The 57,671-nt window shown below is 38.0% G+C and carries 40 protein-coding genes (1 of these 40 cut by a window edge); 10 read left to right on the forward strand and 30 right to left on the reverse strand.

Features of this window, described 5'->3' with window-relative positions; all coding sequences use genetic code 11:
* Positions 1 to 48: 48 nt before the first annotated feature.
* The 7 genes from PQ479_RS09070 to PQ479_RS09100 form a co-directional block, all read right to left on the reverse strand.
* Positions 49 to 1,143 carry a D-xylose ABC transporter substrate-binding protein gene (locus PQ479_RS09070; RefSeq protein ID WP_047989894.1) on the reverse strand — a complete coding sequence of 365 codons (1,095 nt, stop codon included), beginning with the start codon at positions 1,141 to 1,143 and terminating at the stop codon, positions 49 to 51.
* A gap of 11 nt (positions 1,144 to 1,154) precedes the next feature.
* Positions 1,155 to 2,690 (reverse strand): response regulator, encoded by a 1,536-nt coding sequence (locus PQ479_RS09075; protein ID WP_273716943.1) that lies wholly within the window; start codon positions 2,688 to 2,690, stop codon positions 1,155 to 1,157.
* Positions 2,671 to 4,128, reverse strand: coding sequence for a sensor histidine kinase (locus PQ479_RS09080; RefSeq protein WP_047989895.1), 1,458 nt, complete (start codon positions 4,126 to 4,128; stop codon positions 2,671 to 2,673). Before PQ479_RS09080 ends, PQ479_RS09075 begins: the two co-directional genes overlap by 20 nt.
* Positions 4,125 to 5,105, reverse strand: a complete 981-nt coding sequence (locus tag PQ479_RS09085) for a sugar ABC transporter substrate-binding protein (protein WP_047989896.1) — start codon at positions 5,103 to 5,105, stop codon at positions 4,125 to 4,127. Before PQ479_RS09085 ends, PQ479_RS09080 begins: the two co-directional genes overlap by 4 nt.
* A gap of 139 nt (positions 5,106 to 5,244) precedes the next feature.
* Positions 5,245 to 6,366 (reverse strand): sugar ABC transporter permease, encoded by a 1,122-nt coding sequence (locus PQ479_RS09090; protein ID WP_420535543.1) that lies wholly within the window; start codon positions 6,364 to 6,366, stop codon positions 5,245 to 5,247.
* Between the two features lie 69 nt (positions 6,367 to 6,435).
* Positions 6,436 to 7,956 carry a sugar ABC transporter ATP-binding protein gene (locus PQ479_RS09095; RefSeq protein WP_047989898.1) on the reverse strand — a complete coding sequence of 507 codons (1,521 nt, stop codon included), beginning with the start codon at positions 7,954 to 7,956 and terminating at the stop codon, positions 6,436 to 6,438.
* 68 nt (positions 7,957 to 8,024) lie between these two features.
* Positions 8,025 to 9,134 carry a sugar ABC transporter substrate-binding protein gene (locus PQ479_RS09100; RefSeq protein WP_047989899.1) on the reverse strand — a complete coding sequence of 370 codons (1,110 nt, stop codon included), beginning with the start codon at positions 9,132 to 9,134 and terminating at the stop codon, positions 8,025 to 8,027.
* A gap of 924 nt (positions 9,135 to 10,058) precedes the next feature.
* Between PQ479_RS09100 and PQ479_RS09105 the strand changes: the two genes are divergently transcribed.
* Entirely contained in the window at positions 10,059 to 11,447 is a 1,389-nt protein-coding gene (locus PQ479_RS09105; protein ID WP_047989900.1) for an alanine/glycine:cation symporter family protein, read from the forward strand.
* A gap of 749 nt (positions 11,448 to 12,196) precedes the next feature.
* On the opposite strand, the gene PQ479_RS09110 is transcribed toward PQ479_RS09105, so the two are convergent.
* Both PQ479_RS09110 and PQ479_RS09115 read right to left on the reverse strand, forming a co-directional pair.
* Complete coding sequence (locus PQ479_RS09110; protein WP_047989901.1) at positions 12,197 to 13,258, reverse strand: hemolysin family protein; 1,062 nt, start codon at positions 13,256 to 13,258, stop codon at positions 12,197 to 12,199.
* A 52-nt stretch (positions 13,259 to 13,310) separates the two neighbouring features.
* Positions 13,311 to 14,642, reverse strand: coding sequence for a hemolysin family protein (locus PQ479_RS09115; protein WP_047989902.1), 1,332 nt, complete (start codon positions 14,640 to 14,642; stop codon positions 13,311 to 13,313).
* A 476-nt stretch (positions 14,643 to 15,118) separates the two neighbouring features.
* Between PQ479_RS09115 and PQ479_RS09120 the strand changes: the two genes are divergently transcribed.
* A complete protein-coding gene (locus tag PQ479_RS09120; protein ID WP_273716944.1) occupies positions 15,119 to 15,427 on the forward strand; it encodes a hypothetical protein in 309 nt (102 codons plus the stop codon).
* 69 nt (positions 15,428 to 15,496) lie between these two features.
* Here the strand turns inward: PQ479_RS09120 and PQ479_RS09125 are convergent, their stop codons facing one another.
* From PQ479_RS09125 to PQ479_RS09150, 6 genes are all read right to left on the reverse strand, one after another.
* A complete protein-coding gene (locus PQ479_RS09125) occupies positions 15,497 to 17,596 on the reverse strand; it encodes a glycosyl hydrolase family 18 protein (RefSeq protein ID WP_053070478.1) in 2,100 nt (699 codons plus the stop codon).
* Between the two features lie 547 nt (positions 17,597 to 18,143).
* Positions 18,144 to 19,895, reverse strand: a complete 1,752-nt coding sequence (locus tag PQ479_RS09130) for a beta/alpha barrel domain-containing protein (RefSeq protein ID WP_047989904.1) — start codon at positions 19,893 to 19,895, stop codon at positions 18,144 to 18,146.
* Positions 19,896 to 19,941: 46 nt separating this feature from the next.
* Positions 19,942 to 21,258 (reverse strand): TIGR02679 family protein, encoded by a 1,317-nt coding sequence (locus PQ479_RS09135; protein ID WP_053070479.1) that lies wholly within the window; start codon positions 21,256 to 21,258, stop codon positions 19,942 to 19,944.
* A gap of 55 nt (positions 21,259 to 21,313) precedes the next feature.
* The gene (locus PQ479_RS09140; protein ID WP_053070480.1) at positions 21,314 to 25,438 is read right to left on the reverse strand and encodes a TIGR02680 family protein; all 4,125 of its coding nucleotides are present in this window, start codon (positions 25,436 to 25,438) and stop codon (positions 21,314 to 21,316) included.
* Positions 25,428 to 26,597, reverse strand: a complete 1,170-nt coding sequence (locus PQ479_RS09145; protein ID WP_273716945.1) for a TIGR02678 family protein — start codon at positions 26,595 to 26,597, stop codon at positions 25,428 to 25,430. Before PQ479_RS09145 ends, PQ479_RS09140 begins: the two co-directional genes overlap by 11 nt.
* A gap of 25 nt (positions 26,598 to 26,622) precedes the next feature.
* Positions 26,623 to 28,116, reverse strand: a complete 1,494-nt coding sequence (locus PQ479_RS09150; protein ID WP_047989905.1) for a TIGR02677 family protein — start codon at positions 28,114 to 28,116, stop codon at positions 26,623 to 26,625.
* 232 nt (positions 28,117 to 28,348) lie between these two features.
* Here PQ479_RS09150 and PQ479_RS09155 point away from each other — a divergent pair, with 232 nt between their 5' ends.
* The gene (locus PQ479_RS09155; protein WP_047989906.1) at positions 28,349 to 34,183 is read left to right on the forward strand and encodes a DUF3320 domain-containing protein; all 5,835 of its coding nucleotides are present in this window, start codon (positions 28,349 to 28,351) and stop codon (positions 34,181 to 34,183) included.
* A 642-nt stretch (positions 34,184 to 34,825) separates the two neighbouring features.
* Entirely contained in the window at positions 34,826 to 37,057 is a 2,232-nt protein-coding gene (gene katG / locus PQ479_RS09160) for a catalase/peroxidase HPI (protein ID WP_047989907.1), read from the forward strand.
* A gap of 78 nt (positions 37,058 to 37,135) precedes the next feature.
* Here katG and PQ479_RS09165 read toward each other — a convergent pair whose 3' ends face one another.
* Positions 37,136 to 37,480: a type II toxin-antitoxin system PemK/MazF family toxin gene (locus tag PQ479_RS09165; RefSeq protein WP_273716946.1), complete on the reverse strand. Its 345-nt coding sequence runs from the start codon at positions 37,478 to 37,480 to the stop codon at positions 37,136 to 37,138.
* Positions 37,477 to 37,749 carry an AbrB/MazE/SpoVT family DNA-binding domain-containing protein gene (locus PQ479_RS09170; protein WP_053070481.1) on the reverse strand — a complete coding sequence of 91 codons (273 nt, stop codon included), beginning with the start codon at positions 37,747 to 37,749 and terminating at the stop codon, positions 37,477 to 37,479. The genes PQ479_RS09165 and PQ479_RS09170 overlap by 4 nt, the downstream gene beginning before the upstream one ends.
* Before the next feature lie 175 nt (positions 37,750 to 37,924).
* Between PQ479_RS09170 and PQ479_RS09175 the strand changes: the two genes are divergently transcribed.
* Together PQ479_RS09175 and PQ479_RS09180 are read left to right on the forward strand one after the other, a co-directional pair.
* Positions 37,925 to 39,313 carry a Glu/Leu/Phe/Val family dehydrogenase gene (locus tag PQ479_RS09175; RefSeq protein ID WP_047989909.1) on the forward strand — a complete coding sequence of 463 codons (1,389 nt, stop codon included), beginning with the start codon at positions 37,925 to 37,927 and terminating at the stop codon, positions 39,311 to 39,313.
* A gap of 539 nt (positions 39,314 to 39,852) precedes the next feature.
* Positions 39,853 to 40,584, forward strand: a complete 732-nt coding sequence (locus PQ479_RS09180) for a hypothetical protein (RefSeq protein WP_047989910.1) — start codon at positions 39,853 to 39,855, stop codon at positions 40,582 to 40,584.
* Positions 40,585 to 40,873: 289 nt separating this feature from the next.
* On the opposite strand, the gene PQ479_RS09185 is transcribed toward PQ479_RS09180, so the two are convergent.
* On the reverse strand, positions 40,874 to 41,941 hold the full coding sequence (locus PQ479_RS09185) for a DmpA family aminopeptidase (protein ID WP_273716947.1): 1,068 nt from the start codon (positions 41,939 to 41,941) through the stop codon (positions 40,874 to 40,876).
* 162 nt (positions 41,942 to 42,103) lie between these two features.
* Positions 42,104 to 42,457, reverse strand: a complete 354-nt coding sequence (locus tag PQ479_RS09190; RefSeq protein WP_047989911.1) for a hypothetical protein — start codon at positions 42,455 to 42,457, stop codon at positions 42,104 to 42,106.
* A gap of 1,004 nt (positions 42,458 to 43,461) precedes the next feature.
* Here PQ479_RS09190 and PQ479_RS09195 point away from each other — a divergent pair.
* Complete coding sequence (locus tag PQ479_RS09195; RefSeq protein ID WP_047989912.1) at positions 43,462 to 44,295, forward strand: class I SAM-dependent methyltransferase; 834 nt, start codon at positions 43,462 to 43,464, stop codon at positions 44,293 to 44,295.
* 39 nt (positions 44,296 to 44,334) lie between these two features.
* Here the strand turns inward: PQ479_RS09195 and PQ479_RS09200 are convergent, their stop codons facing one another.
* From PQ479_RS09200 to PQ479_RS09225, 6 genes are all read right to left on the reverse strand, one after another.
* Positions 44,335 to 44,964, reverse strand: a complete 630-nt coding sequence (locus PQ479_RS09200; RefSeq protein ID WP_053070482.1) for an ABC transporter permease — start codon at positions 44,962 to 44,964, stop codon at positions 44,335 to 44,337.
* Complete coding sequence (locus tag PQ479_RS09205) at positions 44,964 to 45,962, reverse strand: ABC transporter ATP-binding protein (RefSeq protein WP_047989914.1); 999 nt, start codon at positions 45,960 to 45,962, stop codon at positions 44,964 to 44,966. Before PQ479_RS09205 ends, PQ479_RS09200 begins: the two co-directional genes overlap by 1 nt.
* An 82-nt stretch (positions 45,963 to 46,044) precedes the next feature.
* Complete coding sequence (locus PQ479_RS09210; RefSeq protein WP_047989915.1) at positions 46,045 to 46,926, reverse strand: ABC transporter substrate-binding protein; 882 nt, start codon at positions 46,924 to 46,926, stop codon at positions 46,045 to 46,047.
* Between the two features lie 13 nt (positions 46,927 to 46,939).
* Entirely contained in the window at positions 46,940 to 47,569 is a 630-nt protein-coding gene (locus PQ479_RS09215) for an ABC transporter permease (RefSeq protein ID WP_273716948.1), read from the reverse strand.
* Between the two features lie 395 nt (positions 47,570 to 47,964).
* Positions 47,965 to 48,912: a pectate lyase family protein gene (locus PQ479_RS09220; RefSeq protein ID WP_273716963.1), complete on the reverse strand. Its 948-nt coding sequence runs from the start codon at positions 48,910 to 48,912 to the stop codon at positions 47,965 to 47,967.
* Between the two features lie 195 nt (positions 48,913 to 49,107).
* Positions 49,108 to 49,980, reverse strand: a complete 873-nt coding sequence (locus PQ479_RS09225) for a LysR family transcriptional regulator (protein WP_047989917.1) — start codon at positions 49,978 to 49,980, stop codon at positions 49,108 to 49,110.
* Positions 49,981 to 50,083: 103 nt separating this feature from the next.
* On the opposite strand from PQ479_RS09225, the gene PQ479_RS09230 reads away from it, so the two are divergent.
* Positions 50,084 to 51,145 carry a YeiH family protein gene (locus tag PQ479_RS09230; RefSeq protein ID WP_047989918.1) on the forward strand — a complete coding sequence of 354 codons (1,062 nt, stop codon included), beginning with the start codon at positions 50,084 to 50,086 and terminating at the stop codon, positions 51,143 to 51,145.
* 45 nt (positions 51,146 to 51,190) lie between these two features.
* On the opposite strand, the gene PQ479_RS09235 is transcribed toward PQ479_RS09230, so the two are convergent.
* The 3 genes from PQ479_RS09235 to PQ479_RS09245 all read right to left on the reverse strand — a co-directional run bounded on the left by PQ479_RS09235 (position 51,191) and on the right by PQ479_RS09245 (position 54,002).
* Positions 51,191 to 51,415: a P-loop NTPase family protein gene (locus PQ479_RS09235; protein WP_047989919.1), complete on the reverse strand. Its 225-nt coding sequence runs from the start codon at positions 51,413 to 51,415 to the stop codon at positions 51,191 to 51,193.
* A 69-nt stretch (positions 51,416 to 51,484) separates the two neighbouring features.
* Positions 51,485 to 53,089 (reverse strand): ABC transporter permease, encoded by a 1,605-nt coding sequence (locus tag PQ479_RS09240; RefSeq protein WP_047989920.1) that lies wholly within the window; start codon positions 53,087 to 53,089, stop codon positions 51,485 to 51,487.
* The gene (locus tag PQ479_RS09245; RefSeq protein WP_047989921.1) at positions 53,082 to 54,002 is read right to left on the reverse strand and encodes an ABC transporter ATP-binding protein; all 921 of its coding nucleotides are present in this window, start codon (positions 54,000 to 54,002) and stop codon (positions 53,082 to 53,084) included. The genes PQ479_RS09240 and PQ479_RS09245 overlap by 8 nt, the downstream gene beginning before the upstream one ends.
* 151 nt (positions 54,003 to 54,153) lie before the next feature.
* Here PQ479_RS09245 and PQ479_RS09250 point away from each other — a divergent pair, with 151 nt between their 5' ends.
* Positions 54,154 to 54,753, forward strand: a complete 600-nt coding sequence (locus PQ479_RS09250; RefSeq protein ID WP_047989922.1) for a TetR/AcrR family transcriptional regulator — start codon at positions 54,154 to 54,156, stop codon at positions 54,751 to 54,753.
* A 24-nt stretch (positions 54,754 to 54,777) separates the two neighbouring features.
* Here PQ479_RS09250 and PQ479_RS09255 read toward each other — a convergent pair whose 3' ends face one another.
* Positions 54,778 to 56,034, reverse strand: coding sequence for an L-lactate MFS transporter (locus PQ479_RS09255; protein ID WP_273716949.1), 1,257 nt, complete (start codon positions 56,032 to 56,034; stop codon positions 54,778 to 54,780).
* A 430-nt stretch (positions 56,035 to 56,464) separates the two neighbouring features.
* On the opposite strand from PQ479_RS09255, the gene PQ479_RS09260 reads away from it, so the two are divergent.
* Positions 56,465 to 57,343, forward strand: a complete 879-nt coding sequence (locus tag PQ479_RS09260; protein ID WP_047989924.1) for a hypothetical protein — start codon at positions 56,465 to 56,467, stop codon at positions 57,341 to 57,343.
* Between the two features lie 94 nt (positions 57,344 to 57,437).
* Here PQ479_RS09260 and PQ479_RS09265 read toward each other — a convergent pair whose 3' ends face one another.
* A protein-coding gene (locus PQ479_RS09265) for a cupin domain-containing protein (RefSeq protein WP_047989925.1) crosses the window boundary here: on the reverse strand, positions 57,438 to 57,671 show its 3' portion. 285 nt of this gene lie beyond the right edge of the window; the window shows 234 of its 519 coding nt (coding positions 286-519); its start codon lies off the right edge, out of view — the gene reads right to left on this strand; its stop codon occupies positions 57,438 to 57,440.

Genomic DNA, 57,671 nt, shown 5'->3' on the forward strand with positions numbered 1-57,671 from the left:
AAAAGGAATAGCTTTCATATTACCTCAACCATTTCGAACCCCCTCCTTTTACTCACCTGACTCCATAAATACTTCATGCTTTTGATGAAAACCATCAGCAATGATCGTTGCCTCCATATTGTTTCGATTAACAGCAATTGGCTCTAGTAATACAGCAGGTACTTCGATTTTTCCATTATTCACTTTCTCATCTGTTACAATTTTTGTTCCTTCTGCTAGCTGTAAAGCAAGTTCTGCTGCCTCATAAGCCAAAATGGGAATGGGTTTATAGACCGTCATGGTTTGTGTGCCTTCGATGATTCTTTGTGCAGCAGCCAAATCCGCATCTTGTCCAGCAACAGCAACTTCACCAGCTAAACCCCATTGCTCTAATGCTTGAATAACGCCACCTGCTGTTGCATCATTAGCCGCTATAACCGCATCAATCTCTCCTCCATTCGCCTCTAATGCTGCGAGCATATTCGTATAGGCGTGTTCAGGCTCCCAATCATCCGTCCACTGGTCATACACAACAGTAATATCTCCTTTCTGAATAAAGGGTTTTAGAACGTCAAATACTCCCTTTTTAAGTAAATGGGCATTATAATCTGTCGACGCACCTCCGATATAGACATAATTACCACTTGGAACTATCGATGTTAGTGCCTTTGCTTGAAGTTTCCCAACCTCCTCATTATCGAAGGAAACATATAAATCGATGTCAGCATTTTTGACAAGTCGGTCATAGGAAAGAACTTTAATTCCAGACATATGAGCTTTATTCACAATCGCCGCGGTTGCCTCAGCGTTATTAGGTACTAAAACAAGGACATCCACACCTTGACTAATTAATGTCTCCGCTTGATAAACTTGAATCGTATCATCTACATTTGCTGTTGTAATTTCAACTTCTGCCCCTAGAATCTCAATGGCTTCTTTAAATAAGTCACGATCTCGATACCAGCGCTCCTCTTCTAAAGTATCCATTGAAAATCCAATTCGAAAAGGCTCTAAATTAATCGTTTCTTCCTGTTCCTTCACTATGTCAATTTCTTTTTCCGATGACGGTAGTACGTCCACTCTCGGACTTTGACAAGCACTTAAACAAATCAGAGCAAGAACCTGTACCAGTATTCCTATGGAAAACCTTATACTTTTTACCATCTCACCTCCTCCTACACTTTGCTCGTTATAGAGCGATTCCTATACTCTTTAGGGGAAATATGGCACACTTTTTTAAACACTTTGCTGAAGTAATTCGGGTCATGATAACCAACCTCAATGGCAATCTCCTTAATACTTTTATCGATATCTGCTAACATTTTTTTCGCCTTATTAATCCGGCATTCTGTCAGAAAATCGATATAGTTCATCTTTAGTTTTTCTTTAAACATCTTACTTATATAAATGGGACTTAGGTTCACCTTCCGACCTAACGTTTCTAAAGAGATATCTTGCTCAGAATGTTCGATGATATACTGTTTGATTTTGTAAATCGTATCCGCCTCGAGTCGCTCAATATGTTTTTGATAATTGTTTTGCATCATCTCTAAAAGAATAATCGTTTCCTTCCTTAACTCCTGATAATGTTGCGTTTGATAAGAGAAATAGGGTGTCGCATTTTCTATTCCCATATCAGCAAGTATTCTAGTACTGAGCCACATAATCTCTAAGATCCTCTGTTGCGTGTGATGGAGCGAAGTCCCTTTACCCTCATATCGATTAATCAAACTCATAATCATCTGTTTAGCTTCAGCCCATTGCCCCGTCCGTACACTCTCGGCTAATATTTCCATCGTTCTCTTTCCTTCTTGATTATCAACTTTTTCTTCGAGCGACGTAACATCCAAATAAAAACGATATTTCGCAGTGAGCTGCGGGCCACTAGATGCCATTAAAGCTTCATGATAAGAGTCAATTAATTCGGTAAACGACGTACACTCTGTGCCTATCCCAATAAACCAATGACCATCTTTACTTTGGTTCCGCTGCTCTAAAATAGCTCTAGCTAGATTCACAGCCTGACTTCGATAAGTTTGCTGCTCATTACGGAAAATAATGATTGGGAACTGGTTCGCATGCAAAGCCCCAACAAGGCCGATCCCCCCCCCTCTTATTTGAGCTTTGACTCTTTTATATCCTGATAACTTCTGATCTGGAAGCCTTATAACAACAACAAACGTTTCTTGAATGATTTCCATTTGAAGCCACTCTAACAACATATGAATATGCATTTCTTGAACTTCGTCTGAAAGTAATTGTGTTACAATATCCGTTTCAATATGTGTCAATGCTTGCTCAAAAGCCCATTGATGCTTCTTATCTTGGTGTTTCTTTTCATAATCGAGTTCTATTCCCTTTATGACCCTCGCTATCGTTTCCGTGATTTCCTTGGCCGTGCTTGGTTTCAATAAATAATCCTTCACACCTAACTGTAAAGCTTGCTTCGCGTATTCAAACGTGTCAAAAGCCGTAACCATAATGAAAGTTGTGGATATCACTTTCTGGATAAGTCGAATAGCCTCAATACCCGTTATTCCAGGCATTTTAATGTCCATCAGTATCAGGTCAAACTGAATCTCATGGCACATTTCTACCGCTTGCTTCCCATTTTTTGCTTGATGATACTGGAACTGAGGAAATGCTCTACTTAAAATGGCTATCATAGCTTCACGTTCAATGTGTTCATCATCAACGATTAATAGCTTCACATTGTGCTCCCCCTTCACATCCTACTTTTAATCGAATGACTGTCCCTCTCCGACAATGACTTTCAATATCGATGACATCCCGATATCCATAAAACAATCGCAACCTTTTCACTACATTCATAAAGCCAATACCAGTTGAATGACCGATAGAAGGCGTAATTTCTTCATTCATAATTTGTTTGATTGTCGATTCTGACATACCTGGACCATTATCTTCAATTTCAATAAAAATCTCTTCAGCCGAACGAAAGACACGTAACCAAATGGTTCCACCCTCTTCATTTGGTTCAATCGCATGAATCACAGCATTTTCAATGATTGGCTGTAAGGTTAAAACTGGAATACTTTTATTGAAACAGCTTGGATCAATCTCGGTCTCAAGACGCAAACGCTCTTTAAACCGAGTTTTTTGAATATGCATATATTGTTCAATGACACCTATTTCTTCTCTAATGGTGACAGCACGGTCAATTTGCTTAAGATTATATCGTAATAACCCAGCAACACTTACTAACAAATCACTCGTTTCTTCTGCCCCTTCGAGATACGCTTTTTTGGACATAATATTTAATGTATTAAATAAAAAATGAGGCTGAATTTGACTTTGTAAGCTTCTAAATTGACTTTCTTTTAGTAGAATCCGATTCTCTTGCAGTTCACTCTCTAAGGATGCTTTCTCTTTAATTTCATGAAATAAGTTATTAATATTGACCCTCATACGTTCAAATGTTTTTGCTAGAAAGGCCATTTCATCTTTCGTTTCGACTTCAATTCTCGTATCGAAAATTCCATTAGATAAATCGTTAGCTGCTTTCGTTAACTTCTGAACCGGCTTAGTAATACTTGAGGATAGTAAGTATGAGATTAATAGAAATGCACAGGAACTGAGCAATAAAAACCAAAGCCCTAACTGAAAAAAATCTTCAGACTGCTCGATCATGCCTCGATAGATGGGTGCATAGCTATTTAATTCTTGGTCAATTAAAGCAAGCGTTTGTTCAGATAAATACGTTGAAATTCGACTCGCTTCTGAGAATTCATAAGCTGCCCCCTCCGCATCTTGATCCTCCATAAATATAAGTAAACGCTCCATCGTTTCCAAAAAGCTATCAATCATATTCACATAATTCGTTAAAGCAAATTGATTCTCCTTATTTCTTAGCGTTAAGACTTCTTCTTTTTGCTTATCTAATGATTCCTGACTTACTTGCAGTTGCTCTAGTGAAACCGACGTTGGCATAATCATATAATTATTTGCATCAATGATAACTTGCTGACTAGCACGAGAAACTTCATTCATACTAATATAGCGTTGCAAAATATCGTTATATTGATCCTGTGTTTTTTGATGAAATACAGAAAGTGCGATCCAAAAGACTACCATAATTACGAGAGCGATAGATGCTAACATCATTATTTTCTTTTGAATAGTGTTCATTTTTTCACTTCAGCTTTCTTTATGTTAATCCCTGTAAAATAACCTTCAATATCTAGCGGTACCGTTTCACCGTGGATCCACTCTAGCATCAATTGCACACTTTTTCTCCCCATCTTTTCCGGCTCTTGTTCAACAAGCCCATCTAACTTTCCTTGCTCAAATAAATTAAGAGTTTCTGGTCCATCATCAAAGGAGTAAAGGAAATAGGAATTAAGCTGGGAACGACGTTCAATCTCTTGAATCATTGCACCTACATAGGCTGCATTTAAAATGATAAAAGCATCTGCCGTTGGCTGATCATTCAAAACTTGTTGAGTAATCGAGATAACATCCTCCCGCTTTTCAGGTGTTTGAGCATGCTTAATCTGAATATGTTCGTAGTTTCCCAGTACAGCTTCAATGCCTCGTAAGCGTTCCTTTTGGTAAAACTCGACTTGGCTATCGTACACAAGAATGACATCTCCCTTTGCTCCCATATCAGCTACAAGTTGACGGGCGATAAGTTCACCTGCTTCATATTGGTCCGAGCCGACATATGTTCTGCGCAAACTTTCTGTCATCGGTACATCATTGGCAATCGTAATAATAGGGATGCCGTAAAATGACGCTTTAAATTTTGCCAGTTGATAAAACTCCTCAGAATCTAACCCTTGAACGATAATGCCATCCACCTTGGAATGAATAGCAATTTCAAATTTTCTGAAGAAATCATCGTCATTATTCCCTAAACTTCCCCAGATCTCAAGTTCAACATTAGATTGCTCCGCTTCATCTAGAGCACCCTCTCCTACTTTTTCCCAAAAGGGTGTGTCTAAATCATGGGTAATCACTACAATTCGTAGTTGTTCCCCATCCGAGGATACAGCATCTGGAAATTGCCACTTTGGAACAAAGACTCGTTCAGCCGAAACATATGTAAAATAAAATAAAGTGATAAGAATGAAGCTTAGCCCCAGCATCGTCAGCACTTTTTTCATGTCGTCCAAATTCCCCTCTTTTCATAAGATAGCTACATCTTAACACCAATTTAAGTATGTACCAATAGCGACATGAGCACATATAGACCTTCACTATTAGAGCAGTGAAAGTCTACGTATTTATCTTCCTAGCATTACATTATGCAGATGCCTTCCTTCTTGTCATAACATCAAAGATAACAGCTAGTGCTAATACAGCACCACGAATCATATATTGATAGGCAATTCCGACCCCAAGTAAATTCATACCACTTGTCAATGACGCCATAACAATCGCTCCAATAATCGCCCCCGTTACTTTTCCTACACCACCGGCAGCTGAAACTCCACCTACATAGGCTGCAGCAATAGCATCAAGCTCAAATAATGTACCTGCCGTTGTTGTCGCTGCTTGTAATCGTGATGTAAAAAGAATACCAGATAAGGCTGATAACAAACCCATTGAGCCAAAAACAATCATCGTAATTTTGGCTACGTTAATTCCACTTAGATGAGCAGCTTCTGGATTACTACCAACTGCATAAATATGACGACCGAGCACCGTTTTTGTCGTCACAAAATGATAAATAAGGACAACAAGAAACATAATAACAACGGTCCATGAGAAACCATTATAATTGGATAAAATCCAAGTAATATAACCAATGATGGAAGAAACAAATACTAACTGAATCAAAAATATAGGTCTTGAAACCACTTCAAACTGGTACTTCATCTTATTATTTCGATTTTTGATTGCACTATAAATATAAAGTAGAATCGCTGCTACACCAATAAGTACCGAGAGAAGATGAACACCACCCACTTCTAGCAATGATGGAATATACCCATTACCAATCGCATTAAAAGTTGGATCCGTTATAATAATTGTTCCACTTCTTTCCGTCGCCTGTAATATGGCTCCACGGTAAATTAACCAACCAGCCAAAGTCGCTACAAATGCCGGTATACCTACTTTTGCCACCAAAAAACCTGTAAATAAACCAGCGAACATTCCTAATATAAGAATAATCGGAATCACAATATAGACTGGTAAACCAACATGCATTAACAATATCGCTCCAATAGCACCCAAAAAGCCAGCTAAAAAACCAATCGACAGATCAATATGACGGATAACAATAACCAGCATGACGCCGACAGCCAAAACGGCTATATACCCAGCCGAATCTAGTAAATTACTTATATTTCGAGAAGATAAAAAAAGTCCATCCGTTAAGACTGTAAAAGTTACGATAATGACCAATAACGCAATATACATACCATAATCACGAATATTATCTTTTAATAATGTTTTTGCCTCACTTAAAATCTTCACGTATTCGTCCCCCTATTGAGTGGCAAGCTCCATAATATTTTCTTGATTCGCCTCTTCACCCAATAATTCTCCTTTCATTTCACCATGAGCCATTACATAAATACGGTCACTCATGCCGAGTACTTCACCTAATTCTGATGAAATCATTATGATACTTAACCCAGCTTCAATGAGCTTATTCATGACCGTATAAATTTCAAATTTTGCTCCAACATCAATACCCCTTGTCGGTTCATCCAAAATAAGTAGCCTAGGTCCTACAAATAACCACTTTCCAAGTGAGACCTTTTGTTGATTACCTCCACTTAAATGTCCAACTGTTTGTTCTAACGACGATGCCTTGATTTTTAAAGACTGCTTATATTCAGCCGCTACTTTGATCTCTTCGTTATGATTAATCACGCCATTGGACGCGAGTGCTTTTAAATTGGCTGCTGAGATATTATCTTTAATATCTTGAATTAAAAATAATCCATCTCCCTTTCGGTCTTCTGTCACATAGGCGATGCCTGAATGAATGGCTTCTTTTGGATGTTTCATGGTCTTTTGTTGACCTTCTACTAATAAATTACCTTGAAGTTTATATCCCTTTGCATTTCCAAAAATACTTAAGGCAAGCTCCGTTCTCCCCGATCCCATTAAGCCCGCTATCCCAACAATTTCTCCTTTTTTCACATGAAAATTTATATCTTTTAAAATGGTACGACCAACATGAGGATCATAGGCAGTCCAACCTTGTAACTCAATGATTTTTTCACCAATTGATTGGTTGGGCCTTTTCGGATAAATATCCTCGATTTCACGACCAACCATATATTTAATAATATTTCGCTCATTGATCGCTTCATTCTCAGGGTCAAGTGTACAAATCGTCTCACCATCACGTAATACCGTGACGCTATCAGCAATGGCAATTACTTCTTTCAACTTATGTGAGATCATAATACTAGTAATGCCCTCACTCTTTAAGGCACGTAATAAATCTAATAAATTCTCACTATCATCCTCATTTAAAGCAGCCGTTGGTTCATCTAGAATCAGCAGCTTCACATCTTTACTCAATGCTTTGGCAATTTCAATTAACTGTCTTTTGCCAACACCTAAATCCTTAACTAACGTTTCGGGATTCACTTTTAAATTGACTTTATTAAGCATCTCTTTGGCATTTCGAATCGTCTGGTTCCAATCGATGACACCCGCATGTCGATTTTCATTGCCAATATATATATTTTCGTGCACGGGTAGGTCAGGAAATAGGGCGAGCTCTTGATAAATAATGGCAATCCCTGCATCTACACTATCTTTGATGGCTTGAAAGCTTTGGACGTTTCCGTTATAAATAATATCTCCCTCATACTGGCCAAATGGATATACACCACTGAGCACCTTCATTAACGTCGATTTACCAGCTCCATTTTCACCGACCAAACAATGCACTTCACCTTTTTTCACTTTAAAATGAACATTCTTTAATGCTTTTACACCGGTAAAACTTTTGGAAATGTGGTTCATTTCTAATATATAATCACTCATACGAAACACTCCTAAGAGATGACATCATCAAGGAGGAATAGTGATTGGTATCACTATTCCTATCTTTTTTACAATCCACTAAATTCATTTGCTTCATAATACTCGGAGTCGATTAGCTCCTGCTTCACATTATCACCGTCAACAACAATGACATCTGTTTGTTTAGCAGGAACATCGATACTGCCATTATCATATGAACCAGTAGTTTCAGGTGTATTTCCATCTAGAACATCCAAAGCCATTCCCATCGCATCCTCAACAAGGGTACGAACATCTTTAAAAACTGTCATTGACTGTTTGTCATCAATGACATATTGAACAGAGGCTTTTTCCGCATCTTGACCTGTTACTAGGTAATGAGTAATTTCACTATCTGAAGCAAATACATCTGCAATCGAACGAGCTGTTCCATCATTTGGTGCTAGGATAGCTACATCACCTTTTTGCTCAGCATTTGCTGCCGTTAAATGTGTTTCTGCTTTATTTTTTGCTTCATTTGGATCCCAGTTTGTTGTAATTTGTCCAAGGATTCGTGACAATTCTTCACGAGATAACTCAGCTTGCTCTTGTAACGCTGTCGCTTCACTAGAATTGGCAATGACAAATGTACCATCTGCTATTTTGGGTTGAAGAACACTCCACGCACCTTCAAAGAATAAGAAGGCATTATTATCCGAAGAAGCTCCTGCATAAAGGTATAAAGGAACACCACTTCCTTCAGAATTATCTATTAAGTACTGGCCTTGTGCCGCTCCTACAGCAACACTATCAAAAGTCACATAATAATCGATCGCATCTGTATCTGTAATCAATCGGTCATAGGCAATTACTGTAACACCTTCGTCTTTTGCTGCCTCAACGGCTGAACCAGCTGCTGCACCATCATGTGGGGCAATAATTAAAACATCAATACCGCGATTTAACAATGTTTCAACATTCTCTTTTTCGCTTGCGGATGAACCTTGGCTAAATAAAATTTCGGTTGTATACTCTGTATCCGCAATGGCATCTTTAAAGCGTTGCTCATCTTGCACCCATCGCGGCTCATCTCTTGTCGGTAAAACAATCCCGACGCTGACACTTCCACTTCCTCCTGTTTCGCTTCCTCCACACGCTGCTAAAAATGAAACAGCTAAGATTACGAATAGAAGTGATAATAATTTCATTTTCTTACTCATCCCCATACCCCTTTCAAACGCTTTCATTTTTTTAATTACAGTTCAAGTATATGGGGAAACATCCATTATGAAAGCGGTAACATTGGGTAATCTTTTAATATTTGCTGTAATTTATTTGCTTTTATATAAAAGTTAGTGCGAACATACAGCGTTACTCGTCGCTACCGCGTTTTGTATGCAAGTGTTGCTAATGATGATGTGCGGCGTCCTACTTATCGCTCCCGAAAATCATGCACCGAGACAATCACGTGGCGCTGAACTAATCGGCGCAGCCAGCGGATCTCGGCTCTGCCACTTCGCCCCACGGGAGCATAAAGCCGACTCTGCCTTATGGTGAGACCCAACGAAGGAAAGTAGGCGCATGACGAAAAGAGATATGAGAGGGTAAGTCCCCATAAGTTACACAGAGCTTCACTAACATCACATACGTATATTTTGGATTATATTACCATTATTCATTAGCGTAGCGCCCACTTTATTTACTGATATTGTTTATAATGTAAATGACTAGAATGATCTTTTATTATAACAGTACAATCTTTTTTATAACTTTTTTTAGGATAGTTAAACCCTTGGTACATTAGCTTTTCTCGAGAGAGTCTTCGCATGACTCGCCCGCTGGGTATGTGCTAACTAATAAGTATTAACATTCCTTTCAATATTCACTTAAATGTAAATAAAGTAAAAATGAAATTGAATGAAAGACCATCATTAAAAGGAAAAAGCACTTGAATCATGGATAGCGTTTGTAGGTTTTTTTGCTGATTTCTATTTCAGCTGCATCCTCTATCGGTTTAATCTAAATAAATTTGGGTAAAAGTAGAATGAACTATAATGAAATTGGCAATTTTCTTTTCTTTGAGCAATCATAATTATTTTAGTATAATATCGAAATTATGAACTTATTTGTAACGGAGGAATGGTATGGTTTTTTTTCATGGATTGATACAAAGCATTAATGGAGTAACCTCCTACATACTTGTGGCTGCACTTGTGAGTGTAGGATTATATTTTACATTTAAGACAAAATTTGTCCAATTCCGCTTATTTCCAGAGATGTTTAGGGCTCTTACTGAAAGAAGTACTAAAAAAAATGAGGTTTCTGCCTTTCAAGCATTTTGTATATCTGCAGCTTCGCGTGTAGGTGCAGCGAATATCTCTGGTGTTGCTATTGCTATTGTAGCTGGTGGACCTGGTGCTATTTTTTGGATGTGGGTTATTGCCATCATCGGTATGGCAACTGGTTTCATAGAAAGTATGCTCGCCCAGGTCTATAAAGTAAGAAAAGACAACCAGTTTCGTGGAGGTCCTGCTTATTACATAGACAAAGCACTAGGAAAACGCTGGCTCGGAATTGTGTTTGCCCTATTAATAGCGGTGACCTTTGGATTTATTTTTAACTCTTTACAAGCTAATACAATTTCAGTGGCACTAGAAAATTCTTTTGGATTTAATCCGCTATATGTCGGGATCATTATTGCCTTAATTGCGGGCGTTATTATCTTTGGTGGGATTCGTTCTATCTCAATAGTATCCAGTATTATTGTACCGGTAATGGCCGTATTGTATCTTGCTGTCGTCGGTTATGTTGTTGTCATGAATATGGAAGCTTTACCAGCAGTACTTTCCCTTATTATTGGTAATGCTTTTGGTTTCCAAGAGGCTAGTGTAGGTATCTTTGCTGGATTACTTGTAGGGGCCCAGCGAGGTTTATTTTCAAATGAAGCCGGTATGGGAAGTGTTCCGAATGCCGCAGCAACTGCTGATGTTTCTCACCCTGCAAAGCAAGGACTCGTCCAATCATTAGGGGTATTCTTTGATACCATTATTATCTGTTCTGCGACTGCCTTTGTCATTCTCTTAAGTGACGTCTATCAAACTGCCAGTGTTGATGCAGCAGGTGTTGCTCTAACACAAGAATCACTGAATACACTTGTTGGTAGTTGGGCAGGTCCATTTGTTGCTATTGCTATATTCTTCTTCGCCTTTAGTTCAATTATTGGAAATTATTATTACGGAGAAACCAACCTCGCTTTTATTAAAGAGGGTAGTGGCTGGTTGCACCTCTATAGAATATTAGTAATGGCGATGGTTGTTTTTGGCTCAGTTGCCGGTATTGCTCTTGTTTGGGATATGGCTGATGTCTTTATGGCCTTTACAACCGTCGTTAACTTAGCTGCCATTGTACTAATAGGTAAAATCTCCTTTGCTGTAATTAATGATTATGTTGAACAACGCAAGTCAGGTAAAAACCCTGTATTTAAAAGCAAAAACATTCCTGGCTTAAAAAATGCGGATACGTGGGAAGATTGATTCCTCCCTGTTTGCAAAAGAGCTGAGGTCGTATCTAAATCCAATTAATATAAGCCGTCTACATATTTAAAGTATGTGGACGGCTTTTTTAAAATGTGAACATAGAGCGTTATCGCTCACAGAAATGAGCGTCCGCCTATTGTCTATTGTGAACTCTCCCATAAAAGAATAAATGAATCGAAGAACTATAAGCAGTTACTCCTCGACTTCCTTTGATTAACTGATATGTTGGGCCTTTTTCATGCTGTTACTCACTTCTCTCAAGTAACTGACCATTTATATCAACCTAAGTGAAAAGCATTAAGAGCAGCTAATGTGAAGATATGGGAGCTGAGAGAGCGACTATCTGCACAAAGAGGCGGTTTATGTGAAGATACGGGAGCCGAGAGAGCGGCTATCTTCACAAAGAGGCGGTTTATGTGAAGATACGGGAGCCGAGAGAGCGACTATCTTCACAAAGAGGCGGTTTATGTGAAGATACGAGAGCCGAGAGAGCGACTATCTTCACAAAGAGGCGGTTTATGTGAAGATACGGGAGCCGAGAGATCAGTTTGACCCTTTTCGTACTGTTACTCACTCCCCTTGAGTAACTGTTCCGTTGTTCAGCCTTTACATTCGCTTACCACGAGTAATCGACTTTATAAGTAGATCAGTCCACACTCGTATACACTCTTTAAATACTTAGACAAAAAAATCCCTCTAATCGTTGAATATACTTCCAACTTTAGAGGGATTTATTTTGATTTTAATTAAGTTGCATAGACTTCATCACCATCATACTCGTCATGCATTTCACCAACAATTTCAGTCAAAATATCTTCCATTGTTACGAGGCCGATTGTTATTCCAGCGTCATCTGTCACTAAGGTCATGTGGTTACGGGTTTGTTTCATTTTAATGAACACATCTTTTAACAAGACCGTTTCTTTGACTTTAGGAATCTCATGTAAGAAATCATTAATACCACCATCTCGACCTGCGGCAATATTGGTTAACATTTCTTTTGTATTAATGAAGCCAATGATTTGTTCTGTTTCCCCCGCACCAACTACTGGATAACGGGTGTAATCATGCTCATCTAATACTTTTAAAATTTCATCTAATGTCATTTTCTCCTCTAGCATAACCATGTTTGATTTTGAGATCATGACTTCCTTTAAGACTCGACCATCAAACGCGAATAGATTTTCTAAATAAGCTAGTTCAGTTCGGTTAATTTCTCCACCTTTAAAGCTTTCATTAACAATTAGCTTTAACTCTTCTTCCGTATATGCCGTTTCATGTCCAGCAGGCTCAACACCAAATCGTCTCAATAATTTTTGTGCAGAACCATTTAATATACGAATGAACGGACCCATTACTACACCAAACCAATAAAGAGGTGGGGCTAGCAACAAGGTCATTTTTTCTGGGAACTGAATAGCTAGCGTTTTTGGAGCTAGTTCTCCGATTACAACGTGTAAAAATGTAACAACAGCTAATGCGATCGCATAAGACAATGCTGTGGCCATTGCAGCTGGTACTTCAAAGTATTGGAAAACAGGCTGTAACATTCTCTGAACAGTCGGTTCACCAAGAGCTCCTAAAACAAGCGCCGTAATTGTAATCCCAAGTTGACAGGCAGATAAGTAATAATCCAATTCATGAGCAACTCTCTTAGCTAAAACGGCTTTTTTGTTCCCTTCTGAAATAAGCTGATCAATTCTTGACATCCTTACTTTTAATATCGCAAACTCTCCACCTACGAAAAGAGCTGTTAACGCAATAAATAATGCAACCATAAACAAATTAATGTATACTATACCGTCCAATTATTTCCCTCTAGAATGAGGGATTCACCTCCAAGATGAAAAAGATTATTCTTTATTGATTCTCGACTACTTTACTTTGAGCATATTGTTTAAACTTAACTTGTTTAATCTGATGATACTCCACTTCAATTACCGTCCAATTATGTTGGTCCATTGGGACTTCGTAACCTTCTTGAACTAAATCAATATTTTGAGATTGATACTGGATCCAACCACCAATGGTGTCAATTTCATCACTATCATCAAAAGTTAAACCAAAGCGGTCCTCTAAGTCCATTAGCAATACACGACCATTGATAAGGTATTCTTCAGAACCAAGCTCTTGAATATCGGCCACTTCATCTTCATCAAACTCATCACGAATTTCACCGACTAATTCTTCGAGTACATCTTCCATCGTTAAAATCCCAGAAGTACCCCCGTACTCATCCATAATGACAGCCATATGCACCTTTTCTTGTTGCATCCGAATCATAACGTCTTGAATACTTGTCGCTTCTAAAATAAATGGTAAGTCCCGCATATAGGATTTAATCTCGGTTTCACGCCCAGCTACAATGGCCTGCAGCATTTTTTTAGAATTAACGACGCCCAAAATTTTGTCTTTATCTCCATCTTCAACAACTGGGTAGCGCGTATAATTATGCTCATCTAAAATTTGAACCATTTCTTCCTTCGTCATATCTAGGCTAATTGTTACAAGCTCTGTTCGTGGGACCATAATATCTTTTGCCACACGCTCATCAAATGAAAAAACATTTTCCATATATTCGAGTTCACTTTTATCTATTTCCCCACCTTGATAACTTTGAGCCATTATAATTTTCAGTTCTTCCTCCGTATGAGCTTGTTCGTGACCAGCTGGTTTTACACCAAAGGCACGTAATAAAATACGAGAAGTACCATTTAAAGTTAAGATGAACGGATACATAATTTTACCGAACCAATAAAGCGGTCCTGCTAATAGCAGACTTACTTTCTCAGAGAATTGAATAGCTAAAGTTTTCGGGGCCATTTCTCCAAGTACAACGTGTAAATAGGTAACTAAAATAAAAGCGATTGCATAAGAAGATGCTGTCGCTATGGACTGAGGAACATTCAAGTAATCAAATACGGGATACATAATACTACTAACCGCGGGTTTACCTAGTGCTCCAAGTCCTAATGCCGTTACAGTAATACCTAATTGACAGGCAGATAAATAATAATCTAGATTCGTCGTTACTTCTTTAGCAACAACTGCCTTTTTATTTCCTTCCGCAATTAGTTGGTCCAACCTAGAACCACGGATTTTAACAACCGCAAATTCAGAAGCAACGAAAAAGGCCGTCAAAGCTAGTAAAACAACGAGTAAAATAAGATTGATGATGGTTATTATGTCCAATTAAATTCCCCTCAAATTGAGGGATTCACCTCCAAGATAAATAAAAAAATAAGAACCCCTATTATAGGTATCATCATTTCAACAAATTAGTCCTAAACTTATCATTGACAAGCCATCATCGAATCATCCATATATTTCTAAATTAACGCTAATCGTTTTTTTGTTAAAGTGAACTTTACCTGGGATTCGATAGCCATAATGATAAGTTAACTCATGCCGAAATTGATTGATTTTTTTGTGATAAATCATTGACACTTGTATGCTTAGTTGCGCCACTTGACTAATATGCAATATCGCCTTCCCAAGGTCGTTCCCTCCTGTTCATAAGTTAAATTTAAAACATATAACGTCTTAGTTGCTTCATAACCTATTAGACTATTTAAAATTGCTAAATCACTGATTTATTTATAATCTAACAAACTATAACGTTATGGTTTTAAGAAAAGTATACAGATTCTTCATGATAAAATCAATTAATGTCTGAATTCTTCATGATATCTTTACAAAATACATCGATGTATGGCCGTTTGCTCGGGGTTCCTCCTTCTTTTTCCGCCCGTAACCCCGAGATTCTCCGTTTGCTCGGGGTTCCTCCGCTTTTTCCAGCTCACAACCCCGAGATTCTCCGTTTGCTCGGGGTTCCTCCGCTTTTTCCAACGCGTAACCCCGAGATTCTCCGTTTGCTCGGGGTTCCTCCTTCTTTTTCCGCCCGTAACCCCGAGATTCTCCGTTTGCTCGGGGTTCCTCCTTCTTTTTCCGCCCGTAACCCCGAGATTCAGCTATAGTTAAACCTCTATTCCTTTCAACAACTAAAGAAATCCCCAAGCTATGTGCCTGAGGAAAGTATCAAGATTTTATTTAGTTACTGTTTCTCTTCGCTTTTGATAAAAAAATAAAGCACAACCAACTATGAGGACGATTAGCCCAATTAATAAATAATTATAGACATTTGTCGCTGTATTCGGTAATGTTTTTCCTTCATCTTTTTTATTATCATCTGACTTTGGTGGAGTTCCATTGTCCTTATTTTGCTCTTCCTTATTCCCATCATTTTCATCATCTATAGGTTCCGGTTTTGGCTCTGGCTTCGGCTCAGGTTTTGGTTTTGGTTCTGGTTTCGGCTCAGGTTTTGGTTTTGGTTCTGGTTTTGGCTCTGGCTTCGGCTCAGGTTTTGGTTCCGGTTCTGGTTCTACTACTCCTTCTACAAATACGCCATAGGTAGAGAAATGAGCAACATTTACGACTAAACGGCTGTCGACCGATTCACCTTCTACTTTCTCCCATACTTCATTCTCGCGATTAAAATAATAAACCGCTCCACCTTGAGCATCTTCATCAACTGGAAGTGTTAATACAAACCCTTCCTCACTTTCAAACGTCTCTGCCCCCTCAGGGTAAATGAAGGTAAATGTGTATGCAGGCCCTGTCGCTTCTAAGCCATCAAGATGCTCAAACCCTTCTGTCGCTTCTTCAATTCTAAGTGTTGTACCTAATGGTAGGTCAGCAGGCAATTGTAACTCGGCCCCTGTTTCCAAACCGTCTTTAGTAATCTTGACTGTAGTGCCTCCACTAACTGGGATTGGCTCCACTTTTAACTCAAATTCTATTTCTGTAACAGGGTCTGGGTCTGGTTCTTCATTTGAGATGCCTAAGCCATGAGACACTGTTTTTAATAAATTATACTCAGCATCGTCTCCCGCTAAATCCCAAATCATCGCTCCAGCAAGACCATTGTCTTTAATAAAATTCACTTTGTACCCAAGTGATTCAACATTATCATAAGAAATAAATTCACCTGTTTCATCATTATAAAGATAAGGTACTTTCGCAACATTATCAAAGTAATAATCAAAACCATCTTGATTAATTAGTGGTTTAACCACATCATAATTCAACGTGCCTCCGTTCAATCCAGGCTTCTCCCACCCCGCAGCACATTGCTGGTAAGCACCATTTGCTTGTACCTTTTTTCCATCTGTTTCTACGTTACAACCTGCCCATGAATGCCCGTAAAACGGCACACCTAGAAGTAGCTTGTCCTTTGGAACGGCACTATACACATTTGGTGTTTGTGAAACACCATAACTCCAGCCCCTTACCTTTGCTTCAAGATCATCATAATAAAGCGGAGCATTATGACCCGTTATACCTGTCCAAGTTCCATTAATGTCATAAGCCATAATGGCGATATAATCGACAATTTCTGCAATTTTTCCTAGCTCATTATTGTCGGCATAAGCCCAAGTTGCTGCACCAGCAATTGTGACTAAATACTCTTTTCCATCTTCTTTTTCTGCCTGGTCAAAAGCATCTCGTACCGCCTGCAAAATTAATGTATGGTTCTCTTTATCACTAGGATCACGGTGGTTATTAGGCATACCTGCGGCCACCGGATATTCCCAATCGAGGTCTAAACCATCTAATTCAAATGCTCTTACGAATTCAACGGCTGATTCTGCGAAATTTTGACGTGACTCATCCGTTCTAGCAACAAGTGATAGATTGTTAGAAAGCGTCCAACCCCCAACAGAAATAAGTGTTTTCAAATCCTTATTTTGTTTTTTTAATGCTTCTAAATTTCTTAATTCTACTAAGTCTGTTTCAGCATCATATAAAACAATCGATCCATTAGGAATATCTGCTTCATTTCCATCTAAATCTTTACAAGACCATGTTTTTGGCTCACCATCAGGGATTTCTTCATTGTCTGGGTTCCCATGCTGACCTTCCCAACATACATCTGCAAATGCATAGTTAATATGTGTTACTTTGTTTGCGTCTAAATTCTGAGGTGGGTTCCAAGAAGTGTAATACCCTAAGACGATATTCCCATTTTCTGCTTGGACAGTGTTGGCCGATTGAACAAGAAAACTAAAAGATGAGAGCACCAGCACCAAACTTAAAACAATGGCTAAGAATCCTTTGCGACTCCGTAAATATGCAACCGCTTTCAATAACCTTCCCCCTTTAAACTAAATGTACCACCATATGCTTAAAGAGGTTTTATTATATGTATACGTATTCAAACTAAACATATAGTGGTCTATACATTATAATATTATTACGTTATATAATTGTCAATCTATTAAGAAAATTGTAATTTCTTTGTAATGTTTGTTAGAATATCTCTTGAGTCATATGTTTTTTAGCATCATTTGACTCAGTGTACTGCCACAAAATGACAAGATTGAAAAAACGCCCGAGTAAATTTCAGAAAATGAACATATCAAAAAAGCACCCCGCATCTGTTGGATGTCAAGGTACTTCATTGATTATTATACTTTTACGAATGCCCTCCGCTCAGCATACTCCAAGCACTGTATACAAACATTTATTTTTTGGTTCTGATCATCTCTATATTTGACAAACTGAGTCTTTCTCCTTTTACAGAAATAACAGTGCTTCTGAAAGTGAGTAGAAAGCCATTTTAACATTGTTATCCCCTCCACATTACTTCTCATTTCTTTGTATCAGTCATTTTTGCTTAACACTACCCATTATCTACCCGTCTTGTTTATGGAAAAAACGATAAGACAACACGAGACCCAGAAAGAATAAAAATAAGGCGAAGTAAGCCGGTAATAAATGAATAAAATTGGTGTAGCCAATAGCAAAGTGAATGTATATACCTGCTATAAACGCAGGCAGTCCTCCCAATAAATACGTCCACCAAACCCAACGATTCCCTTGATGGAAACCCCATAACGAGAGCATCAGCACAAGTAAGCCAACGCTTAACAGTGCACTACCAAAACCCGCTCGGTCATGAGCAATAACTGGAATTAAGTTTTCATTAAATGCTTGGAGCATTTCTGGTGGCATACATATGTATATTAAATCAGTCGAGACAAACACGGATGTTACACCAATATAGGTAATGACTATACCACCTAGCACAAACGAAAACCCTAATATAACAAAAGCAAGTTGTCCAAAGATAGCCATTTTCCAAGTGGCATGATTAAAACGATTTTTAGAAGCAGATGTATGTTTTAAACCCTTAGTTTTGATAAAACCATATACATAAACAGGCAATAAAATAAGCCAAAAAAGCAAATGTAGCCAATCAAAATAACCGTAACCAATAAAGGCGAAAATCCCCAAAAATCCAATAATAGCTGCTGTATCAATGGCTTGCTTCGCCCACCGTAAACCCTTCTTTACACCAAAGGCTGCCAAGGACATATATAGGATACCACCACTAATCATCGTACCCGCAAGTGTCATTCGGTCATGAGCCATAAAATACATAATTCGCTCATTAAACATCCAAATCAAATCCCGGCTCATTTCGAGAAAATACTCATCATAAGGAAGTATGACCGTTGTTTTACTAAAAATAAGGGCAATTAATCCACCAATAACAATAAATAAACCAAATAACCAATAAGCGAACCAACCTGGCTGTGGGGATGCCTTAAAATCTAAACGATCTAATAACGCCTCATTTGTTCGTTTTGTTAACCCTGGCCCGGCAAATACATATCCGCCCGAGACCATCACCAGATCAGCACCAGCGTCTATTAATTCGAGCGCATCTTGAGGTTCATATATAGCCCCTGAGGTAATGATTGTTTGCTCAAAACCAGCCTCTCTCAAGTAACGAGCTCTTTCTTTCAAACGATTTCCTTCAAGCATAACCCCATGAGGGTTTTCATTTTCTTGTTCACTCTCACGTATGACCACATAGACAGGCTTTTCTGTTTGATCCAAGACGTGTGTAACATCACTCTCGATAATATATGCATCAGCAAACGGCTCAAGTTCCCTCATCAATTGTTTAAGCTCTGCACCTGTGCCAGCCAATCTCAAAAAAACTGGTTGTTTTTTATGTAGATTTTCTAGCCTAGCTTTTGTTTCTGCTAGACCGATAGACACAGAATCTTTAGGGAATGTTATTGTTTTTGCCTTTCGCTCAACAATCGGTTCTTTTATTGGCTCCGCTTTAGCAACTGTCACCGGACCAATCTCAAGAAAACCAAAACCAAGATTGGCAAACGCCTTTGTTCCCGACAGCATCGGGTCAACCTTCCCCGACAAACCAACTGGATTTCGAAAATCCAAGCCGTTAATTTGCTTTTGTAATAACGGGGAACAGTCCTCTCGTCCCAAAAAGTTAATCACATGCCTTCCTATACCAAATGGAAGTGAGCCGATTCTATTCATGCTTCGGTGGATAAATTCCCTAGATGAAGTTGGACGCATTCTTTTTAACAATGGCGAGAAAATTCCGTGATAGGACCAATCTGGCATAAAAACACTCCCTTCCTAAAACTAAACGAAACTCATGAAGTTTACTCTAACCCCGCTCATATATAGACAAATCTTGGAGGTAGGCCGACATAATCGCTTCCTGATAACCAGCCTTTTGGCGCTTTTGCATTTCGTGCTTCAGTGCCTGCAAAGGCTCATGAAGGTGCTTGAGTTTGCTTAATCGCTCCTCCGATAACTTCACCCTTGGATTTGACTCTACATAATGATTAACATCCATCCGCCACGGCTTGACCTGCCCACCGTAACGCTCCTGCAAGCGCTGCAACATCAACAGCCCTTCTGGATCAAAATCGCCTGCATACATAAGTTTGCACCCGTTTCGCACAAGCAAATCAATTAGCTTTAGACTCGCTAACTTAAAATGTCCATGTGTACAAATAAGTGGGGCTTTTGGAAATTGATCTAATAAGGTTGAGAAAACACCCGAATTCTCGACGATCCAAACTTTTTTCTCATCCAATTCACTTAGTGGATAAGCTTTTTCCAATGATGTTAACTCACGGATCGGAATATTTAAAACAGCAGGTAGGTTACGTAATGCCGCCGCTTGCCAAACTGGCTCAATGCCTTCTATAGTCTCTGCCATTAAATTCACCGCGGTGACATAGTTAGTGATATCATCCCGAAATAGACCATAAGTTTCTAATAATTGATTGATAGATTCTGTATTAGTTGGAAGTCGTACTTCTCGCGCTTCACCTACTTTCAACTTTTCATCTAGTGCTAGTACATGAAGAAATAGCTTCCCTAATTCCGTATTGTGATCAAAAGCATGCGGATTTCCAGTCACTCGCTGACTAAAAATGGCGATCCTTTCTGGCTCAGCTGATAAGCCTACATAGGCATCATGTAACTGCTTTACATATATGTGAAAAATCCCTTTTTTCTCATTCAGTAAACGATGGATCCAATACGTGTCAGATGTTTTTTCTTGCACATACCAAAGCCAGAAGGAAAGCTCTGAAAAGTGTGTTCTCAGCTCATGAAAGGTCTTTTCTATAGCCTGCTGTTTTTGCAGATCTAACTCTTTTTTTGTGAGTATTTTCTCGTGAAAAAAAGCTTCTAATAACTCAAGCAATCCAATCTCGCCAAACCTCGTTCTCGCTAATTGCTTTTGAAACGTAAGAAGCGATATTTTCTCCTTCAACTCCAACTCTTTTGAACTTATCGCCAAAAATGAAGCGAGTTCTTCCAAATCTTCCGCAGAGAAATGATTTACCTTGACCGTACCTGCAATTTTACCAAGCGATTGATACTTGTCTTTAAATAAATGAAATAACCGCCTATAGACAGGGTAACGATGAAAAAATACATATGCCTCCTCAATATTGTTTTTTATCAAGGAAAGACCCCCTTCCCACAACAAATACTTTTCCCGTTATACTTACACATTCTAGTTAAGTAAGGATCTCTTCTTTTTCACCACTCAATAACAAACTAGCACCATCCCACTCATATTGAATCACACTAACAAAATCTGCATTTTTCGGACGTACTAATTCACAAATCGATAGGCTCGACACCGTATCATAGTCGCCCCACAGCACCTGTGAGTTCATAATATAGTTAAAACCAAGACTTTCAACCACCTCAAACATTTCACGAATATTATTTTCATCAACACCAGCAAAGGCTTCATCCAAAGATATAATATAAGGAGCAGCCTCGTCAGCTTCCTGGTAACGAGAATAACACGCTGTAAACAATGGGATATACATCGCCATCGCTTTTTCCCCTCCACTAAATTGATAGAATGCATGATTCGTTAGCTCTCGTCTTGGTTCATTTTCTCTTTTATAAGAAAGAACAAAAGAAAACCATTTACGGTAATCCAACACTTCTTTAAGAACTTGAATTAATGTCTGCCCTTGCGTTTTATGCTCTAGTAGTTGCTTGGCATTATGAATTTTTGAACGAAAATGCCCGGTAATCCGATCAAGATCTTCATCCTTTAACAAACGAGCATCCTGCATTAACAAATCAACTAAATCCTGGGTATCTAATTCAGACTCAAGATCAGCTGTTCTTGGCTTCCAACGAATTGAAAACGTTAAACCCGATGACGTATCACGCGTTTCCATCAAGCTTTTCATCTTCCTCGTCCAATCTTTGGCCCGACGAATTCGACTTCGAAGTTTGCTACCAACTGACTTATATAAAATATCTTCATACAAACGTTGGTCCTGTTCATTTAATAAATGTTCTCGCTGCTCTCTATCTTGTTCAATCACATCTTGGACAAAATAAGGACTAACGCGCTTACCTTGATAATCTAAATCGACGATCCGCCGTGAAGCTTTACTCTTCCATTGCTCTACATAAAGGCGATATTCATCTGGGACCTCGTTCATCCAATCTGAGAGTGGAGCTGGCTTCGTATAATCACTCATTCGATACTCCATCAGATTCGCTCCTTCAGAAAAGAATGTACTAGAAAGTAACGAATCAACTCGGCTTGAATCCTTTTCTACCACTAGATGCCCATACTCCTTAATAGCCTTCTCGGCAATATTTCGTGATTCAAGTCCTTCTAATCCCTCCTTTGGCCAAACGAAATAATAGCTATATTCCATTGCAAAAGTTGTTGCCCAGGCAGTCTCAGCTTTTTCTAAGAACAAACAAAAATGTTGCTGTGTTGTTATCTTTTCTTTTACATGTTCAAGTTCATTTTCCTTTTTCGGAAGCTCCTGTTTCGTACGGTCAAGATTATGATCGATTTGGGTAAGTGCCTCCTCCACCGTTCTTATTTGCAGACGGATATCTTCTGCCCCTTCCTTCCGCATTTGCTCTTCAATCTTTTCGATATTTTGACGAAGGCGGATAAGAAGGTCATCGGCGATATTTAATTCACCTTTTAATTCATCGACGCTCTCTTTGACTTCATCTAACTCATCCTTATTTCGTTTCAAAAGCTCAAGCTCATGGATTCGTTTGATGTGTAACTTTTCAAGCTTTGACAATTGATCCTTATAGTTAGCCATTTCCTGCTTCGCTAACATGTAGGAGGACAGTTTCTTTTCAATATTAAAATGTCGGGCTTGCTCATTAATTAGATATTTTTTCTCTTGATAACTTATATATATCCGTTGAAGCTCATGGTCTAACTTCTCCACATAGCCTTTTAATTGTTCAATATCAAACCGAGTACTCTTTATTTGACGATAGCTTTCTTGCAAATCACGATCATTCGGGAATCCATCCATTTGACCTCTTGCATCAACCAACCTTTGCTCAACCTGACCGATTTGTTCAGCTACTTGTCCAATTCGCTCCGTTAGCACTGCAATTTCTTGTTCAAGCTCGAGCATTTTTTCTTTCCGGTAACGTGCTCGTGCTGTCTTCCCAATATACCTCACTTCTTCATATGGTAAAGCATGCCCTTGTAAGAGACCAATTTGATATGAACCATCATCTTGAACCACCGTACTGCGACTACTTTTGGTAACAACAATTGATCTTAGTACTGCATCAACTTGTTCACGCAGGTTCTGTGAGGCAATGTCAGAATCAAGTTTCATAAAATCAGCCAGAGTCTGCTGGAAAAAGACAGGGGTAGGGGTAAGGACTCGGTCATGCTCTACTTGAACTTCACTATCGACGACAAGCGCATTTAAAATACCCGTTTCCATTAACACCGACTCTATCCGGCTTTGAACATCTGCGGAGATGTGATCGTTAAAATCGACAGCAGCGTAAAAAGGCATAAAGCTATGACCCATTTTCTTTAATTGTTCCCTTGCCTGTCTAGATTCCTTTGCAAGCGGCGGCTCAGGATCCTTTTGATTTTTCCATACTTGCCACTCCTCCTTTTTGGCTTGCCTTTGTTCTTCCAACTGCTTCCTTTCAAAAGTAAGCCTAGACAGTTTTTGGTTTTCTTCATTTTGAAAGGCTAAATAAGTATCGTAATAAAGGACTCTAACTTGCTCATACTGTGTCGATTCATAAAGCTGTTCAAGTAAACGTGAACTTTGCTGAAGCTTTTCACTTTGATCGTGTACCCAAGAAATCTCCTGAACCCATTCATGAAGCTCTGCTCTTTTTTTATTTTTATCTTCCTCAAACAGATGAAGCCACTCTTTTTCTTCTGAGCGTTTTTGATCGAGCTTCTTCTGTTCTTCTGCTCGGTCAAGGTTTCTACTTTCATAAAGCTCTTTGACCCTGTCAAACTCACGAAATTGCTCAACCAGCACGGTCAATTGTTCTAAATGGGCCTTTGCTTCCTTATTCCAAATAGAATAATCAAATACCGTTTCACTTTTTCGTTCATAGTCCGCAACATTCATCTCATGCTTTTGGAAAGAAGCTTCGGAAGCACTATGCCCCATATCCTCGAGGGCATCCGTTATTTCTGCCTCTAATTGTTCCGCTTTCATTTCAGATTCTTGGTTCTTAAGTCTAAGCTGATGTTCCTTTTGTTCGTTCTTATGTAACGACTCCTCTTGCTTACACCGCTTCAATTCTTCCTCATTGCGTCGATCCTTCTCGCCCTGAAGCTCCTTTTCTAAATCCCATATCTTATGTGAACGTAAACGCTCTTTTTGCTTTTCGTTTACTGCTTGCTTTTGCTTTAATACTTGCTGTTCCCCTATTAACGCTTCTATATCTGTCATTAATTGAGTTTCTTGCTCCTTAAAAGTCGTTAGAAGCTTTTGCTCGGCACCGAGCTTTTTACTAGCCTTTATCCATTCCTGCCCTTGCTCTGCTAACCTCCGTTGGTTGTACGTATCATAGGCACGGTTTAGCGATTGAATCGCGTGCCACTCGCGCTCAAGCTGTTCAATCTGCTGTCTCGTTTCGTCCATTTGCTCAATCGTATCCGATAAATGGCGCAGATCATCCTCTGTTAAAGGTGGCAATGCCGCTTCTAGAATTTCATAAATAACGGTAGGACGAAAATCCTTTGAAAGCTTTGGACTTCTTAGTTGAATCAACAATTTAATGAGATCCTCATAAGCCTCTAACGTATCGAAACCAAATATATATTTATTTACCAATGCCATATATTCCTTTTGCGTCTGGACGATATAGCCACCTTCACCAATAACCGTTTCTAACTCGACACGTGAACGAGGAATTTTTTGCTTTTCATCACTGCTGTTTTCATATTTAAATAGCTCAATACCCTCACCGATTCGGCGATTGTCTGTAATGACAAAACCCCAGAACTTCATCGGTTTATTTCTTTTTGCTTGTAAACCGATCCCCGTCGTTATATAGTGATCGGTGTTTCCCTTTTTGTATTCGATGTACAAATAACCGGTCCGTTCATCGCGGTCAACAACCTCTTTTTCCCCTAGTAAATAATCCTCCATCCGTCTAGCCTTAGAACCAAATGGGTCTAAACGATCAGGTGATTTCTTCCCGTCTAATAAGACCGGTAAAAAGCTTTGCATCGTCACAGACTTACCTGAACCATTACTTCCTCTTAACAGTAATTTCCCATCAGAAAAATCAAATTGCTCTTCATCGTAATACCAAAAATTTAATAAACCTGCACGGTTCATTTTCCACTTATTGAACACTTTCTTCACCTTCCCTCGCTTGATAATCCTTTGGATATTCCCCGACCATCCTTGGCAAAGCAGACTTAATGACAACTACTCCAGAGTGCCTGTCATACTCCATTAGCTCCCATTCAACTAAATAAGTAATGAGCTCATGACGAAGCTGTGTAATCGTCATATCGCGATATTGTTTACTCCAACCGCGCTGATACTTCTTCTGTAATTTCTCAAGCAGGCTCTCCCATTCGCTCATCATCAACTTCCACTCGCCTAAATCATTGATAAAATCCTTCTGCACATTCTCTCTCAAAATGGCGCTAAGGTGTAAAACCACATCCATGACCCCTTTTTGATCCGGAAAAAGGGTATACCGCTGTTTTTTCTCATCGAGCATAAGCATCGCGGCATTTTTAAAAACTTCTAAACGAAAAGGTGTGTGGGCTTCAATATCTTCTCTTAAACGATTTCGATAGTTACGTATATAAGCAAAGTCTGAGTCCTCACCTTCACTACGGTGGATAACAGGTGATAAAAACAAGCGGCGATAGACACGCTTACGTCGTTCATCGCCTTGATGCCGTTGCCACTCACTTTCAAGAATTTCATCCATCGTTTCATATTGAAACAAATCATCCGGATAGGAGCGCATGAAATAACGGGCATAAACGGTTACTTCATATAACACTTCCTGCTCCTCATTCATCGCAAATAACTCAATATCGCCATCAACCGCTTTGATTAAATGTAAGTCAACCAGCTGCTTTAAAGCACGTACAAGTGATTTACGGTGCTGGTAATTCGTCCAATTAAGCGAAAACTCGCCCGGATACATATCGGCGATATCCTCCGTTAGCTCTGAGAGCAGAAATTGATCATCGACCGAGCGTCTTTCCGTGAAAGCAAGCCCGCAACAAAAAATCGCATAATCCATTGGTTCTTGAAAAGCTTGAATACCCATCCATTGCTTTGGTTCTACCGGAATTTTTTCTAGCTTAATAAAATGCTGGTGTATAATGAGCGTAAAACCAAGCTTTTCTGTGACATACCTTTTGATCACATGCTCCCTATGCCTCACTTGTTGATAGACATCTGGTTCTACGGCACGTAATACCCAGAAGTTCTCCATCAAAATAGCAAGTGCTTCCTCTGCTCGCTCATCTAAACCTTCATTCTCCACTTCCTTCACCACCTTCACATTTCACTTAATTCAAAAAACGAAAAATCACTTTCGGCATTTTCAATACGCCATCCTCTGATACTACTTCTATATTATCGTTTCTGCTCATGACAACCTCTACTTCTCGTCCAAAATCTGTCTTTATAATTCGATCCTTTTTCCCCATTGCTTTTCCTATCCAAATGAGCAAAACCTTTCGTACCGACTTTTCTACCTTTCCTAATTGCTCCATATCAATCTCGTTATTATTGATATAGGTTTCAATTAGAGCTTTTTCCCTTTTTTGTTCCTCTAAATATCTTTGCTTCAATTCTTGTTTTTTGGTTTGATTATTAATAATCGCTCCCGCTTTCGTTTTTTCACGATAATTTCTAATTCGAGGTTTCGTTTCATGAATCATTGGCTCTTCGTCCCAAACATCTAAATAAATATCCTCTGACGGCACATGATTTCCTTGGAAATGACGACTATGAAAAACGCCAAAAACAACAGAGGAAAGCTGATGTGCTAAGTCTATATCATCGATCCCGTCAAACCATTTAGCTAAGTGCATATAGTCTTTTTTGCGGCTATGAAAATGCTGGTGTCGCTCCCCAAGACGTTGAACGATTCGTGTCATTCTCCGGATGGCTTCATTCGTCCTGAGCTCAAGCATCACAAACTCACTCTCCCCATGCTCATTCCCTAAAAACCACGAAGTGATACTGCTCCACTTTTCGTATAATTCTTGTAACGGATTCTCCTCTTTACCCTCCCCTTCTTTATTTTCATTAAAACGAAAGGTTTGCTGCTGATGCCTTGTTACCTGAACAAAAAAAGCCTCAAGCTCCTTATTTGTTATAGACACAAGTAATTCTTGTGTTTGTAATGCTGTACTTTGCAAAGCAATGATAAAATCGCGTAAATACATAGTAAACTGGTCCTTATAAATGAGGAATGCTTCAGTTTGCATACGCTCTTCCACTTCTTCACTATTAATATAGGCAATATAATCCGATGTATTTTGGGTAATCTGCCTGAAATACGTTAAGGCATCATTCCAAACCTGGGCACATTCTTCATCTGATTCATGATGGGAACCTATAATGATTCGCTCAATACGAAGAAAAGTCTGATAAAGCCTTTCAAACTGTTTCTTTTCTAAGGAACCACCAAAGGACTCTCCTATGCCTTCAAGCTGGATGATCATTCGTTCAAATTCAACCGTATATGGGGTACATTGATAGCGAAATCTCTTTTTCTTAAACTCTTCGATTGTTTTCGATTTTCCTAATTCCTGCCTTGCAATTAAATTGCCCCATCTTACAAGTGAGTCTAAGTCCTGATGCAGCTCTTCCATTTCATATTTTTTAAAAGCATAATCCCTCTGCAAATAAGCATGAATCTCTTCCGAAAATAGAAATTCACGCATCCGCTCATGCTGTATATAAAAATAACGCAAAATTGCCCGATAACTCCAAGCCTTTTCCGCCGTTAAATACGTCGCTTCCTTCACCCGTTTCGTTGGATAGTGTTCCATAGTAACCACCTTTCAATTATAACGTTCTACTCATATTATAATAAGTCATTCGTCATATAGGACTTATAACCTTCATCCTTCAACAAATTCCTACTAATAATTCTTAAGATATAATTAAATAAGTCGAATTAAAGGATATTTCCTTAATTTTATCGAATATCAAAAATACCTAGTTTTTTTGTGCATTATTAGTCTTTTATTCCTATCAATTTAAAAAAGGAGGAAATTCCATATGGAAAAAATAACATGTGACATTAAATACGATCATAAAGTTAACTTTGCTTTACAGCAAAGTCATATTCCCGTTATCAAGTCATTATCTATTCAAAATAAGACAGAATCAAAGTTGAGCAATCTAAAAATAACTATACAATCTGATCCGTATTTTTCTCACCCTTACCAGCTTCACATAGAAAATTTACCAGAATCAGAAACAATTGAGTTAAAACCAGAACTTCTCTTATCTACTTCTTTTCTAAGTCAATTGGAAGAAAGTATTAGCGGGCAATTACATATTCAAATATTTGAAAATGATCTAACCATTTACTCTGATCAAATAAAGATCGATATACTATCATTTGATTGTTGGCCCGGAGGAGCTATCTTACCTGAAATTATCTCTAGCTTCATCACTCCAAATCGACCATTCATACTAGAAATCATCAAAAAATCAGCTAGTATCCTTGAAAAAAACACAGGCTCTACTGCATTTGATGGATACCAAAGTGGTGACCCTAATCGTGTGATCGCACAACTAGCCTCTATTTTTACATCGATACAGTCTTTTGGAATCTCCTATATAAATCCACCTGCTAGCTTTGAAGAAAACGGACAAAAAATCAGATTTCCAGATTTAATTCAACAGCACCGATTAGGGACTTGTTTAGACTTAACACTTCTTTATGCAGCTTGTGCAGAAGCTATAGGTATTCATCCCATAATCATCTTTTTGCGCGGACATGCCTTTCCAGGCTTCTGGTTAAAGGACTTTGCTTTATCAGAAAGCTACCAAGATGATCAAAGCATCATTACTAAACATTTAGCAGATGGTATTAACGAAATTCTTATTATTGAATCGACATTATTAACAAACTCACAATCTTCATTTCAATCCGCTATATTAAAAGCAAAGGAACAACTCAATGAGCCAAACTCATTTCAATATTTTATTGATGTCTATCGAAGTAGAATTGGTCAAATCAAACCATTAGCCATACAAGTAAATAATGATACTCAACTTAAAGTATCAGAAGTTGAAGATACACTTGTTAGGTTTAATGAGAAACTAAGCTTCGAGCAGGTACAAATCATTCCCGAAAGCGAACAAACAGCTCAAGAACATAACAAAGTACTTTATTGGCAAAATAAACTTATTGATATGAGTTTAAGGAATAATTTATTAAACTACCGTTTTACCAATCGCGGAATCCCGATTGTTACAGCGAATTTATCTCAAACCGAAGATTTATTAGCAATGGGGCAGAAAGTCTTTATTAAACCAGTTCCTAGTGAATGGAAGCAGTATGTAAGAGACTTCAGCTCTAGTGAATCATTAGTTCATTCACAAATTATACAAGAAGACATGAAAAATAACCGCATCCGCTCAACGCTTACCGATATTGGATTAGAGAAGGAGCTTGTTAAGCTTTATCGTAACGCCAAAAATACACTCGAAGAAAGTGGAGCGAACTCTTTATTTGTTGCATTAGGATTTTTAAAATGGTTTGATGATAAATCGTATACGAAAGAACGATTTTCCCCTATTCTATTAATGCCTGTTAACCTCGTTCGTGTGTCAGCAAAAAAAGGCTACTATGTACAAGCTCGAGATGAAGAAGTCCAAATTAATATTTCATTAATTGAATTTTTAAATCAGAAATTCGGTATAAATGCCTCAAGATTATATGACATACCTAAGGATGATCACGGAGCTGACGTTAAAAAGATTATGACCACACTCCGTAGGCTCATTATGCCTATGGACAGATGGGATATACTTGAACAAGCTAGCATTGGATTATTTTCATTTTCCAAATTTGTAATGTGGAATGATCTCGTTCACCTTGCAGAGAAATTAAAAGAAAATCAAGTAGTAAAAAGTTTAATAGATGGCACATATCCTGGAGAAGTTAAAGATTCAAACTTATCTTCTTTAACAGCAGAAAAAGAAGCAGAGGCAATATCTTATATTCCACTAAGTTCTGATAGTACACAAACAGAAGCCATTTTAGCAATGGAGGATAACAATAGCTTTGTCTTACATGGACCACCTGGCTCTGGAAAATCTCAAACAATTACAAATATGATTACACATGCATTAGGTTCAGGAAAAACAGTTCTTTTCGTAGCTGAAAAAATGGCTGCATTAAATGTCGTACAGAAAAGATTAGCTGATATTGGCTTAGGAGATTTTTGTTTAGAGATTTACTCCAATAAAGGGCAAAAGAAAGATATATTGGCTCAACTTGAAGCGACCATTGAAAAACAAGCACAAACGAAAGAAACACCTTGGAGTGAAAAAACTAATGAATTAGTCCAATTAAAACAAGTTCTTAACGCTTATGTATTAGAACTCCATCAAAAGACCAATCTTAATCAAAGTATTTTTGAGATGATTGAGAGCTATTCAGCTATTGTTACGAACAATGCTGAATTAAGTCTAGACAGAGAAGCCGTGAAACTAACAGATGCCGCACAACTTACAAAAACTAAAGAGTTACTTAAACAAATAGAAATTACTGCTTCCAGTTGTACAGCACCTAGTGGGAACCCTTGGAAAGGGATGAATGTTACTCAATATTCATTAAAATTACAGGATGAATTGCTAGAGAGCCTTAAAATTATCCAACAGGAAGGTACTAGGTTTGAAAACATTGATAAAAAACTAGGACAACTTGGATTCATTTGCTCTAAGAAAGATAAAAAGTGGTATCAATTTATTCACAGTACTCTTCCCCTCTTTCAAAATAGTAAATACGGAAATAGAGATTTATTAGCTGACCCGAACTTTAATAGTATAACCGCTACGGTTAAAGCGACGATTCAAAAAGGGCAGGCATGTGATGAATCAAGAAAAATGGTAAGTAAGAACTTTGATTTATCTATATTAAAAAAAGACATTGAGCCCCTTCTTCAAAAGATCCGCTCTGCTAATAACAGTTGGATTCTTAAAAAGAAACTACTCATTCGTTCTATCAAACAAGAACTGAAGAAATATGTGACATCTAAAGTAAAATTAAGTGATAAAGAACTAGAAAAATCGTTACAAGTTATCAAAGATTTTCAAGATAATCAATTAGTAATTAATCAACAAGCACAAAAAATGGAATCACTATTTCCGTCATTATGGAATAGTGATTCCATTCAATGGACAGCAATGATGGAGTTTATAGAAGGGCTAGAGGAAATCAAAAATCACTCAGAAGCCCTTAAGCTGCAGGAACAGGATTGGATCACATTGATCAAGCAGATTGAAGGACAGAGGGACTATTTTTTCTCTAATGAAGGAGTAAAATTTCAGCAAGAATTTATCCAATCCTTTGAACTTTTTGACCCGCAATGGCAAACGATTAATCGACTCTTAGAAACCAATGATTTTGAAGAAAGCTCGCAGGACGAATGGTTTTCTTTTATGACAGGTAAAGTGGGACGTTTAATCAATGTACTCCCAACACTCAAAGATAATTGCCTATTAACGACAGCGTTAGAGCAAGCCAATCAAGCAGGACTGTCACAGGTAACATCTGCTTATTTATCAGGAAAGCTCCAACACGATGAACTCGTGACATGCTACTTATATCAATTCTATCGCATACGTATCGATGAAGAAATTTCAAAAAGTAGGTACCTAGTTCAGTTTTCTAAATCAAGTTTTGAACATAAGCTAGAGAAATTTAATCATTTAGATGACGAATTAAGTGAATTAACAAAATTAGAGGTATATATTAAGCTCATGAATACGATTCCTACAATCCATCAAACTAGTATCCAAAGTTCAGAACCTGGTATTTTATTAAGAGCCATAAAAAGCAAAGGTCGTGGTATGTCTATTAGGCAGCTGTTTGAGCGTATTCAAAAATTATTGTTCAAATTAAAACCTTGTATGCTAATGAGTCCTTTGTCAGTCGCCCAATACCTTGATCCTACTTTTCCAAAGTTTGATTATGTTATTTTTGATGAAGCCTCTCAATTACCAACAAGTGAAGCAATTGGAGCAATGGCAAGAGGTAGAAATGTAATAGTTGTCGGTGATCCAAAACAGCTTCCACCAACGAGTTTCTTCAACTCTCAACAAAATGAGGAATCCTTTGAATTAAGCGATATGGAAAGTATTTTAGATGACTGCTTATCGATCCAAATGCCACAAAAACACTTACGCTGGCATTATCGAAGTGAGCACGAAAGTTTAATTTCATTTTCAAATAATCACTTTTACGAAAATAAACTTGTTACTTTTCCATCTACAGATGATAGTGTCTCGCGTGTGTCCTTCCGTAATGTCAACGGTATTTATGATAGGGGGAAAACAAAAAAGAATCACATTGAAGCAGAGGCTATTGTTACCGAACTGTTTAACCGTTTAAAGGAGCCGATTAAACAGCAGGAAAGCGTAGGGATTGTAACCTTTAGCCAAGTGCAACAAACTCTAATAGAAGATTTAATTGATGAAAGGTTAATGAATGAACCGGAGTGTGAGAGGTTTTTCTCCGATGAAACAACAGAGCCTGTTTTTGTCAAAAACCTTGAAAATGTCCAAGGTGACGAACGAGACCTTATATTATTTTCCATCGGGTATGGACCTGATTCAACTGGTCAAATTACACTTAATTTCGGACCATTAAATAGAGATGGTGGATGGCGTCGCCTCAATGTTGCCGTATCTCGAGCGAAAAAAGAAATGATTATATTCGCCTCAATGGAACCTGAGGGAATCAATCTATCGCGAACAAAAGCTGAAGGAATTCACAGTCTTCGCTCATTTATGGAATTTGCCAAAAAAGGAAATGAACCATTATTACTTGAAAACCGAAGGAGTGTAATACGACCAAACTCTGAAATCATCATTCCACAAATCAAGGCTTTCATTAAGAGCCATGGCTTTAAGGTCAAAGAGAATATTGGTAGCAGTGAATATAAGATTGATTTAGCTGTTGTTCATCCAGACAAAGAACAGGAATACTGTGCTGCCATACAGGTAGATGGTCATCAATATGCTCGAAGAATTACACCTCGTGACCGACATAAACTAAGCACGTCGATGCTAAATAAACTAGGATGGTATACAATCCACGTTTGGTCTATTGATTGGTGGCACAACAAAGAGCAGCAATTACAGCAAATAATCGACCAGATCAACGAGTATTTACAAAAAAACAATCAACAGACAAATCGTCTATTAAGTAATCAAGTAAACAAAGTAATTCCTTTTGAAGAGAAAATTAGTCATTTCCTTCTTCAAAAGGAACAGACTGAGGATACGTTGCTTCATACAAAAACCATCTATCAATCTACCCAACTAGAAAAACCACCATATGATAATCAGATGTTTTATTCGATTGAAGGGGCTCCTGTGATTCAAGCACAATTAAGAGAACTGATTCAGAAAGAATCACCGATTAGCTTGACTCAGATTACAAGAGCTATTGCTTCTAGTTGGAAATTTACTAGAGCAGGAGCAAAAATAGAATCAGTCATCAAAAATCAATTAAAGCAACTCCCTTATTATCAAACGACGGATTCTAAAGGCTGTTTTCTATGGGAAAGTCGTCAGCAATACGAACAATTTATTGACTTTCGAACCTATAGTGAATTGAATGAGGATAGTAAAAGAAGACTCCAAGATATTAGCAAAGAAGAATTGGCGAATGGCATTCAACAACTTATCCAATCAACACTTTCATTACCAAATGAAATTCTAAATCGTGAAATCATTAAACAACTTGGTTATGTCCGTACAAGCCCAGCCATCGAAGCTTACATGGAAGAAGCTTTGCAATTGGCTAAAGCTAAAAATTGGGTAGATATAAACGAGGATAACGTAGGATTTATTACAGTCGTCACTGTTTAAAAAATTCCCGCTGTATATTTAAATACAGCGGGATTATATATTTTAGTAAATTGATTATCTTCCTCATACTAACTTATATAAATGACGCTATTTAATGGTGTTGAAAAAAGGGTTTCTTTCCATCCATATCGAAGTATTATTATAAAGGCAAGCAAACATGTCATGTCAATAATCCTACTTATTTGATAATAATTTTAATTTTATATCTATTATACTTCTCAATTGAACTAGCTACATGAGAATTGAGGTAGGAAAGTTAAGAAGCAGAAGTAACAGATAAGAGAAAGGTTGAGATCAACTATTTCATCATTTATATTACTCTCGTTTTCTTTACAGCCAAATTTATCAATAGATTTTTTAACTTTAATATCTTCACCGATTCCTCTAATTAAAAGGTAAGGAAATCAAATTGGAATTAATTCCTTCGACATTTCAGTAACCGCTGTCATAATTATTCTAAAAGGATTTTTCACAACCTACATCTAGCTTTCACAAAAAATTTATCATTTCTTCAAACAACCCCCTTTCATTTTTATAAATAATTTACTATAATGATTACATAATAATAATTATCATCTGAGATTTGTTCGCAGATGTGTGATTATATTCTACTAATCTTTAAAAAGAAAAGGAGAATTTGTAATGAGCGAAAATAACATTATTTCTGAAGCAAATGACAACCAAAATTCTGGGGGTAAATGTCCTTTTTCACACGGTGCGACTACAAGTGCTAAATCGAGTGGGACAACAAACAAAGACTGGTGGCCGAATCAATTAAACCTTAACATTTTACATCAGCATGATTCAAAGTCTAACCCAATGGGTGAGGAATTTGATTATAGTGAAGAATTCCAAAAATTAGACTATGATGCATTAAAGAAAGACTTAACTGACTTAATGACAGATAGCCAAGATTGGTGGCCAGCTGACTATGGTCATTACGGTCCTATGTTTATCCGTATGGCATGGCATGCTGCGGGTACGTACCGTTCTGGTGACGGCCGTGGTGGTGGTAATACAGGTAACCAACGTTTTGCTCCACTTAATAGCTGGGCTGATAATGCAAATATCGATAAGGCACGCCGTCTCTTATGGCCAATTAAGCAAAAATACGGTAACAAAATCTCTTGGGCTGACCTTTTATTACTAACGGGGAACGTTGCAATCGAATCTATGGGTGGTAAGACATTCGGTTTCGGTGGTGGACGAGCTGATATTTGGAACCCAGAAGAAGATATCTATTGGGGTAACGAAACGGAAATGCTTGGCGATAACCGTTACAGCGGAGACCGTGAGTTAGAAAACCCTCTAGCCGCTGTACAAATGGGTCTTATCTATGTCAATCCAGAAGGTCCTAACGGAAAGCCAGATCCAGAAGCAAGTGGACGCGATATTCGCGAAACTTTTGCACGCATGGGAATGAATGATGAAGAAACGGTTGCCCTGATTGCAGGTGGACATACATTTGGTAAAGCACACGGTGCCGGAGATGCTGAACAAGTCGGTGCAGAGCCAGAAGCAGCGCCACTTGAAGCTCAAGGCTTAGGTTGGTTAAGCTCACACGGTAGCGGAAAAGGCCGTGACACAATTACAAGTGGAATTGAAGGTGCTTGGACAGCTAATCCAATTCAATGGGATAACGGCTACTTCGATTTATTGTTTGGTTACAAATGGTGGTTAACAAAGAGTCCAGCAGGTGCATGGCAATGGCAAGCAGTTGATCCAGATGAAAAGGATTTAGCTCCTGATGCTGAAGATGCATCCGTCAAAGTACCAACAATGATGACAACTGCTGACATGGCTTTACTTCATGACGAAGCTTATGAGAAAATCTCACGTCGTTTCCATGAAAACCCTGAAGAGTTTGCCGATGCGTTTGCTCGTGCTTGGTTCAAATTATTACACCGTGACATGGGGCCTAAAGCTCGTTACTTAGGACCAGAGGTTCCATCTGAAGAGCTAATCTGGCAAGATCCAGTTCCAACGGTTGATTATGATTTAACTGATGCTGAAGTTAGTGAACTTAAAGAAAAAATCCTTGCAACAGGCCTTACTGTAAGTGAGCTTGTTAAAACAGCATGGGCTTCTGCAAGTACGTTCCGCGGTTCAGACAACCGTGGTGGAGCAAACGGTGCACGTATTCGCTTACAGCAACAAAGAAATTGGGAAGCGAATGAGCCAGCTCAGCTTGAGAAAGTTTTAGCTAAATTTGATGAACTACAGGCTTCATTAGATAAAAAGGTAAGTATCGCTGATTTAATCGTACTTGGTGGTAGTGCCGCTATCGAAAAAGCAGCTAAAGACGCTGGATTTGACGTAACAGTCCCATTTGCAGCAGGACGTGGAGATGCAACGGAAGAACAAACAGATGCAGAGAGCTTCGATTACTTAGAGCCAGTTGCTGATGGCTTCCGTAACTTCCAAAAAACCGAGTACAGTGTAACATCTGAAGAGCTACTAGTGGATAAAGCACAATTACTAGGTTTAACAGCTCCAGAAATGACTGTTCTTGTTGGTGGACTTCGTGTACTAGGTGCGAACCACGGCGATACGAAATACGGTGTCTTCACTGAAAATGTTGGAACACTTACTAACGACTTCTTCACAAACCTACTTGATATCGGAATTGAATGGAAACCAGTTGACGGTTTGACGTATGAAGGCCGTGACCGCTCAACAGGTAAAGTTGTTCGTACAGCCACACGTGTAGACCTAGTATTCGGTTCTAATTCTGTACTTCGTGCTCTAGCAGAAGTATATGCTCAAGACGATAACAAAGGCAAATTCATTAACGACTTCATCAATGCTTGGGTAAAAGTAATGAACGCCGATCGTTTTGACCTTAAAACTAAAAAGCTTGAGTTTGCTAAGTAATCAAGCTAAAACCCAGTCTCCTTTAATGAGACTGGGTTTTCTTATATTCATTAACATTCACCTTTATATGATGCTTCTTTACGTAAGCAATGGTTTTAATTTATTCATGACCTCCTGAAGGCACTTTTTTGGTGCCTCGCCGACAATTTTATAATCTCTTTGTCTAGATTTTATATCTACACTTTTAATATGATGAACAAGAATGGCACCATCTACCCCACAACTGTTGATGTCTTTTGACAGTTCCACTTCGAATATATTCCCTTTTCTTTTAGAGGTAATGGGACAAACTATAACAAACGGAGTTTTATCATTAAAAACTTCTGGTGAAAAAACTAGGGCGGGTCGATATCCCTTTTGCTCATAACCACTTGAAGGATTAAAATTTAACATGATAATATCACCACGTTTTAAAACTGTCACAACCATTCCTCACCTTCAGCACCAAGCTCAATCTCTTCATGCTCTGTAGAAACATCATACTTCTCCATTAATTCTCTTAAAGCCCATTCTTTTAAATTAGACTTTTCAATAATTAATGCGTGATTTTCAATGCGAATTTCGACTTCGTCCCCATTATTAACTTGAAGCATTCTTTTGTAGACGGGAGGAATTCTGATGACACTCGCATTTCCCCATGCTTGAATCGTCGTTTTCATCCTAATATTTTCTTGCTTTTTATTTCCTGGCATCTTACCACAACCTTTATTCAAAGTATTTACACGTATATATCATTCGGCACATCGTATTGGCCTTTATTTCTTTAAATAGGTTTTAACATTAAATTAATCTACCCGATATTCTGACGTTTTTTTAATAGGATCGTAGGGAATGGAATAGCATAGAAGTTATATTTGGGAGGTCATGATGGAACTAAAAGAAACGAAACAACTAATTGAAACCGCTATGGATCATTTATCTAGCCAATCTAACGTATGTAGTTCAAGCGAGGAAAATCAGGCTAACTATTGTTCATCAGCAAAAGAAATATTAAAAACAACAGACAAAATCGTCAAGAGCTATATACGTGTCTCGACTGAAAAAGAAGGCATACTCAGAATTCCTGCTTACCGAATTCAACATAATAATATTAGTGGTTATTATAAAGGAGGTATCCGTTTCAGCGAATATGTGAATGAAAAAGAAGTTGAGAATTTAGCTATCCTAATGACTCTTAAAAACTCTTTGTATCGACTCCCTTTTGGTGGGGCAAAGGGAGGAATTAGCATTGACCCACGTAAGTTTTCTGAAAAGGAATTAAATCAAATAAGCCGCAAATATGTACAACGATTTGCTCCGGATTTAGGTCCTTCCCATGATATCCCCGCCCCTGATCTTGGTACGAACGAACAGACGATTGATTGGATGGTTGGTGAGTATAAAACCATTCATCCTGGTAAGTCCTATCATGGTTCGTTCACAGGAAAAAGTGTTGCTAACGGTGGTGTACGTGGTCGTCGAGAAGCTACAGGAATAGGAACATTTCTTAGCTATTCTTGGCTGATTGACGATTGGTTAAGTGAACAACGGAAGCAGAACGCTCCCAATCGTACCCCTCAATGGCAAACATTAAATCGACTGTTTAACGAGGAAGAAAAAGAGATTCGTGTTGCTGTTCAAGGCTTTGGCAATGTCGGCAGTATTACGGCACAGCAAGCCTTCCATTATGAAAAAACTCGCCACAAAGTCGTTGCTGTTTCAGACCGTTCCACGACACTTTATCACCCAAATGGTCTTGACATCGATAAGCTTATTACTTATACAGCTACACATCATGACTTACCTACTAATCTAGAAGAATTAGCGGAAGCTAGAGTTGAAGCCCATGTATTACCTGCGGAGGCCGTTCTTACCATCGACGCAGATGTGCTGTTTCTCGCTGCAGTGGAGGACCAAATTGTTGCTTCTAATATGGCTGATATCTCCGCCAAAGTTTTAGTTGAAGGTGCCAATGCCCCTATTTCACTTGAAGCGGATGATTATTTAGAGAAGCAAGGCAACATCGTCATCCCTGATATTATGGCTAATGCTGGTGGGGTCATTGTTTCTTACTTAGAATGGAAGCAAAGCTTAACGGAAGAACGTTATTCGAAGGAAAAAACCCACCATGAGATGGCTGAACAAATGATTCCTACTTTTGAAGCTGTTTATCAAGCATATTTCTCTTCCACAGAAAAAACGTTACGATTTACATGCTTCACTGTGTCACTAAGACGTCTCGTTGACTTACTATATCGTCACGGTAAGTTATATTAAGCAAAACTTTATTCTTCTTTTTCAATTACAACCTACGATAATTCCCCCTCTCTTCTAATAGCACTGGCCGAACCCCCCTTATTTCAAGGGACGGTTTGGCTTTGCTATTTTCTTCTAAGACAATATGACTATGACCCAATTTATGACGCTATGCACGTTTATTTCATGCCAGAAACGGTTATGTATACCTTAGTTTCTAAGTCATATGCGTTCAAAATTTATTTTTAATATGCCGTAAGTATATTTTGTAAAATGTTCTTTTTTCAAAAGCCTTACAATAATGACAAAATAGCATTTTTGCCCTAGTATCTTTTTCATTATTTTATCCTTACTAGAGTTTAGTCTAGTAGTATATTGTCCTTATATTGAATCATTTTATTAACAGAATGATATAAATCAAAGCTTCTTATGATAAAATATGATCGAATTTTACAGAATTTTGTAACTCCCATTTGAAACCAAATGGACAATGCAGACGTATTTAAGTTATTCAATGACATTCAATGACATTCAATAACAAAATAGGAGGATATGAAACAATGAAAAAATTAATAATGGTTTTTATCATTACAAGCTTAACGCTTATGATAACCGCTTGTGGAACGAATGAGGATACCCCAACAGAGGAAGTTGCTGGAGACGGTGAACCAAGTTCAGAAGAAGTCGAAACAAACGATGAATTAGAGGAAGAAAACACAGCTCAAAATGAAGAAACAGAAGCTGACTCAGATGAAGGATCTGAAGTGTTTACTACCTCATCAAATAACAGTTCAAGTGCCAAGGATGAGAGTTCAACTGACAGTTCAGGGGAAGCAACCGAACTAAATACTAACCTTTTAGATTCAGATAAAGTATTTAAACACATGGATGATTCCATTGTTATGACTTTAAAAGAAGCCAAGTTTACGACTAGTTATGAACCATCTAATGGAGACGGCTCTAATGTGAGAAACGCACCGTCAAGCTCTGAGGTTTATCTATTACTTACTGGTACTATAAATAATGATACAACGAGTAGCGTGTCTTTCGGGAATGTATTAGGACCTATCAACTTTTCATTAACATACGATGGTAAACATGAGTTTGAAAACATAGCATCTAGTGAAAATAATGAAGGAACCGATTTCACTGGCTCTTCAATCGATGCCCTTACTGAAGGGAATATCTATGTTCGCTTCCAAGTACCTTTACCTGTAGCTGAAAACAGCGATAAACCTTTAGTATTAACAGTGATTATGGATGGAGAAGAATTTGAAATTCCTTTACGCTAATGAACACAATCGAGTAAAAGGCACTTTCTCTTTGGAAGTGTCTCTTACTGCTTATCTGATAGGAACTTAAGAGAATTAGCCGTAGCGGAGATTTTATATCTCTTTAACTTTTTTATCGTCCACTAGTGGATCAACCCAATCATCGCTTTCCCATTCAGGCTTTTTATGTTTTTCACTTGGGGCAAAAAATATAAATCCAAAAGGAATACCTATTATAATTAGTAAGAATGAAAACACGAACCTCTCTGCATCACTAAATATATAGTCGTAAAGCTCATGTCCACCGTTATTATGATAACCTCACATCAAATTTAGTCAGGCATTGTAAGAGCGTCATGACTTCACTCGATTGTTTCTTATAAGCTTCATCATGACTTACACTTATTAAAGAGCTCAACACAGCTTCCTCCGTCGCCTCACTTGCTGCTCGGAAAGCGAGATCAATTTCTTCCTCATGAATAGTAGGTATGGTTAGCAAACGACCATTTGGTTGATGTGGGATTTTGGTAGCTGTGGAAAATCCGATCATAATATCTCCACTTCCATTAGCAATTTGTGCGCCTGTTTTGGCAAGACCTATAACTGACCTCTGTATAATCCTTTTTAACTGGCGCTCACTGACAGGTAAATCAGTCGCCAAAATAACGATCACAGAGCCTTGATCCTTTTCATTAGGAACGGTATTCATTTTCTCAGTAAGCTCTCTTCCCAGCAAACGATTGTTTATCGTTAAGTCTTCAAGCTGCCCAAAGTTAGTTAAAGTAAGAACTCCGAGTGTATATAGCCCATGATGTAACGGGATTTTCCTTGAGGCTGAACCAATGCCCCCTTTTAACGAATAACAAACCATCCCCCTTCCTGCACCAACTGCTCCTTCATCAAAATCAGCAGATGCTTGTTGGATCGCCTCCTTAACATGTTTAGTTTGAATATGTCTTCCTCTAATATCATTAAGTTTCATATCATTACATTCACCAACAACTGGATTGACCGTACCTGTTGTTGCACCGATTTCTGAGTTTTGCTCGATCATATAGTCGATTAGTCCTTCTGTTGCTGTTCCGACACTTAATGTATTCGTAAGGATAATCGGTGTTTCAATCGTTCCTAGTTCATTGATTTGAATCGTTCCGACCGTTTTTCCAAAGCCGTTTAAGATATGGGTAGCTGCCACTAACTTGTCTTGAAATATATTTCCTTGGTGTGGTAGTATCGCTGTGACTCCTGTCTGTACTCCACCTTTATTAATCGTGACATGTCCTACGGTCACTCCCGCAACATCACTAATAGAATTTCGCTCACCAGGCTCCATCTTCCCCATTTTTATCCCGTAGTCATTTAATCTTTTTACTTTCAAATACTTTCACCCTTTCATTTAACCTCTAAGTGCCTAGTACTCACTTCCCCTACAGCCTTCATCTCGGAACAACCACTTCTGATAGAAAGTAATTCTCTCACTCAAAAGTTAGGAAAGCTCATGTTATTCATCTGCTTTAATAACATTTTGAATACATCCACCTTATCCATTAATATCATTTATAATTTTCCGAATAATAAGCATATGATGACGGTCATGCTCATATGTGACCTTCATAAATTCCGTAAGCTCCCCTAAAAAGGCTTGATAATACATATCATCTAAAGCAATAACATGTATGGTCGGTTCATCATTATAAAAATCACCTATATAAACATAGCTTGCTTCATAAGGTTCAACATTGACTGTACCTTTCGTTCTCTCTTTCGTTTCATTTTCCACACCGTCCACAAAAAGAGTGTCTATGTCAAAAGCATAACTATTCAAACCTGACATTTCCTGTTGACTTCGTTCCAATACTTCCTCTGTGGTTAACGGTTCTTGACAAGCCGTCAAAGCAAAAAATCACATAGGAACAAAACATGATGTAAACGCACCTAACTCCCCCTAAATTTCTTATCTTAAGATAGTTTACCATAGATGATAACCTATATTGGACGCTATCATCTATTTGCGTTATACCCATTGTTAAGGGGCAAGTAGACTCTATTACCAGGTGGAGCTATGGCTATTATACATTCTATCAGTGAAAGTAAGCTAGCACCGACTAGTAACCAGTTGTTGACGCTCTAAGAAACTACTGTTACCATAAAAACAAATACATTATAGGACAGGTGAAGCCATTCGGCATAATGGAAGATTTTCATTCACGATCTTGATTATGGCTGGAGATGTATAGAACAATCGCTTTGATGCAAAATTAAATAAGTATGTTTACATGCTTATTTGTTGTGCTCAAAAATGGTTGTTTTTGCTCTCCTAATGGTTGCCTTTTGTAAACCGTAGAGCAAAGACTCTACGGTTTTTTGTATGGAGGTTACTTATGGACGATAGTTTGTGCCATGAAGTTAGCTGGTCATCCATCTCGCGATAAATGAACTTAGTAGGACAGTGCTCCCTGTTTGTTCAGCCCGACTCCTGATGGTAATCGAGTTGTAAACGTGCCAACAGTTTGAACAGTCGCCACTACTTTCATCTTTGTTGGTGGCACTTCATTCAATTAGTTTTTGTTCATTTTCATTTTAAATGAATGGTGTTTGATGGTTTTGTGAACTTGAGAATTATCAGTAACCCAGCAGACGAAAACATGCGGAGACTCCCATGGGACATAGTGGCAGACCGAAATCCACTAGCGAAGCTAGTTAGTTCGGTGCCACCCCATAGGACACGGAGCATGATTTTCGGGAGCGATGAGTATAGATCTGCATATCAGTTTTAAGCAACTTTCATATAAAAATTTAATCAAAAGCCATCTAGTACAGAAGCAAAACCAAGTGGAACGCGACTGATGGTAACGCCTGTATGTATTTTACTTACATCTTTCTGAAGGAGGAATTTTTATGTATAAGAGTTTACTGAGCGAGATTGAAAAACCAGAAGTATTTAAAACATCTAGGAACATGTTTTGGCAGGACCCACATATTGCTACACACCTACTTGAAGCTCACTTAGCCCCCGAACACGAAGGGGCTAGCCGAAATCCAGCATTTATTAATCAATCGGTTGCTTGGATTCATCATAACGTTGCCAAAAAAACGAGTCAGTCTATTATTGATTTTGGCTGTGGTCCCGGTCTATATTGTGAACGTCTCGCCCAAAAAGGCTATCAAGTTACAGGCGTTGATTTCTCCCAAAACTCGATTGACTACGCTAAGCAACAGGCAAAGAAACAAGGTTTGGACATTCGTTATCGATACGAGAACTATTTACATGTTGACTTAGGGGAAAAATTTGATGTCGCCCTACTCATTTATTGCGATTATGGTGCACTTAACCTTGGAAATAGAAAACGAGTATTACAAACCATTTGGAATCACTTAAAGATAGGAGGGAGATTGATTTTAGATGTTTTCACTCCTACACAATTTGATGGCTTTCAGGAAATGAAAAGTTGGGACTATAAACAGGAAGGCGGTTTTTGGACAGCAGAGCCTTATATGGAACTCAATCAAAACATTAAATATAAGGACCATATATCATTAGAACAAACAACCGTTATCACGGCATCATCAACTGAAACCTATTATATTTGGAATCAATATTTCACAAAAGAGATGATTCAAAGGGAACTAACCGATACGGGGTTTTCCATAATCGAATTCTATAACGATGTTAGCGGTGCACCGTATCAAGAAAACAATCCAACTATGGCCATATTAGTCGAAAAGAAATAACAGAGTGGATGGTCGCAACAAATTTGCGACCTCCTTTTACTAGCCCTTCACTTTCAAGGCTACGCGTTTCTCTACCATTAGAAGGATTTGGTTTGCACCTAAAGCAATCGCGGCAATTAATACGGTTCCGATGATTATTTTATGTGTAGCGTTTTGATATAATCCTTCAAATAATAACTCACCAATTCCGCCTGCATTAATCCAAGCAGCAATTGTCGAAATACCAATGATCGCAACGGTAGCAATCCTTACACCGCCAATGATAATCGGTAATGCGAGAGGTAGCTGAATTTTCCAGAAAAGTTGTACCTCATTTAACCCCATCCCCCGAGCAGCTTCAATAACAGATGGGCTGATTGACTGAAATCCCACCATGACATTTCTCACTAAAACCAATTGACTATAGGCTACTAAGGCAATGATCGCTGGTTCAGTTCCTAAGCCAACAAGCGGAATTAACATCGCAAAGACAGCTAGACTCGGAATCGAATACAGTACGCCAAGGACAGACAATACCGGTGTAGCAAGCCATTTGACCTTAGTTAAAACAAAACCAATCGGAAGTGCCAAAATAAGGGCGATACCTAGTGCGACACCAACTAAAGTCAATGTCTCCACAAATAAAGAAAAAATATGATCATAATAATTGCTTAAATAAGACGCTAACATCATTCACTCACCGCTGCGGCGATTTCTTTTTTATTCAATTTCAGCTGTTCAAACGTTACAATTCCTTGGATTTCTTGACTTTCATCAACCACGATTACTTGCTCTTTATCTACCTCTAGCAAAATATTCAAAACATGCTTTAAGCTTTCACCCTTGTCTACTAACCATTCATTTTCTATAGACAAACGTGCTAACTCACCCTGATTTTCAATCGGTATCATAACATCTTCAGCCTTTAATAAACCTAAAAGTTGAAAAGCATTATTAGACTGAACAAGCTTAGAGACAAATTCATTAGCAGGTTGCAAAATAATATCAATAGGTCTGCCATATTGTTGGACAATACCTTCATCCATGACAATCAACTGATCACCTAACTTTAACGCCTCATCTATGTCATGAGTAACAAAAAGTATCGTCTTGTTTAGCTTTTTTTGAATTTGCAAAAGTTCATCCTGTAGGCTAACTCTAGTAATCGCATCAATGGCTCCAAACGGCTCATCCATTAATAAAATCTCTGGATCGCTAGCCATCGCTCGGGCAAGCCCCACCCTTTGCTGCTGACCTCCCGACAACTGAGAAGGATATCGCGTTCGGAATTGTAGAGGATCTAAATGAACCAATTCCAACAATTCATCGACTCTCTGATTTATTTTCTTTTTATCCCACTTTAAGATTTTAGGTACAATCGCAATATTTTCTTCAATACTCATATGGGGGAATAATCCAGTATTTTGAATGACATAGCCCATTTTTCTACGTAGCTCTGTTACTTTCATCGAGCTTATATCTTCACCATATATAAAAATTTGACCAGAAGTCGGCTCATACAACCGATTGACCATTTTTAACAATGTTGTTTTACCAGACCCGGATGTGCCTAAAATCGTCACAAAGCTTCCTTTTTCTATACCGAGGCTGGTTTCTTTCACAGCTGATTTATCGGATTTCTTAAATCGTTTCGTTACATCTTGAAATTGAATCAACGTGTCCCCCATCGTAACTCCCTCCATTATTAAAGCAAGAGACCACTTAGCCAGTAAAAGGCTGACCAAGTGTTCCCCATATTTATCCAATCATTTATTCGAACGAACTTCCGTTTTTCTCTAAAAATTCCTTGGCTACCTCTGCATACTCACGACCTTCTATATCCACTTCTGCATTCAGCTGCTGTAAAACTTCATTATCTAAAAGGGCAGAAACCTCATTAAAAAGGGCTTCTATTTCTGGCTGTTTTTTTAAAGTCTCACCATAAACTACCGGTGCAACATAATAAGGCGGCCAAAATTGTCCGTCATCTTCTAACAAAACCAATTCGTCACTCGTTAAATCACCATCCGTCGTAAAACCAACCGTTACATCGGCTTCACCATTCAAAATAACTTGATATTTAATCCCATAATCATATAAATCAATCGAGGCAAAATTCATCTCACCATACGCTTGTTCTAAACCTATCAATCCATCCTCACGTTCTTCAAACTCTGGAACAGATGCCAATCGTAATTCAGAAGCAACCTCTTGCAATCTTGATATCGTATATAAATCATACTGCTCTGCGATTTCAGCCGTTGTGACTAATCCTTGAGAGTTATTTGCATTCGTTGGCTCTAACCAAAATAAATCAAACTCTTCTTCATAAGCTGAAGCTACCGCCTCATAGACCGCTTGCTGATCAGAATCTGGCTCCATCTCTAAAATATTGATTAGCCCTGTTCCTGTATATTCAGGATACATATCTATTTCTCCGCTTCGTAAGCTTTCATGAGCAATCATTGTTCCACCTAAATTTAAGTTACGTTCAACTTCGTAACCAGCTTCCTCTAGCTTAAGGGCATACATTTCACCTAAAATTAATGATTCAGTGAAGTTCTTAGAACCTATTTTTATTACATCCTCATCACTACCACATGCCGTTAAAATAAATATAAAAAGTATCAGTACAAGCCCTAATTTTTTCATCGTTTTCCTCCTATTATATAGCTCTCTGATAAGAAGTTAGTCCTCTTTCTAGTGTTGAAAATATAATCTCTGAAAATATCGTCAGCATGGCAACAGGTATCGCACCAACGAGTAGTAACGTCATATTATACATACCTAGACCATTAATAATAAATTGACCTAAACCACCACCACCGATAAATGCAGCTAAAGTGGCTCCTGCAATCACTTCAACACTCGCTGTTCTACAGCCTGTAATCATAAGTGGGGTTGCTAGTGGCCATTCAATCTTCCATAATAAATGCTTTTGACTTAAACCCATCCCTGCTGCTGCTTCCTTTACGTCACGGTCAATGTCTCGAAAGCCAATGTAGGTGTTGATAAGAATAGGAGGACAAGCTAAAACCGTTAAGGCGAATAAAGCAGGATAAAATCCCGTCCCCATAATTGGTAAAACAATGACGAGAATAGCCAAGCTTGGTATAACACGGATTCCATTCACCACATTCATGACCGTACTTGAAATTCTTCCATACTTCGCACAGAGAATACCTAGTGGAATACAGACAATAAGTGCTATTAGTAAAGCCATTCCACTTAAAAGTAAATGACTCTGTACCGCACTGATAAATCGATCCGAATTCGCTAGTATATAATCAAACACCTTCAGTCCTCTCCCTTCCTTTCCTATAGAAAGATTCTACATACTTTTGTTCTCTGCTATGTATAACTTTTTCGATATCACATATTTAATATGACCATAATAAATACCCTATCAATCAGTAACTGAAACGTCTTTTTCTATTGTCAATTCAAATATATTGTTTTAGAAAGAAATTACTTCAAAAAAGAAAAGCCTGTGACACTTTACTACTCTTAAACGGTCACAGACTTTGATTTTCTTTTTGAAAGTTCATTGAGGGGTGCTTACTTCTTCCCAACGTAAATGAGCATCCTGTTTCACTTTAATTAATCAATGTATCTGAAAATTCAGTTGTCAATCTTATTAAATATGTTGGTAATCCGTAAACGAATAGTATTGTCTCAGCTCATTTCCTTCTAAGGGTTTACTACACCAACACCTGCATATTCCTTAACTAACTCCTTCACTTCATCTACACTCACTGTTTGATAAAAGTAAGGCGGTGTAAAGTTTGTCGTAGAATTAGTTGGCATACTACCTGTGCTATTTTCAAAAAGATTATCCACTACGTTCCAAAAGCCTGTTTGATTACTATGCCAGTAACCAATAGGGTTATTACTATTCTCAAAATGATTACGTTCCACTAAAATTTCAGCACCCATACGTGAGTTTACCGCTGTATCAATGATGCCATCAAAATAATTATTATAGAGATGGGCTTCACCATAACGAATACTTGGAACTCGTGAATTCAAATTTTCGAAATAGTTGTTGTGGAATGTGATTGTACGATGATAATTATCACTATCCGAATTTCCCATTAACATTGCTTTCCAACTATCATGAACATAATTCCATGAGAACGTAACATAATCAACATTTCTTTTCACATCAAATAACCCATCATAGTAATCCTTATGAACATCCAAACTCGCATGTAACTCATTATGATCAACCCAAATATTACTTGATGGACCTTCAATACTTATCGCATCTTTATCACCGGTATTAACTTCATGTATTTTTAAATTACGAATAATGATATTATCCGCTCGCCAAACTTTGATCCCAATTCCATTTAATACACCATTCGATCCTACACCAAGAATTGATACATCTGAAACGTCTTTAATATCAATTTTACTAGCTGATGTATTCGCAGGAGTAATTGTACCGTTTACATAAATCGTTAAAGGGGTATGTTGATTTTTATTTTTCAAAGCGGCTAAAAGCTCAGCACCCGTTGTTACGGTTACAATATCTCCACCTTCACCACCTGTTGTTCCCCCACCGAGTGTTGCATACCCTTGCATCGAAAAATCTGGTGTTGCGGCGAATGTCGCTGTTCCCGTACATACAAGCATAAATACTAGCAAGAACCCAACTACTTTCATCCCTAACTTTTTCCCCATAAGTCATCTCCTCTTTTTCTGTAAGTAATTTGCTAAAAGTGAAAATTAATCTGCTTTTACCTCCTCACACACTTTATATTGCTTAAGGAGCTTGTCTTATTTCCTTTTAAGAGAAATTAAGGTAAAGGTCACAAAACGAACATACATCTACGATCTCTTATGCAAATCTTGTAATAGTAGTTGGATATTGTGCCCATTGGACGGGACTTTTGTAACAATAGAAGAAAAACTTCTCATTTCATATAACACGTCAGAAAATAATATTTTTAAGGTCCCATACTTCAGTTCTTCTTGGATCGTCGTCTCCGATAACAGTGCTAACCCCATCCCATTCATGACGCTACTTTTTATCGCCTGTGTTGAACTGAAAACAAAACTGTCCTTAACTCGAATCCCCCTTGTTTTAATAAAAGTATCAAATGATTGTCTCGTACCAGAACCCTCCTCACGCATGATCCATACATGATCGTGCAACTCATCAATCTTTGTAACTTTTTTCCTATAATTAACCGAACATACAATAACAAGTCTATCTTTTTGAAAGGAAGTTTGTCTGATATCCCTTGCATGAATAGTCCCTTCTACTAAACCAATATCTACTTCTAGCTTTCGAACAGAGGCCATAATTGATTCTGTATTTCCAATCATGATATGAAAGTCTAATAAAGGATAACGATTATGCCAATCAGCAATCATTTTTGGTAATAAATATTCACCAATAGTGAAGCTAGCACCAAATCGGATAAGCCCAGACACTTCTTGCTTTTTGTTATAAAGCGTGTGTTGTAATTCTTGATAAATCTCTCGAATTTGTAAGGCTTTTTCATAAAAAAGTTCACCCTCCATGGTTAAACTCACATGTTTGGTTGTTCGTTTTATAAAAATGGTTGCAAACTCGCGTTCTAAGTTTTTAATATGAACACTGACAGTCGGCTGTGATAACGCTCGTTTTTCTGCTGTCTTCGTAAAATTTTTCTCTTGTACTAGCGTAAGAAATGTTTCAAGTTCATCCATATGCATGGTTATCACCTCTTTTATTAATATTATTAATAATAATGATTATATATATTCATTTCAAAAATAGATAGAAGAGGCGTATCCTTATTTCGACAGGAGGAACAGCATGAATCAAATTTCACACAACAAGAACCAGTCATACGCTCTAGGAATCACATTAACGCTTGTGATCGCTTTTGCTGCACAGATACTTATTAAACTACCTTATTTACATATGGTAGGCCCACTTATCCTTGCCATTATACTAGGTATTTCCTTCAATACTATATACTCTGTGCCATCGAGATTTCATAAAGGTATTGAATTTTCTAGTAAGAAATTATTAAGAGCAGGTATCATTTTATTAGGATTACGCCTACACCTAGGAGATATCCAAGCTGCTGGTCTTAGCACTTTTATATACGCCTTCATTCTTGTTTTAACAACACTTATTTCCGTATATAGCTTAGCTAGACTCTTCAAGGTTCATCAAACTTTAAGTCTTTTGACAGCATGTGGAACAGCGATTTGTGGTGCAGCAGCCATTATTGCCATTGCTCCACTGGTAAAGGCCAAGGACCAAATGACAGCGGTAAGCATTACCGTCATTGCCTTACTAGGTACGCTCCTTACATTGCTGTTCACTCTATTATACCCTCTGTTCCCTTTAACAGATTATCAATATGGGTTATTAGTAGGTGGAACATTACACGAGATCGCTCATGCCATTGCCGCTTCTACAGTTGGTGGCGTTGTTGCCGAGGATATTGCATTAATTGTTAAATTAACCCGTGTAATTTTACTCGTTCCAGTAGCAGTCTGTATCGGTGTCTTATTCAATTACTTTAATAAGAAAGATGAGGAAGGACCAAGTACTTCAGCAGGCATGGCTAGTTTCTTACCATCATCAACAAGCCCAATGAAACCAAAAATGAAATGGCCAATACCTTGGTTCATTTTCGGCTTCCTTGCCATGAGTACGGTCAATACATTCGGTCTACTTTCAGAAACATTAACAGAAACCCTTATTTCTCTATCCTACCTCTTCTTAGCGATGGCAATGGCAGGGGTTGGATTAAAGGTGAAATTGAATGCCTTTAAAGACATAGGTCCAAATATTTTATATGCCGGGTTGATTGGAACAGTATTATTAGTAGGCCTCGGTTATCTATTACTTTCATTCATGTAAAAGAGAAAAGATGAATCGCTCTTGACCCAGCGATTCATCTAAGTGTCAAACAATTGGTGCCTTCTTGTTATTTTGCTCTGTCAGCACGCCATTATCCATTTTATATACATATTCGCAGAGTATAGAGATATCCTCAGAGTTATGACTGGAAAGCAATACGGTTAAGCCTTCGTTCTTAAATCGCTTAATCATGTCACGCATATCATGAACTCCGGACTCATCCAATCCATTCATTGGTTCATCTAAGATAAGTAACTTAGGTTTCTCCATGATCGCCTGTGATAAACGGGTTACCTTTAGAACTTCAATCTAAAGGTAGCCCTATTGCTTAAGCACTCGTTAAGCGATATCTCGGTTGCGATATCCCCATATTCCAATCACCGTTAACAATAAAGAAAGAATACTAACGACAATTAGTACAGGGTAACTAGGATTGTCACCGAGTAACTTCAGCATATGTGAAATTATAGATAGTTCGGACCATATATCCAGCATATCTATCAGTCCACCTAAATAAAACATAAGAAAACAATAGACAAGATATAACCAAACCAACGGGCTCCATTTAGGTAATAGTCCAATAAGTAATACAGCAAAACTAATAAAGAAAAAGAGCATCGGAATAAATGAGAAAGCAACTTTTAATATCATCGTAAAATCAAGAGCCTGCTCCATGACCGCATTACCAGTCGCCCATATTCCTATTAGAATCGTAAACTGCAACACGATACTAGCGACAAAAGCTGTACACAAATAGACGACAAGCATATGGACCCGTGAAACAGCTCGCGAATAGAAGTATTCCGCACGCAGCTTCGTCTCTTCTCCTTTTAAACTAAAAATGATGAGTACAACAGGAACGACTGTGAGTAAAGACATCATCGCAAAGAGCATTTGAATAAATTCATTCGTTAGATCAGCACCTTCATCAATAAATGCTTGGATAAAATCTAATTCTAAATAATAACCCTCCAAATCTCCAAGTATCGCACCAAAGCTTGCACTAAAAAGGAAGAGCATGGCAAACCAAATCAACAATTGAGTTCGTTGCATGCGCCATAAGAAGCCAAGTGGTGTTTGTAAGAAACGCGATGCTTTCTCCTTACCTTTCTTTTCACTAATCATGCCTGATCCTAAATCTCTCCTTACATGTAAAAAGAAAGCGACTAACACAAGCACTAGTCCTACAATGAGTAACAGGAATGTTGGCCACCAATCATTCTCGATAAATACGCCACTGCGAACAACCCAGCCTAGTGGTGATAGCAATGAAAGCCCTTCTGCATCAACATCACCAACGGCACGTAATAAATAAGCAAATACAAGCACTAAAAAGGACCACTGTAATGTCGTTCTTGACGTACTAGCTAACTGAGCAAAAACAAGTGTGACACCACTAAAAAACAAACCCACCCCTGCCAAAATCGAGCTATATAATAAAGACGCCTGTAACGAAAACCCTTCTATACCTAACGCATATAAACCTATTCCCACAACTGAAAGTAAACTCACATTCACGAAGACCATCACGATAAAAGTAGCGAATAAATAGGCTAGCCTTCCAACTGGTAACGAGTTGACTAATTCCAATCGTCCATCCTCTTCATCTGCTCTTGTTGAACGAATCGTTAATAAGATATTCATAATGGCAACAGCTATAGCTGTGAACAATAACATTTCATGGGCAAAAATCGCTCCAACACTCAATTCTAAAAAGTCAGCAACTTCATAACCTACCCCAAGCATTGCCACCATTGCTGGATTTTCCATCGTATAAGCAAATGCTTGTTTGGCTTGGTCATCACCATATAAATCTGGATAAGCCATGGCAACTGACAGTGTGACAAGTGTCAGACCGATTATCCATAACAGAATTTTTAAACGTTGTTGCTTCAAAATGAAAAAGATCAGGTTCTTTACGCCATAGAAATAGTGACTACCCACGAACTCGCCCCTCCCTCTTCATTTTTTGGGCATCATCTTCATAATGCCTCATAAATAAATCTTCTAATGCAGGTGGTTTACTTTCTAGTTTGGTTAAACCAAATGAACTGATATAAGCCATCACATCCTCTAAGTGCTCCGTGTCAATTTGAAAGGAGAAAGCATGATTATCTTTTCTTACATCATGCACTCCTTGTAAACCTTCTAAGTTTGTCACCTCTCTTTTCGTTTCAATGGTCATTTGATTTCTCGTTAGGTGCCGTAGCCCCTCTAATGTTCCTGTTTCAATGATCTCCCCTTTTCTAATAATCCCGATCCGATCACATAGTTTCTCGACTTCAGATAATATATGACTTGAAAGTAGAATCGTTTTTCCTGCTTCTTTTGCTTCCAGAACACATTCCTGAAATGTTTGCTCCATCAGAGGGTCCAAACCAGAAGTAGGTTCATCGAGAATAAATAAGTCGACATCTGAAGAAAAGGCTGATACTAACGCTACCTTTTGTCGGTTGCCCTTTGAATACGTACGACATTTTTTGGTTGGGTCTAATGCAAATCGTTCAATGAATTCCTTTTTTCTCTGCTCATCCTTTTTTGCTCCTCTTATCTTTAAAAACATATCGATGACCTCTCCACCAGACAAATTTGGCCATAAATGAACATCACCGGGAACATAAGCTAACCGCTGATGAATTGGTACAGCCTGCTTCCAGACATCTTGATTAAAAATAGTGGCATGACCCGAACTGCCTTTCAAAAGTCCCAGTAATACCCTAATGGTTGTTGACTTACCCGCACCATTTGGACCAATAAATCCAAATATTTCCCCTTCCCTCACTTCTAAATTGACATCCTTTAACGCTTGAAACTGACCAAACTTTTTCGAAAGCCCTCTTATTTCAATAACATTCATAAACGTCGACCACCTAACTTTATATTTTATGAAATATTTATACGTTATAATTTCATAATATACATATATGTTAATTTTGACAATATTTTTGCACTAATTTTATTGTTTTATTTCATTATTTTAATTACAATATGTGATGAGGTGAACGTCTATGAACGGATTCGAAAAAAGAAAAGAGCTTAAGAAAAAAAATATCATCGAAGCTGCCTTCAGTTTATACATGACTTACGGTATACAGAAAGTTTCTATAAAAGAGATTGCTGATCAAGCAAACGTATCGCAAGTAACGATTTATAACTACTTTGAAAGTAAAGAAAACCTCACACAAATTGTTTTTAAACACTTTGTCGATTTAGCTTGGGAAGAACAAAAGCAACTCTTAGATATAGATTTACCTTTTAAAGATAAAGTAGAGAAGATTATTTTTACTAAATCTGATTTAACTGAACAAATGACTGAGCCCTTTTTCAGAGATTTTATGCTCGATTATTCAAGTGGCAAAAGTTATGTGGAGAAGTTATATATAGAAGAAGGATTACCTAGGCTAGTCAAGCTATTCCAAGATGGTAAAAAACAAGGTGTTGTGGACGCCTCCATTTCTGATGAAGCGATTTTACTTTATTTGCAAATGTTTAAAGAATTTATGCAAAGAGAGGACATCGCCACAGCCTTGTTACCTATTAGCGAAGACTTTACCAAGCTATTCTTTTATGGTGTTACAGGAGATCATAAAAAAACAACCGACAAGTGATGACTTGTTGGTTGTTCCCAATTCTTATCCGACCATCTGTTTTTGGCTTTCGGCTAATTTCTGTTCGCTTCGTTTAATATCAAATTTTAATAGAATAGAAATAATTAAAGCAACGGTTATTAAAGCGAAGAATACATAAAAGACCGGAATATAACTGCCTGTACGCTCATGAATTTGTGTCACAATAATCGGCCCAAACACGCCTCCCATCGACCATGTTGTTAATAAATATCCATGAATTGCTCCTAATTGTTTCGTTCCAAACATATCCCCCGCAAAAGCTGGTAGATTGGAGAATCCACCTCCGTAACAGCTCACAACTAAGAAAATGAATAATTGGAACAAGATAATATTGGTTGTAAGAGGTAACGTAAAAAAGGCAATCACTTGAATAACAAAGAAAATGACGAACACATTCGGACGTCCAATATAATCAGATAATGCCGCCCATCCTAAACGACCTCCGCCATTAAACACGCCCATCACACCAACCATTGTAGCGGCTGCCGCTGCCGACAAGCCAACGACCTCCTGTGCCATCGGGGATGCCACAGCAATCATCATGATCCCAGCCGTTGTATTTATAAGCATCATCATCCATAACATCCAGAAACGACGTGTTTTGACGGCTTCAAAGGAAGAAAGTTGCTGTAAATCCTTTTTAATAATTTTCTTCCCAGACGCAATATCCTTCTTCATATTAGCCGGCATCCAACCCTCTTCTGGAGGTGCAATATAAAGAGCACCAACAACCATTAAGAGGAAATAACAGGCTCCTAACACATAAAACGTATTTTCAACGCCGACTGCCCCCATTAAGTAATCAGCAACTGGAGCCGTAATTAAAGCCCCCGAACCAAAACCTAAGACGGCCATTCCTGTCGCCAGCCCCCTCCTATCAGGGAACCATTTTACTAGAGTTGATACAGGTGAAATATAACCAATACCTAGACCTAACCCACTCGCAACGCCATACATAGCTAAAAATAGTGGTAATGAATCAATCATGACCGCAAAACCTGAACCAGCTTGTCCAATCCCAAATAAAACAGCGGCTACTAAGGCCGACTTCCGTGGTCCACTTTTTTCAACAAACTTTCCAAAAAAAGCAGCTGACGTCCCAGCAAGGCCCATCATAATTGTAAAAGCTATCGTGATTTCAGACGTACTCCAACCAATATACTCACTAACTGGATTTGTATAAACACTATAAGCATAGGCACCACCAATGGAAAGGTGAATGGAAATAGCCGCTAGTGCAATAAGCCATCTGTTCTTCATCAAGTATTTCCTCCTTTTCGCTATCCAATTAAATAGGAAAACTTTCACCCTCGCAATGAAAGCCCTTACATAAGGAGTATAAGAGAGTTCACTAAATAATGCAATAATTTATTCTTTTATATAAGTTTAGAATACTTCGATTCTAAGTAATTACCTTATTCTATTAACTCATTATCGATTTTATAGAAACAAAGCATATAATGGTATTTTATTCATATTTTTATAAGCTTAGTTACATTGAGATTTACTATAAAAATTCTTCTAATAGTAAAGTATTCATTTTTTTTACTAATCAAAAAGCACTATTTATGATAATAGATATCCCCTTTTATTCCCTTAAATGTTAATATAGATATAACTTCTACAATAAAACTCTACTAATTAAGTAATAGGATAATTTTATAAATTAATTACTAAAATGGAGGTCAATATGGTCAAGGATCTAGGCAAAAAGCTAAACATTATTAGAAAGCATTTACACCTGACAAAAGAAGAGCTCGCTCAAGGTATTTGCCCTCCATCAATTATAAGTTTGCTTGAAAAGAGCAACTTATTTCGCTTAGACCCTGTCATTATTGAACCACTTTGTCAAAGACTCGGGATAGACTCTGCATTTCTAAATAAAGATATCTCATTTTTCAGACAAATGGAAGAAGTCAATCAAGTTTGTGAGCGGATTTCTTATTTCGTTCAAGAACGCCGTTATCAAGAAGCCTATGATTGTGTTTTAGCCGTTGAAAATAAACCTATGTATCAAGAACGTACTCATATTCAAAAATTCATGCTCTGGCGTAAAGCCATTAGTATTAACTATCTATTTAAAGACCAATTAGCAGCGTTAGAACTTCTTGACCTTGCGTTAGAAAAGTCAGATACTACTAGTCGGAATTTCTCGATTTTAGACATGAATATATTAAATAGTAAAGCGATTATTTTGAATGAGCTTGGGGATGTGCAATTATCTTATAATCTTTCGCAAAAGGTGATTTTTTTCATTCATGAAATTCCTTATCAAATCCATAAAGAGACATGTATTAAAATTTACTATAACTCTTCTAGAATCGCCTTTAAGGCCGGAGAAATGGAGGAAGGGTTAAGGCTTTGTCAGCTTGGTATTGACCTTTGTAGAAGAGAAAAAATAAGCTACTTATTAGGTTATCTATTTTTTCAAAAAGCTGAATGCTTAAAGTATGTCGACCCTACAAATAAGCCCAACTATGAGCGTTATTACTTAAAGGCCATTCAATTATTTGAGAAAGAAAATAACTATCAGACAGTCGATCGAATTCGTGAGAAAATGGAAGCTTAGAGGTAGACTATCGACCGAAAAACATTTAAAAGAGCTGCTCCCTAAAGTTACATGTCTAAAACTTTAGGGTTTATTTTATTTCGGTGACTTACACCTAATTCTCTTGCTCCATTGCTATAGCTTTTGTTTGCTGAACTGTTCCACTAGGATGATGAGGGGGTGCATAAATGGAATACAATTTCAAAGGAATTTGACCAGTGTTTGTCACATTATGCCATTTACCTGCTGGTACAAAAATGGCAAATCCCTCTCCTATATGTTGAGCATAAGTTAACTGATCAGCTCGGTCACCCATTTGTACAACTCCTTGCCCTTGCTCTATTCTTAG

This window comes from Alkalihalobacillus pseudalcaliphilus (assembly GCF_028610675.1).
Lineage (GTDB): Bacteria > Bacillota > Bacilli > Bacillales > Bacillaceae_D > Alkalihalobacillus > Alkalihalobacillus pseudalcaliphilus.

What these genes read in the sequence shown, in the direction of transcription:
- PQ479_RS09070 (WP_047989894.1), bottom strand. Translation starts at nt 1,143, where the DNA reads ATGGTAAAAAGTATAAGGTTTTCCATAGGAATACTGGTACAGGTTCTT.
- PQ479_RS09080 (WP_047989895.1), bottom strand. Translation starts at nt 4,128, where the DNA reads ATGAACACTATTCAAAAGAAAATAATGATGTTAGCATCTATCGCTCTC.
- PQ479_RS09085 (WP_047989896.1), bottom strand. Translation starts at nt 5,105, where the DNA reads ATGAAAAAAGTGCTGACGATGCTGGGGCTAAGCTTCATTCTTATCACT.
- PQ479_RS09090 (WP_420535543.1), bottom strand. Translation starts at nt 6,366, where the DNA reads ATGTATATTGCGTTATTGGTCATTATCGTAACTTTTACAGTCTTAACG.
- PQ479_RS09095 (WP_047989898.1), bottom strand. Translation starts at nt 7,956, where the DNA reads ATGAGTGATTATATATTAGAAATGAACCACATTTCCAAAAGTTTTACC.
- PQ479_RS09100 (WP_047989899.1), bottom strand. Translation starts at nt 9,134, where the DNA reads ATGAGTAAGAAAATGAAATTATTATCACTTCTATTCGTAATCTTAGCT.
- PQ479_RS09105 (WP_047989900.1), top strand. Translation starts at nt 10,059, where the DNA reads ATGGTTTTTTTTCATGGATTGATACAAAGCATTAATGGAGTAACCTCC.
- PQ479_RS09120 (WP_273716944.1), top strand. Translation starts at nt 15,119, where the DNA reads ATGTCTGAATTCTTCATGATATCTTTACAAAATACATCGATGTATGGC.
- PQ479_RS09130 (WP_047989904.1), bottom strand. Translation starts at nt 19,895, where the DNA reads ATGCCAGATTGGTCCTATCACGGAATTTTCTCGCCATTGTTAAAAAGA.
- PQ479_RS09150 (WP_047989905.1), bottom strand. Translation starts at nt 28,116, where the DNA reads ATGGAACACTATCCAACGAAACGGGTGAAGGAAGCGACGTATTTAACG.
- PQ479_RS09155 (WP_047989906.1), top strand. Translation starts at nt 28,349, where the DNA reads ATGGAAAAAATAACATGTGACATTAAATACGATCATAAAGTTAACTTT.
- katG (WP_047989907.1), top strand. Translation starts at nt 34,826, where the DNA reads ATGAGCGAAAATAACATTATTTCTGAAGCAAATGACAACCAAAATTCT.
- PQ479_RS09170 (WP_053070481.1), bottom strand. Translation starts at nt 37,749, where the DNA reads ATGCCAGGAAATAAAAAGCAAGAAAATATTAGGATGAAAACGACGATT.
- PQ479_RS09175 (WP_047989909.1), top strand. Translation starts at nt 37,925, where the DNA reads ATGGAACTAAAAGAAACGAAACAACTAATTGAAACCGCTATGGATCAT.
- PQ479_RS09180 (WP_047989910.1), top strand. Translation starts at nt 39,853, where the DNA reads ATGAAAAAATTAATAATGGTTTTTATCATTACAAGCTTAACGCTTATG.
- PQ479_RS09195 (WP_047989912.1), top strand. Translation starts at nt 43,462, where the DNA reads ATGTATAAGAGTTTACTGAGCGAGATTGAAAAACCAGAAGTATTTAAA.
- PQ479_RS09200 (WP_053070482.1), bottom strand. Translation starts at nt 44,964, where the DNA reads ATGTTAGCGTCTTATTTAAGCAATTATTATGATCATATTTTTTCTTTA.
- PQ479_RS09205 (WP_047989914.1), bottom strand. Translation starts at nt 45,962, where the DNA reads ATGGGGGACACGTTGATTCAATTTCAAGATGTAACGAAACGATTTAAG.
- PQ479_RS09210 (WP_047989915.1), bottom strand. Translation starts at nt 46,926, where the DNA reads ATGAAAAAATTAGGGCTTGTACTGATACTTTTTATATTTATTTTAACG.
- PQ479_RS09220 (WP_273716963.1), bottom strand. Translation starts at nt 48,912, where the DNA reads ATGCTTGTATGTACGGGAACAGCGACATTCGCCGCAACACCAGATTTT.
- PQ479_RS09225 (WP_047989917.1), bottom strand. Translation starts at nt 49,980, where the DNA reads ATGCATATGGATGAACTTGAAACATTTCTTACGCTAGTACAAGAGAAA.
- PQ479_RS09230 (WP_047989918.1), top strand. Translation starts at nt 50,084, where the DNA reads ATGAATCAAATTTCACACAACAAGAACCAGTCATACGCTCTAGGAATC.
- PQ479_RS09235 (WP_047989919.1), bottom strand. Translation starts at nt 51,415, where the DNA reads ATGGAGAAACCTAAGTTACTTATCTTAGATGAACCAATGAATGGATTG.
- PQ479_RS09245 (WP_047989921.1), bottom strand. Translation starts at nt 54,002, where the DNA reads ATGAATGTTATTGAAATAAGAGGGCTTTCGAAAAAGTTTGGTCAGTTT.
- PQ479_RS09250 (WP_047989922.1), top strand. Translation starts at nt 54,154, where the DNA reads ATGAACGGATTCGAAAAAAGAAAAGAGCTTAAGAAAAAAAATATCATC.
- PQ479_RS09255 (WP_273716949.1), bottom strand. Translation starts at nt 56,034, where the DNA reads ATGAAGAACAGATGGCTTATTGCACTAGCGGCTATTTCCATTCACCTT.
- PQ479_RS09260 (WP_047989924.1), top strand. Translation starts at nt 56,465, where the DNA reads ATGGTCAAGGATCTAGGCAAAAAGCTAAACATTATTAGAAAGCATTTA.